The sequence below is a fragment of the Limnothrix sp. PR1529 genome (assembly GCF_002742025.1).
Classification (GTDB): Bacteria; Cyanobacteriota; Cyanobacteriia; order CACIAM-69d; family CACIAM-69d; genus CACIAM-69d.
On record NZ_LIRO01000096.1, the window covers coordinates 57980 to 104925 of the forward strand.

Below are 46946 nucleotides of genomic sequence, written 5' to 3' on the forward strand. Positions count from 1 at the left end.
CTCTGCGCCCTGCAACGGGTTCAAATTGTCCGGCATCGGATTGGGATTTCCCACAACCAGTGCCGGGCCGTTGCTGGTTTGGGGACGGCGGGCCGCTTCCGCCAACACCGACACCGAAGGCGCAAAGGCCAGAGTGTGGCGATCGATCAAAAATTTGCCCGACTCATCCCGCAGGGCCGCAAAGGGAACCACCGCCAATTCACGGTGGGGAATGATGATCAATTTGCGGCCCGTTTCTGTGGGTAATAAATCAGCGATCGGCTTGATCAACAGGTCATAGCCTTGTCGTAAATCCGTGGGATTTTCAGTGATCCGTTCGTTGCCCGTTCCTCGTAATTGATTAGCAAGATCACTCAGGCCTTGATCATTGCCCCGCATACTGATTAACCGCAGGGTAACCGCACTGTTTCGCAAAGCTTCAGCCGTTTGACCCAGACCTTTTGCGGATTCGGGTAAGGGAACTTTCCGAAAGGAGATCGCCCCCTGAGGTGGAATCACCCAAATATATAGCTCTCCCCAAACGGCGGAATAGTGAATAATTGTGCCCTTTTGCTGTTGGGCGATCGACTGCATTTCAGCAGCCGTCAGGGATGAATTTTGGGATGTGGAATTGGATTGCAAAAAAGACAACAGCGATCGGGCCCGACCGCGATCGGCAACGACAACCGCTTCAGTCGTTTGATTCATGGCGATCAAGGTTCGTTGCAAAGCTTGATAAACATTTTGTTGGGTTTCCAGCAGCGAGGTGCGATCGCGATCGTTCTGGCCCAAATCAGCTTGAATTGCTTCCAACAGATCCAAGCTGGACTGCAACGCTTTGGCGGATTCTGCCAAGCGATTGGTATAGAAATTGGCAAGACCAAGATTACTGAATGTCATGGCTGCCACCTCGCGATCGCCAATGGAGCGGGCGATCGCCAAGGACTGTTCGTAATATTCAATGGCACGCTGATACTGATTAAGGGCGTGGTAAGCCATTCCGAGGACAGTCAGGGAGTAAGCGGCTCCTGCTTGGTTGCCAATTTTGCGTTTAATCGCTAAGGATTGTTCGTGATAGGTAATGGCGCGTTGATATTGCCCGAGGTCGTGGTAACTGTTGCCCAAACTGCTCAAAACCACGGCTTCACTTTCTCGATTGCCGATCGCCCGCTGAATGGCTAAAGCTTGCTCGTAATAATTAATTGCTTGCTGATGCTGACCCAAATTGTTATAGACATTGCCTAAATGATTTAGAGAAATGGCTTCTCCGTTGCGATCACCAATTTCGCGCTTAATCGCCAGGGCTTGTTCTTGATAATCAATCGATCGTTGCTGCTGACCGAGAGAATTGTAAATTTGACCAAGATTACTCAGAGAAATAGCTTCTCCATTGCGATCGCCAATTTCGCGCTTAATCGCCAGGGCTTGTTCTTGATAATTGATCGATCGCTGATATTGACCCAGTAGATTGTAAATAGTGCCAAGACTACCGAGCGAGATCGCTTCTCCCTGGCGATCACTCAATTGGCGATTGAGGACTAACGATTGATCATAATAATCAAGGGCACGCTGATAGCTTCCCAAGGATTGGTAGGCTAATCCCAAACTTCCCAGAGTTGCAGAAATTCCTCGTTGATTTCTGATAGCGCGGTCAATTTCTAGGGCTTGTTCGTAATAGGTAATGGCGCGTTGATATTGTCCCAAACGGTTATAGACATTGCCCAAACTGCCGAGGGAATCGGCCAGACCGGATTGATTGCTCAGTTGACGCTCGATCGCCAGGGATTGTTCGTAATAGGTAATGGTGCGCTGATAGTCTCCGAGGGATTGATAAACGTTGCCCAGGTTATGGATTGACTGGGCGACTCCCTGGAGATTGCCCCGTTGGCGATCGAGCGCTAGGGACTGCTCGTGATATTCAATGGCGCGCTGGTATTGACCCAAAGCATTATAGGCATTGCCCAAATTACCGAGGGCCGCTGCTTCCCCGCTCTGAGACCGAAGGGCGCGATAAATCTGAAGGGCGGCTTCCCAGGACTGAAGGGCCGCCCGAAACTGACCGGTTCGGTATTGTTGAATTCCCTGTTGCAACAGCCGATCGGCCGCTGGTTTGGAGGGCAAATCCGTAGGTGACTGGGCGGGTTGTGCCGATCGAACCGGCTGGAGCAGGGCGATCGCAGCAGTTGCGCCCAGCAGCCACACCAACCCGCCCAACCAGAGTCCACGCATAGCCCATTTCCCCCGCACTGGATCGCCTTGCCACCCACCATAGCCTCGTAGATTGGATTACGCTTGGCCTGGGTCGATCGGTCAAATAGTTATTGTTTGGGCCCATTCCGCCTCAAGGATTTCGACCATCAACCCTCCCCGATCGCCCCCTGACTGTGAGCCAAACACCACTGAAAAACCCGATGCAAACAACCCAAAACGATCGGCCAACTCCCGATCGCGTAGGGAGCAGATTCATAAACCTGTTGATCCGGATCTAAGCGATAAAACCGCCAAGTTTCACCATTAGTCACAATGCCAAACACCGGAATTTCTTGACCCACCTGGCGATTGTTCCACAGGCAAGCCGCCATCTCCACCAAACATTGCGCCAACCCCTGCTCAAAATCATCCTTCTTCGCCTCCACAATGCAGAGATAGGGGCGATCAAGATAATCCTTGCGATCGGTCATTAAATAATCCACATTGCCCGTCAGATCATCACTGCTGAGGGCGGCTCCCTTCCAAATTTTCAGCGCCGAATTAGGGTAAAGTGCTTCCTCACAAACCGCATCAATCAACAACTCCTTAGACTTTTCATAGGCACGGAGATCAAACGTTTGTTGCAGTCGATCAAGCCGTTGCAGAAAAAATTGGCTCGGTTCCTTCGGCACAAAATCAATCGCCCAAGGCTTGAGCATCACCAACCCTAAATGTTGATAGGCCTGAGAGAGCGTGAAACTTGAGAAGTTTTGTTTCTTGTTTTGTTTCTTGTTTTGTTTCTTGGATTGCTTCATTGTCCAAACCTCGATCGACCCCTTGCACCAACCATCATTCCATCATCCAGGTTTGGGCAGTGGTGAGAACAGTCCTGATGCCGCCAGGCGATCGCCCCCTCAACCAGTTACAGCCGACCGTTGATTCACCCCAACCGCGATCGCCCCGGCAGACCATGGCAGAATGAGAACCGGTTTTCCGTCCCAAATCGCAACCCGGTAACTGTCCTATGCCTCCCCGTTGGCCCCGTGAACCCGATCGCGCCGATCCTGAATATCGCAAACTTGACGATCGGATGACCTTTGCGACCCACGTGGCGATTTTTGCCGCCAGTAACTCGGGTCTGTGGTTTTTTGAAACCCTGAACCGGGCGAGTGATCCTTGGGCCGTTTGGGTCACCCTGGGCTGGTTGGGAGCCTTGACCCTCCATGGGGTTTATATCTTCGCGATCGCGGACTATTCCGCTTAGATGGGTTGCCCATGACTGCGCTGCTAGAGGCGATCGAACAAGTCCTGGATCATTGGGATCGTCAGCCCTTTGCGCCGGAACCCCTGGCCCAATTGCGGGATCTGCGTCGTCAATTGGCGGAACAGTGGCTGGCCACGCCGGACGCAGCCATGGCGACCCAATGGGAAACCGGCCGCGCCGCCCAAGCGGCCCTTTGGGATTGCAACTTGCGCTATGAAGCCTTGACCCCCGAGGAACGCCAGTGGCTGGAGCCGATCGAGCGGGAATTGGCCGCCACTTGGCCAGCTCCCCGCCTCCAAGCGGTTTGGGCGATCGCCCTCTATCAACGGGCCGAAACCTGGTTGCCCGATCTGCATGGGTTGCAACTGCCGCCTTGGGCGATCGAACCCTTTTTTGACTATTGCTTGGCTTTTCCCTGCTTTTTTCGAGAATTGGGCGAGGTCGATCGCTATGCCAACTTCACCATCGCCCTGGTGGACTATTTACATGAACAAATTTTCCGCTATCCACAATCGGCACAATGGCAAAAAATCGCCCTGACGTTTAGTAATTTGGCGAACCTTGTCCCGCTTTATTTTTGCGATCGAAACTTGCGATCGACCTTTGCCAAACGGGCCGCGATTTTGGAATTTTCCCTGCGGTTGGCGGGCCATCAATTGGAATATGACTTTGCACCCCGACCGCCCGATCGCCCCAAAATTCGACTCGGAATTCTGAAAACCAATTATTTATCTCATCCGGAAACCTTCACAACCTTTCCGGTGTTTGAATGGCTCGATCGCGATCGGTTTGAAGTGATTTTGTATGTCATTGATCGCGATCCAGATCTACTGGATGCCTATCAAAAACGCCGATCGGGAGATGCGATTGTGCCGCTGGTGGGCGATTTAAAACAACAGGTGGCCCGAATTCGGCAAGATGATTTGGATTTGCTGTTGGTGGCCACAATCGTCACCAATTCCCTACATCGGGTGTTGATGATTGGGGCCCATCGGTTGGCGCGGGTGCAGATCCATTCCGTTTCTTCCCCCGTCACCAGCGGCATGACCCATATGGATTACTACCTGTCGGGTCAGCTTACGGAAACCACCAGCGCCGCCGCCCATTATCAGGAAAAATTGCTCTGTGTGTCGGGGCCGGCCCACTGTTTTGACTATTCCTTGGAAGCCGCCGAACCACGATTAGTCATCGATCGGGCCAGTGTGGGGATTTCTGAGGGGGCGATCGCCTTTGTTTCGGGAGCCAATTTATATAAAACCATCCCCGAACAACGGGAAACTTGGGCGAAACTGCTGGCCCAGTTTCCTGATAGTTATCTCTTGCTTTGTCCCTTTGGAGCCAGTTGGAAGCGCAACTATCCCAAGGTGCAATTTTGGCGGCGCTTGCGGGAAACTTTGGCCGCCCACGGAGTCAATCCCGATCGAGCCATTGTGTTTGACCAACTGCCCAGCCGCGCCGATGTGAAAGCGGTGTTGCAACTGGCTGATATCTATCTCGATTCGTTTCCCTTTGGTGGGGCGAATTCCATTGTGGATGCGATCGAGGTGGGGTTGCCGGTGGTGGCCCGCGAAAGTGACTGGTTTCGATCGCGCCAAGGGGCTGCCATTTTGCGCGATGTGGGTTTGGGAGATTGGGTTGCCCGCTCAGAGGCAGATTACCTGGCTCTGGCGGGGCGTTTGGCGGCGGATTCAGCCCTGCGGCAATCAATTCGCCAGCACCTGACCCGAGCCTTGGCCCAGCCGCCGCGCTGCCTGGATAGTCGAGCCTACGCGGCCGAGGTGAGCCAGCAGTTGATGCGGGTGTTGGAACAGTGGCAGGGCGATCGGGTTGAGTGACCGATTTAGTGACCGAACCTAGGGCGAACTTTGGCCGTCGCCGGTCGATCGTTGCATTTGCAGCAGCGACCCGTTGTAAGGGTTCGGCAAGTCCTGTGTCCGAATCCAGGGATCCGACAGACTTTGGCGTTGCAGCACTTCGTAATACAAGCGGCTGATGTTGCGACTGTCGGCATTAGTGCCCTTTTCGGGGAACGGCAGCCCTAGGATGACCTGCAACTGTCCCCAAATCGTTTGATCGGTTTGGGTTGGGGGGTTGTGGCGATAAAACGTTGCGTCAAAGGCTTGGGGAATGGTGGTGATCGGAATGGCGGCCGATGAACGACTGCCGGGCGTGCCGGTTTGTACCGTGCCGCTGCCCAAGGGGTCGTTTGGCCCCGGCACAATGACCCGATCGCCATAGTCAGCCGACTGGGCCAGGGCGGGGCCCACGCTCAAAACCGTGGCGGCGATCACCGAGCCGATCACAGTAGCCCAAGTGGTGGTCTTCATTTGCTTTGCTCCTAATCGATCGCAGTCTTGCATCGTGCTCGATCGCTGCTCAGACGGCCGCCCACGAGTCACAGGCTAATGGCTCCAAAGATCAGCCCCATCTTGCCACGGGTTCCCGAAAGGATGCAATGGACAGGAATTTTGCAGAATTTTGCAGAATGCTGTTGCTAACTCATTTGCTAACTGCTTTGCCAGCTCCTTAAAGATCCAGATAGCGCCCGGAACTGTCCTGGGGGCGGGCATGGAGATAGCGGCCCGTGGTGGCAATGCTGGCATGGCCCAGGGTGGCTTGCACCAGGTGAATCGGCGCGCCCCGATCGAGGCTGTGGCTGGCGTGGGCGTGGCGCAACCAGTGAGGCGAAACATTGGCCTCAATGCCCACGCGCTGGGCCGCCGATCGCACAATTCGCATCAGTTGCGAGGGATCCAGATGCCCCCCCTTGCGGCTCCGAAAGATCGGGTCTTGGCGATGGGGCAACGGCTCGATCGACTCGCGATAGGCCTGGAGTTCTTGCCAAAGGGTTGGCGGCAGCAACACCGCGCGGGTTTTGTTGCCCTTGCCATAGACCGTCACTTGGCCCCCATCCCCTCGGGGTTGCAAATCTCGCCAACACAGTCCACAAAGCTCACTAGCCCGCACCCCGGCCGCGTAGAGCAATCGCAACATTAATCGATTTCGGGGCTGGGGTTCTGCCGCCAGCATTTCTTGCACCTGAGCTTCACTTAAAATCCGCTCCGAAAGAGTGTCTTTCGTGCTGGGGACTTTAAAAGCCACCGCCGGATTGTCGGGAGCCAGGCCCATTTGATGCGCAAACCGCAGCAGGGATTTAATTGCCGCGATCGAACGGCCCATGCTGCTCGGAGCCAGTCGATCGCGCTCCAACTCATCCAAAAACCCCTGCACATCAATGGCGCTCACCTGCTCGATCGGGCAATCCACAAAAGCCAAAAACCGCAGGGCCTCCCGCTGGTAATAGCGACGGGTGTGGCGGCTTTTGCCATGGAGCCACAGGGCCAGGAGCCGCTCATGGGCCGGTGAAAGGGGCAAATCAGGGCGATTGACCCGATCGGCTTCAGGCCGTGAGCCGATCGATTTTCGAGAAGTGCCGCCCAATTTCGCCATGAAACCTTCTCCCCAGAACCTATTTCATAATCATCATAATTGTTTGAAAAGAAGTTTAAATTCTCAAAGCCTGTAGCAACCGAGTTTTAAGCAAATACAGCCCTTATCTCGATTACTAAGCATAGTAGCCCGTAGGGTGGGCAATGCCTACCGAGCCGTTGCTTCATGGTATCTGTGATATGGCGTGCCAATTATTTTAGGTAAAGGCTGTATCTAGGATATCGAAAAAGCCAAAATTGATCTGCTGCTAATCTGAGTGATGATCACTCAAATCATTCGATTGATCGATGAAAATAAGTTCCCGTGATCCTTGGGTATTGTCAGGGGTGAACGGGGTTGTAGCGATCACCCGGGTTAGGGTTGGGAGACCCAACCCCTACGTCGATGGAAATGACGATAGGCCCTAAGCCCCTTGCTCCCAGGTGGTTGAAACTATGATCGAAAAATGACCACCAATCCCACCACAATCATGATCACCGCCGCCACCCGATTCATCATCACCCCTAGCCGTTGACCAAAACGCAACCTCGCACGACTTGCCAGATAGGCATATCCCAATTTAACGCCACCCACTGCCAACGCCGCAATTACCATCAAAATTAGAATATCCAAGGTTGTCAATTGCTTCAAATTAACAAATGCTGGCAAGAACCCTAAATAAAACAAAACAGCCTTTTGATCACCCAAAGTAATCGCTAAGCCGGTGATGAAATGCCCCCAGTTGGATGGCTGCACAGAAATGGTTTTAGTGGGTTCCAATTCCTCCGTCTTACTCAAGGATTCATGACCAATAGGCGATCGCCCCGTTGAACGCCACAATAAATAGCCGATCGTCACCAAATAAGCGCCGCCCAAATACCGAATGATGGCGAAAGCACTGCCTAGCGATTCAACCAACAGAGTCAACCCAAAAACCGCCAGCAAAATCAACAATAAATCCCCTAAAACAATGCCCAGCGTTGTCCAAACACCTGGCCGGAATCCCCCTTGAGCCGCTGCCGCCACCACTGTGAACACGCTAACGCTGGGTAATATGGCTAGGATTGTCATTGCCCCAAAGAGTGCAAATAAGTTAGTCCATTCAAGATTCATTTAAAGCACCAGACTTGTTGAGCAAATTTAAAAATTAATTTAGTGATTAAATCTGTTTAATAAAATTCTAAATTAATAAATTATTTAAACTAATAACTTTATAAATTACTTAAGCCACTCAGGATTTACCCTTATTGCACCAACTGTAACGCAAACAGGCGCGATCGCCCCTGCAAACCAGCCCGGCAGCCACCATGATCATGATTGTGGCCTATAAATTGCGATACAAAACCACAAGGCTAAACCATAAGGCTAAAAAACCAGCTAGGCCGCGCTGATCGCCCCGTTGCGCCCAACCGAGGCCAGCCCTCGATCGCCAATCAAGACCCCATGGGCAATCCAGAACTTGGAACAGTCAACAAGACCAGCGAAATGAGTCGTCTATGATATGCACAATCGTGCAGCGGGGCTGATGGCTAGCTCGCACGGGGTGAGGAGTTGCACCGGGTTTCAGAGCTATGCAGTCGCCAGGAAATTTGCCCGATCGGGAGCCGGATCAGCCCTCCGAGCTTGAGCCATCCCCCCCCGGATCGCGCCGTCCCCAAAGGAATCGAAGATCCCTGTGGCGTTGGGTGGGACGGGCGGCCGTTTTGGGGTCGATCGGGCTGGTGGCCGGGGGGCTGGGGTTTGGTTGGTATTGGCTGCACTATCGATTTTCGGATTTTTTGTCCGCGGCCCTCAGCGATGCCCTGATGCGGCCGGTGAAGGTGGGGCCCCTGACGGGATTGTCCTTGGGTGGGCTGACCTTTGGGGAATCGGCCCTGTTGCCCACTGCGCAGGATCCTGACCAGGCGAAGGCCGGTGCGGTTGAGGCCAGGTTTGATTTTTGGTCGATCGCCCAGTTGCCCAATTTGCTGGGCGATCGCGTCATCCCGATCGCGATTACCTTTCGGGATCCGTCGGTGTATGTGGAGCAAACCAACGACGGCAATTTATTTGAAGTGCGCTTGAAGTCGGGCCCTAAGCCGCCCTTTGAGCTGCGTCCCAGTCGTTTTGAGTTCCAAAATGCCCAGGTGACCTTGGTGCCTGCGCCGGCCTTGGTGAATCGGCCCCGGCGATCGACCCCGCCGTTGCCCGTGAAGATTGTGGCTTCCGGTTCGGCGGACTTGGAGCAGTGGCGTGCTGGCCAGCCGGAATTGGCGCGGTTTTCGGTGTTGGGAACCGTGGGGCAAGTGCGGCCCGGACAGTTTGACCTCAAAGGAGAGTTCAAAATTCCGACCCAGGAGTTGGCGGTGCGATCGCGCCTGCAAAACCTGGATGTGACCGGATTGGCCCAGGCCATGCCCGCTCCGATGACGATCGAGCGGGGACGGGTGGATGGAGTGGCCGATGGGCGATATCAATTGGGGAAAAGCATTCCGGCGCTTCAGGGTACGCTGCAACTGCGAGACTGGCGCATCACCAGCCCCCTCGTGCCCAAGCCCATGGCCCTGACCATGGGGCGGTTGCGGTTGCGGGGGCCCGTCGTGACGCTGGATCAGGCCCAAGGTCAATATGGGTCCTTGCAGGCGATCGCGAATGGGCCGGTGGATTTTTCGGGAACGGTGTTGAATCTGCAAAATCCCCTCAAAACCACCCTGGAGGCTAAATATGATGTGACGTTGCGGGCGGAGGCGTTGCGGCCGGCGGATGTGGCAACCACGCTCGATCAGACCTTGCCTCTCCCGATCGTCGGGCCGGTGGAGGTGAATGCCAGGCTACGGGGAACGCTCGATCGCCCGCAAATTACCGGCAATTTCGTCTCGGTGGGCGGCTTACGGGTCGATCGCCTGGCCTTTCGGCGCGTTCAGGGCAATTTCTCCGCGATCGGCCAAGGATCGGAACCGCCCAAAAATTCGCCCCTTCGCCTGTTTGAAAATTGGCAAAGTCGGTTAGTGCGGGCCTTTCCCCTGGCGGCCCGGCTCGATCGGCTGCGCGTTGAACCAACGGCCGGGGGGGCAATCACCGCCGATGGTTCGGCCCGTCTGTTGGCGAATGGGGCCTTGGATCGGTTGGGCATCGATCGGCTGTCGGCCGATTGGCGGGTTCAGGATCTGCCCCTGGCCCCGATCGCCCAAGCCTATGGCCTGAATTTACCCCAGGATCCGGGGCCGGTCTCCGTCACGGGGCGATCGCGCGGCAACCTAACCGCGCTGGACACGGAGGCCCGCACGGAACTGCTGGGCGGGCAAATCACAACGGCGGTGCAACTGCGCGATCGGGCTTGGGCCGGCTCGGCCCGGCTGCAAAATCTGCAAGTGGGGCGGGTGATTCCGCAACTCTCGGGTCAATTGACCGCCACAGCCCAAGCTCGGGGCACTCTAGATCGCCCCTTGACGGGTTTGGCTGTCCAGGCGGCGGGCAACTTGCAAAATTTGGCCGGTGGCAAGCTGGATTGGGCCGCCCAGGCCACGGGCGATCATTGGCAATTGCAAACCCAATTGGCGGGCATTCAGTTGGCGCGGATTGTGCCCCAAGCCACCGGACAACTCAGCAGCCAGGTCACGGCCCAAGGAACCGTGGCCGGCCTGTTGGCCCGCAATCCTGCTTCGATCGCGGCCCAAGTCACGGGGCAACTGAGGCCGGGCGATCGCTCCAGTTTGTTAACCGTTGCCCAAGCCAACTACCTCAACCAACGGCTGCCGATCGACTTTGCGGCCCGTTGGGATGGGCAAGCGATTCGGCTCGATCGGGCTGTGGGGCCTGGGTTGCGGGCTGAAGGGTCTTTGTTTCCCAGCATTCCCCCACAACTGGCCGGCTTGCCCACCCTCCGCCATCTGGATTTGCAAGTGGCGGTGCAAAACGTCAATTTGGAACCCCTGCCCGGTTTGGTTCCCAATCTAATTCCGGCCGGGGTGCGGGATGCGTTTCGCGATCGACCCCTGTTGGCGGGGCGGGCGAATTTTACCGGCCAGATTAATGGACCTCTAGCTGGTTTACGGGCGATCGGGACGGCCAACTTGGTGGGGTTGGAAGCGGCGGGCGCAAACTTTAACCTGCTGATGAGTGGGCCCGTGGACGTGAGCTTGCATCGGGGATTGTCGATCGACCTGCGGGGCGAGTCCGATCGCCTGGCCCTGCGGCTCGATCGACAATTTCTACCCACCGGCTTAGATCTGCAATGGCAAGGGGCCACCGCCACCGGCCGCCGCCAAGGGCGAGATTTCTTGGCCGAGCTGGCGAATTTGCACTTGGAGCGGTTGCGTTGGCCCGCGGCCCTCACGGAACCGGCCGGTATTCCCCGAGGAACGATCGCCGCCAGAGCACGCCTGAACCTCGATCGCTTCACCGCCCAGGGGCAAATCAGCGCCGAACAACCGGGCGTGGGAGTGGCCTTTGGCGATCGATTCACCGGCCTGTTTGGGTATGCCAACAACCGCGCCGTACTGACCGATGGCAAATTGACCCAAGGGGACAGTGAATATCTGGTGGGGGCGGAGTTGGTGGTGGCCGCTGACCCGCGCTTCAAGGGCCAGGTACAAGCCCGCAACGGCAAACTGGAAACCCTGATTCGGATCCTGCAACTAACGGATTTTGAATCCGCGGCCCAATGGGCCAAAAACCTGCGGCCGCCCACCTATGCCGCCGCTGCCCAGGTGGCTCCCTTGGCGGTGGAAATGGCTGACCAACCCCTTTCCCAGCAGTTGCGGAAGTTAGCGGAAATCAAGGCCCTGCTGAACCAGTCGATCGCCGATCGCTGCAATGCCAGCCCGATCGCCAATCTCGATCGAATCCGGGGCGGATTTGGGGCCAATCTCACCTTCAACGGCAGCGTGCAAACGGGCATTGCCGCCAAGTTCAATCTCTCGGGTCGCGACTGGAGTTGGTTACCGGAAGAGGCCTGTAGCCTGGCTCAAGTGGCCCTGAATGCGGATCAGGTGGATATTCGCGGCGACTTCCAAGACAACACCCTCACCCTGGCCCCCTTGGAATTTCGCCGCAACGATATCCTGTTGGCCTTTGCGGGGCAAATTGGCAAAACCCAATCGGGTCAATTTCAGCTCACCAACTTTCCCGCCGAATCCCTGGAAAATATTCCCCAAGTCCGCGAACTTTACGGCCGCACCGGTTTGCCCCGCCTCAGTGGCCGGGTGAATATCACGGCGGCCCTGGCCGGCACGATCGATGATCCAAGGGCCGTGGGGCAGGTGGTGCTCAACAGCGGCAAGCTGAACAACACCCCGATCGAAACGGCCACCAGCAACTTTAGCTATGCCCAAGCGCGGCTGAATTTCAGCAGTGCCGTGGCGGTGCAAGGCAGCCAAGACAAAGACCCGATCGCGATCACCGGCAGCATTCCCCAAAAGTTGCCCTTCGCCAAGGTGGAACCGGATAACGACAGCCTGCGCCTGAATGCCGAATTGGAAGATAAGGAATTGGGGTTGGCGAGCTTGCTGATTCCACAATTCCAATGGCTGGGCGGCCAAGGGCGCGTGCGACTGAGTGTGGGCGGAACCTTGGCCCAACCCCAGGCCACCGGAGAAGCCCAGTTTGCCAACGCGGCGATCGGGTTGCAGGGTCTCTCCCAAACCATCACCAACATCAACGGCCAAGCCACCTTCACGGGCGATCGGCTGGTGGTGAACGGCATCAACGGAGCCTTTGGCCAGGGACAAATTCGCCTAGCGGGCATCTTGCCGATCGCCGACACCAAAGCCCTAGGGCCCAATGATTCCCCCCTGAACGTGGCTTTGGATCAATTGCAGCTTAATGTGCGGGATCTCTACGAAGGAGGCGTGAACGGCCAAATCAGCATCACGGGCACAGCCCTCAAGCCGATCGTCGGCGGCAGTCTGGGCCTGGTCAATGGTCGGGTGATCTTGCCCACGGATCCGGCGGCCCTGATGGCCAGCACGCCCAATGCCGCCACGGTGGGGATCACCCCTCGCTTCCAAAACCTGCAAGTGAACTTGGGCCGGGGTTTGCAAATTTTGAAATTGCCTGTCCTGAATTTCCTGGCGGAGGGGGGATTGGAGCTGAACGGAACCTTGGCCGATCCGCGTCCCAGTGGCCGCATTCGACTGCAACGGGGCTTAATTAACCTGTTCACAACGCAATTTACCCTGGAGCGCGGCGAACCTCAATTTGCGGAATTTCGCCCCCGATCGGGTCTGGATCCTTACCTGGATGTGAAGATGGTGGCCTTTGTGCCCGACTCCAGCCGCAACCCCCTGCAAACGGACAATACCAGCGGCTTCAACCCCGCCGAAATTCGAGAAAGTGTGGTTGGATCCATGGGTTCCGCTCGCACCGTTCGGATCAAGGCCACCGTCCAAGGTCGCGCCAGCCAACTGCTGGATCAAATTCGCCTCACCAGTCGGCCCGCCCGCAGCGAGGCGCAAATTTTGGCCCTGATTGGTGGCAGCCTAATCAACACCTTTGACGATCGCAGTGGTGGGGCCGTGGTGCTGGCCAACTTGGCCGGCGCTGGGTTGCTCAACAACATTCAAACCAACATTGCCAGCGCGATCGGGCTGACGGATTTTCGGATTTATCCCACCACCGTCACCGCCCGGCCCCGGGGCGACAACAACCGGAACGATCGAGCCACCGCCCTGGGTCTCGGCATTGAAGCGGGCATTGACCTGAATAACAACCTCTCCGTTTCGATCGCTCAGATCATCTCGGAAATTAACAACACCACCCGCCTCAATTTGGACTATCGCCTCAACGACGACACCGTAATTCGCGGCTCCACAGACTTTGCGGGCGAGTCGCGTCTTTCGGTGCAATTTGAGCGCCGCTTTTAGGGGGCTAGTTCACCGTTGATTAACCCCCAGCATCTTGCAGCGCACCTAGCGAGCTGCCGCCGCCAAATAGCGGGCAATTTCCATCAATTGATCCTTGGGGAACGTGGAAATCAGAATCCGAGCGGCACCCTTGGGATCCCGAGGAATGCTGACTTGGCCATTGGCCGGGGCTGGGGCCGGAGTAGCGGCCGGAGCGGCTGGGGTCGCGGCGGGAGCGGCCGCAGCGGCTGCGGCGGCCGGTGGAGCAAATTTTTGGAGTTCAGGGCCCAGGGTGATGCTGTGGCCTTTGCCCCCGGCCATTAACTCAGTGGCCTGTTTCAGATCCCGCACCACGATCGGGGCGATCGCATTGAAGGGCACTTTGGGATGGGCGATCGCCCGGCGGGTGGCTTGGATCAGGGTTTGCCAAGTGGCATAGCCATCACCCAATTGCAGCAGCTTTTGACAGAGGCGATCGAGCTGTGCGCGCAACTCCGGCGTGGCCGGTTGCTTAAACAGCACCACCATTTGCTTCAGCGCTTCCATCACCAACGGGCCAAAATTGGCCGGCAGGGGTTTAGCCGCTGGGGCAGGCGCTGGGGCAGGTGTTTCCGGTTCGCCCGCCGCCCGCTTCTTAATTCGTTCGTATAGGGCTTCTAGGGATGGGCGCAGACTGTCCACCGCCGGAACGGCCTGCTCATCGTTGTAAGTGCCACCCTCCAGGGCCCGGGTCAATTTCTCCAAAAGGGCGACACCGTTTGCGAAATCTTGCTGATCTCTGTTATCTAACTTGATAGGATTTTCGCGCAGGAACTTAAAACAGTTTTCAAGCAACAAAGCTAGGTGGCGCATTCCCTCAAAGCCAAGCATGGCCGCACTGCCCTTGATGGTGTGGGCGGCTCGGTAGATGGTGTTGCACTCCTCATATTCTTCGATGACTGCTTGCAAGTTCCCCAGGGCCGCCTGCATCGCCTCCAGATGCTCATTGGCTTCCATGATGAAGTACTTGACAACTTGTTCGTTACCACTCACGGGCGGCACTCCTCGCGACGACAGGACGGAAGCAGCGGCCGGGCTAGGATCCAGGGCAATCAAAAGGGGGGCAAAACCCCTGGAAGATGTGATGCCGCTGAACTAGCCCGCGTTGGTTGGCACGGCTGGGGAATAGCTACGCCCGCGCCACTGCGTCGGCGTTTGCACCGATGATAGCCCAATTCTCAGGGCGGCCAAGGGATCCGCCAAGGGCGACAGAAAGAAAAGCCAGGGAAGCTTTGCGCCGCTGAGGTTATAGGACGGTGCGATCGCCCAATTTAAGGCAAATCGGATGAGCAACAGTGCCAGATTCAGACCCCAGGCGGCGGTTACCAACCAGGAAGCACTGGCACAGGCCGGCTCGAATAATAACAATACCAAGGGTAAGGGCAAGCCCTGCACTGCTAACAAAAAGAGACAATCCCCCAGGGTTTGGGCCCGGGGGCTGGCATCCTTAAGATCGAGCGATCGGCCCCACTCTTTCCAGGTTTCGGCGGCCCCTTCATACATGCGCACCTCGATCAGCTTGCCCCCATCCAAAAAGCCCACCTTCATGCCCTGGGCCGCCGCCGCCCGCGCCAAGGTCACATCATCACAAAAAGACCCCCGAGCGCTGCTGTAGCCGCCCAAGTCCACGAGCCGATCGCGCCGCACCAAAAAGCATTGACCATTGGCCATGGTGCGAGTGGGCCCCCCGATCGAGCTGCCCGCCGGCCCAAACCGATACACCAGCGTCATCAACAGGGCCGGTTGCAAAATCAGCTCACCGGGCGTTTGCAGCAAAAAGCGCGGCGAAAAAGAAACCAGATCATAGCCCCCCGCTTCGGCCGCCGCGATCGCCGCCGACACCAAGCCCGCCTTGGGCCGAGTATCCGCATCAATCCCCAAAATCCAACGGCTTTGTTCGTTGCTGTGGCGAAATCCTGTGTGCAACGCCCAGGGCCGCCCCACCCAATCTCCCGGCAAGGGATCATCCGGCAACAATCGCAGGCGGGGATCTTGGCGACCGGCGGCCTTCACCAGTTCCGGCGTGCCATCGGTGGAGTCGCTGTCAATCACCAAAATTTCCCGCACTTCGTAGCCCTGAAGTCCCAAGCCCGTGAGGCAGGGCCCCAGCCTGGCCGCCTCGTTTAGGGTGGGCACCAGGATGCTGACGGAACCGAGCTGGTCGTGGGTGGTGTCCCTGGGTTGCAGAGGCTGTTGGCGACCGGGGCCTTGCATTAACCGAGCCAACAAAATGGCAACGGCCGGAAGCTGCACCAATAACAACCCAAGGGCGATCACCCCCCAAACTACCGCTCCAGTCTCAGTTTCAGCTCCGGTCACCATGCTGCTGTTCTCCAGTGGGATTGATCGCAGTGGGATTGATCGCAAAGGGCGATCGAAATAAGGCGCAATATTAAAGCGCAATGCAGGGCAAAATGCATCAGCCCAAGGGGTTTGCGAATACCCGCGAGGCTCTCAACGTGAATTTTACAGGGGGCTTGTGGCCAATTGGAGCTTGCCTGCTTGGCTGAATGCTTCACCGAACAACAACCCCCCGCACCCGCTCAGAGGGGATTGGGGGGAGAAGATTGGGGTTATGTTGCGATCGGGCGATCGGCCAAAAGCGGCCAAGTTCCCGTTCGTTACTGAGTAACCACTACTTAGCAACCACTTCCAGCGGGGGAGCATTCAGAGGCTCAGTCTCCGCCGGTTCCGCCTTGGGAGCCTCCGTCGGCGCGATCGCCCACAACAGCACCGCCGGCAACACCCCGATCGCCACACTCATCATCGTGGGCACCAGGAAGCCCGGATCCAGCGAAAACACCGTAATCGCTGCCCCAAAGGCAAAATTCACCAGATAGACAATCACCGGAACCGTCAGTTGCGATCGGGTCAAATTCAACCGCTGACCACGCCACAACAGCGCCGCCACCGACATAAACACCATCCCCGTCGCCACCCAACCCGACAGGTTGCGATAGGGCATTCCAAAGAACTCGCCAATTTCCTCAAATTCCCAGAAGGGCAGCGACGTTTGGCTCATGGCCGGATCCAACACCAGATCCCAAGCCATCAGCAACACCGCGCCACCCACCACGGCTCCCGCCTGGCGCAGCAGCCCCGGCAAATTCAAACGCTCCAGCCCCACCATCACCAGCAGGTAGCAAACCGCACCCATATAAAACCAAGACAGCGGAATCGTGAACGGCACTAAACCCGCAACCTTGTATCCCAACCCCGACAGGTAGTGATAGTGGCCAAAGGGGAAGCCAGTGCTGGTTCCGAGCAGTTCGCTACCCAAGGACAAGCCCACCGAGGGCAAGAAAAACAGCAACATCCGTTGCCAACCCAAAACGCGGGCCAGGTACAGGGCCACGGCCGCTGCACCCAGGATGATGTAGCCAACACCCCCCTGACCCATACTCCATTGAAAAAACTGGATTCCAATGGGCGGCAAGCTGGCGATCAGGTCAGGACGAGGCAAGACGTACAGCAACCCAGCCAGGCCAAACGCCATGGCAATAATGTGACCTATCAGGCAAGCGCGCTCAATCAACGAGAGCGGCTGTTGGGGCAGTGACTTCATGACACTCCTCAAAGTTTCGAGACACCGATCGCATCCGGCCAGTCGGGCCCGGATGGTGTCTAACTAGTTTACGAATCTTTAAGAGAATTTTTTAAAAAAGATGAGATTTTGCCAATCCGGGGCCGATCGCTCCCTCGGATTGTGGCCACCTCAGCGGGATTGTTCCCCACGGAAAGCCTTGGGCCAAGGGATGGTCTTCAAGGAATCCAGAGGCCAAGCCCTAGGTTTCCGGATGGGCCGCCGGGCCCGTTTGGTGGTGCGGAATTTCAATGATGAACGTGGCTCCCTGGCCGGGTGCAGATTCGCAAATTAAGCGGCCCCCGTGGCGCTCCGTCACGATTTGATAGCTGATGGACATGCCTAGCCCTGTGCCCTTGCCCACGGGCTTGGTCGTAAAGAAAGGATCGAAGAGTCGTTGCTGGATGTCTGGGGCGATGCCTGGCCCGTTGTCTGACAGTTGAACTTGCACCCAACGGGAGTCGATCGCCCGGGTCGTGATTGTGATTTGGCTCGGATGGTCTTTGATGGCTTCGGTGTCGCGGAGGCGATCGCGCTCTTCAAGGGCATCGATCGCATTCACCAAAATATTCATAAACACCTGATTGAGCTGTCCGGCATAGCATTCCACCCTTGGCAAAACACCGTATTGCTTCACCACCTGAATACCTGGATGCTCCGGCTTGGGTTTCAGGCGATTTTGCAGAATCAGCAGGGTGCTATCAATTCCCTCGTGCAAATCCACCTCCTTCACATCCGCTTCATCCAGTCGGGAGAAGTTCCGCAAGGAGGAGACAATTTCGCGAATTCGATCGGTGCCCACCCGCATGGATTGCAGGAGCTTGGGCAAATCTTCCGCCACAAATTCCAAATCCACTTCCTCAATCAGGTCGTTGAGGTCTGGGTCTGGGTTGGGAATTCGTTCTTGATAGGCTTGCACAATTTCCAGCAGGTCTTCCGCGTAGCGATGGGCATGGCTGAGGTTGCCATGGATGAAGTTCACCGGGTTGTTAATTTCATGGGCAACACCTGCCACCAACTGCCCCAAGCTGGACATTTTTTCGCTTTGGATCAGTTGATTTTGCGTATGTTGCAAATCCAGCAGCGCTGCTTCTAGGTCGGCGGCCTTTTGTTGGAGGGCATCTTCGGCTTGGCGACGCTTGGTGATGTCGATCGAGGTGGCCACAATTCGATAAACGCGCCCCTTCTTGTCAAACAGTGGATTCAGGGTGGTCAGCAGCCACAGATGTCCCTTCTGGGTGGTGACATACTCATCCTGAACGATGGTTTGGCGTTGGTCTACGCAACTCCAATAATGGGCTTCCATGATGGCTCCGTATTCTTCGCCAAACACTTCAGTGGGGGTGTGGTGATAGACCCGGGACTCGTGCAGTCCGGTTAAGCGGGCGCTGGCCGCATTCCAACCGATATATTCCAACCGGCGATCGGGCAGGACGGCCAAAACAAAAATGGGATATTCCACCCCGTCAAAGATGGTGCGCAGGAAGGCTTCGCGATCGAACAGTTCCAATTCCGCCAACTTGCGATCGGTAATATCCGTGTGAACCCCCACCCATTCATAGACACTGGCCACATCATCCAGAATCGGCACGGCCCGCACGCTCATGTAGCGATATTGCCCGTCATAGCGTCGCAGCCGGTGCTCCAGGGTGAAGGGCTGTTTGCTGATGATGGAACGAGACCAGGCGGCCTCCGTGGCGGCGCGATCGGCTGGGTGAATCGCATTCAGCCAACCCCAGCCCAACAAATCCTGGCGCGATTGGCCCGTAAAGGCCCGCCACTTGGGCTGATCGGCCGCAAACTCTCCCAGGCGGCTGGTGACCCAAACAATTTGCGAGGTGGCCTCAATCAGAGTACGGAACCGCACTTCGCTCCGGCGACGGATGGCCTCCGCCTGTTTGAGATCGCTGATATCCATCAAAATGCCGTAGACCCGCACGATTTGGCCATTGGCATCTCGCTCCGGCAGTCCCTTGACGCGGAAGTAGCGCGATAACCCGTTAATTTGCTCGATGCCTTCGAGTTCCAGATCGTAGGATTGACCGTCGCTGAGGCATTCTTCAAACGCCATCTGCAAGCGTTGTTGGGAGGAGGGGCTGTAGAGAGAAATCGACTGATCAAACTCCGGCACACCTTCCTCGATCGGGTAGTTAAAGAGCCGAAAAATTTCCTCTGACCAACTGACTTCACCGGTCGCCACGTGATATTCCCAGGAACCCAAATGGGCCACGCGCTGGGCCTCTTGCAGGCTCTCGGTGAGGCGACGGAGCCGCTCTTGGGCTTCGTAATACTCCGTCACGTCATACATCACGACCATGGCCCCGATTTGGTAGCCGTCGCTTTCCCGCAGAGGTTCTGCATGGCAAACAATTCGATGGGGGTCTTCGTTGGGCACATGAACCACCATCTCGAAATCATGCACCGATTCCCCTAGGATCGCCCGGCTCAAGGGCATTTGGGTCGGGGCGATCGGGGTGATGCCATCCGGTTCCAGGACGGTGTAGAGGCTCATCCACTCTTCGGGCAAGAGTCCTTGCAGGTTGCAGTTGTACCACTGTCGGGCCGTGTGGTTGGCGAGGGTGATGCGCCCAGCCATGTCACAGGCCATCACCCCGTCGGAAACGTTATCCAACACCAATTGCATGAGCGATCGCTCCTGTTGCAGGGCCACTTCAGCGGCCTTGCGATCGGTCACATCCAAAATCAATCCATCCCAGATCGATCGCCCATCCTTGAGAAACCGTCCCCGCGCGGCGGACTGGAGCCACTTCACTTCCCCTTGGGGGGTAATGATCCGGTATTCATACTGCCAATCGGCGCGGGTTTCAATGGCAACCCGAATGGATGTTTGAACATTGAGCAAGTCATCGGGGTGGGTCAGCGTCCAGAGACTGAGGGGGTCGTTTTGGCCGCGTAAGGGGTCAATGCCATAGACCTCCTGGCAACCGGGACTGAGATACAAAAAACGCCCCACGGGATCATTGCCGGACGTTTCGTACTGATAAATCACGCCGGGTATGCTGTCCGCCAATCGCTGGAACCGATCGCGCATTTGCTCTAGGTTTTGCAGCGCCAACTGTCGATCGGTAATGTCCAGCAGCAACCCATCGGCATGTAGCGTGCCTTCTTCGTCCAACACCATGCGCGAAATGCCCTGGATCCAGCGCAATTCACCCGAGGGCAACAAAATTCGATATTTGTGTCGCCATTCCAGGCCATGGTTCACTGCTCGCTCCATGGATTCTGCGAAGATGGCCACATCATCGGGATGCACACAACCCCACATGACGGCCGAATCCGCCAGGATCGCATCCGGCTCCACATGGAAGATTTCGCGCACCCGGGAGCTGATATAGATAAATTCTCCTAGGGGGTCGCCGGTTCTGCGTCGGTACTGGAAGACAATGCCCGGCAGGTTATCGGCAATTTGTTGAAACCGGCTGTTGGCCTGGCGCAAGGCCGTTTCGATCCGCCGCTGCTCAGTGATTTCAACCACGATCGTCCCGATCGCGCTAATGGTTCCTTCTCGATCCCAAATTGGGAAATAGGACAGGTTCCAAACCCGATCGGGGTCGGGGTGATGCAGTTGGGCCCCGGTCAACTCCAGGTTGGAAATGGCCTGGCCCGTTTGCCACACCTCTTCATAGATGCGTTCCAAGTGAGGGGCCAGGTTGGGCGCGGTGGCCTGCATCGTTTGTCCGAGGTGGTCGGCCACCGTGAGGCCATTCAACTCGGACAAGCGATGATTGGCTTCCAGAATGCGATAGTGGCGATCGGTAATCGCAATCCCGATCGGGGCCGCCGCAATCAGCGACTTCAGCAACGCCTGCTGCCGCAACAGCTCCTGTTCAGATTGGTAGCGCTCCGTCACATCCTCGTAAATCGCCATCAGATACTGCGGGCGATCGCCGTTCCAAATGGCAATGCGGCGGCTTTGTAACCAACGCTGCTCACCACCAATCCGCATGGGCATTGGCGGCTGATCCAAAATTTGTCGTTGTGCCAAGGCCGCCCGATCGCCCGATCGCAACTCCGCCGCCTCTTCCGGCATAAACAGCTCATCCATGGGCCGGCCCAACAAATCCGCCGCCGCCACTCCAAACAACCGCTCGGCGGCCGGGTTCAAGGTGCTGACTCGTAACTCCGCCGCCTCCTTCACCACCACCGGCATCGGCAAAGCATCCAACACCGCCGACAGGAACCGTTGAGTGCGCCGCAGCTCCTCCTCCGCCTGTCGCTGTTGCGTCACATCAATCACCAAGCCATCCCAAAGCGTTCTCCCATCGGCCAAGCGCTCCGGCCGGGACACCAAGCGCAACCAACGCTCTTTCCCCGAGGGCAACATGAACGGCCCTTCCCAGTGAAAATCCGACAGGTTTTGCCGCGATCGCTCCGTAGCCTGCATCAGGGTTTCCCGATCGGCCAGCGACAACATCTCAATCGCCTGGATCATCCCCTCCGGTTCCACCTCGAATAGCTCACGACAGCCGATCGAGGCGTAGGGAAACGTCATTTCGCCCGCCGCGTCTACTTGGAATTGGTAGACCACGCCCGGCAGGTTTTGCGTTAAACGATCAAACTGAGTTTGCTGCTGACGAACCTTCAGGCGCAGGGTTTCTAGCTCTTGCTGAAGAGCATTGAACACTTCTGGTTCCAGAACAATCGAAGCAGTCATGGCAGGCGCAGGATGGGGAGAAGGAGCAACTAGGAAGCAACTAGCGATGAACTAGAGCCAATTGGTCAACCTCAGTGGGTGAATCTGAAGAGCAACTAGAGCCAATTGGTCAACCTCAATTGATCAATTTCAAGTTGATCAGCTTGCAATGGCGAAATATGAGCGAAACATGATGAAAATTCAGCAAAAACACAAGCAAAACACAATATTTTACGACCTTGCTTCATGTCATGGTTTGTACCTTAGTTGCAAAAAGAAATCCATAAATTTGCTGGCGGCAATTGGCAGAAACTGACAGCAATTAATCACCATTGATTCATGACTCAATCATAATCATCCGTAAAAATATCCACGATTACCATGCACGATCGATATTTGCGATTAATGATTACCATTCATCATGGTCACTAGCGATAGTCACTGATTATTGCATCCATAGAAATTGATCATTTTCCCGAAACTAATCAACCATCGGATTACAAAATCCGTGAATGCTGATTAATGATCTAGAAACAGTCGATCGGGGCAGGGTTTTGGGGCAGGATTGTGGAATTGAAGACAAAATACAACCTCAATTCGTGAAATTGCGCCCCAGGATTGCTCCAAAAGATCACCAATCTCCAAAACCCATACCCAAAACCAAGGCAGGACGTAGACGTTAGCAACTGAGCTGACAAAAACGAAAAACCCAGCAGGGCTAACTCAAGGCGCTGCTGCCCAAGGGTTGGCTAGCATTTGTTTCGTTTTTGTGAATGAATTTTCGGGAACCCGGATGATTTGACCCGATCGACCTGAGTTCAGCCTATTGACGCAAATCCGGGAGTGATGCATTTGCTGATAGTCTAAGTCTATTCATCCACGATCCCCAAGTATGAGGATGCCAAAGCTGTTTGAGGCTTGGAGATTGCAGCTCGAAAATTTGCATCGGGATCGTGCCTCGGAAATGCGCAATCGAATCTTCAAATTGCAGCATTGGGTAGAGCAGTGACGGGTTTGGCTGCGATCGAGAGAGCATGAAGGCGGTGGTTATCCCTCAGACTCTCAACAAGACGGAAGAAGCACCCAAAACCGGACGATTTATCCATGCATCACCCGTGAATCATTATCACTCTTTGCAGCATAAGGGAGCGTAATTAAAATGGCTCAGCGGGCGATCGCCCAATGGTGGCCCTTGGCTCAATTGCCGGGGCTGAGTGCGAAGGACTTGTTGCAACTTCAGGAATTGGGATTGGTTGATACCCGATCGCTTCTGCGATCGGCCGCGAGTCGCGATCAACAACGGGCGATCGCCGCCCAATTGCAGCTTCACGAGCACCATGTGCGTAAATGGGTTGCCCTGGCGGATCTGGCCCGGGTTCCCAGCGTGGGTCTAGATTACTGTGGTTTGCTATTGCATTCAGGCATCATTAGCACCGTTCAACTGGCACAGCAACCGGCCCACAAACTCCATCAGCAGGTGTTGCGGTTGCATGTGCGAGAGTTGCAGCGGCGCAATCTCTGTCCTGGTTTGGGTGAAGTAACGCGCTGGATTTTGCAGGCCCGAGAATTGGTGGGGCGATCGTCGTCCTGATCGCCTTCCCCAATTGCTTGAGTCACCAGTGAATCTCCAGTCAATTCCCAGTGGATTCCCAGTGAATGCCAGAGCGAATTCCAGCAGCGATGGCTAAATCACGCGCAAGACGCTGGCGACCGATCGAATGGCATCGCTGGCGTGAATGTCGGCCAGGGCGGCGCGGAAGTCCCCTTCTCGCACCGCGTGGGTAACTACCACCACTTGGGCTTCGTCGCCGTTCACCTCCGTTTGCACCAGCGATTCCAAGCTGACCAGACGGTTCCCAAAGCAACTGCCGATATGGCCGATCGTGCCGGGGCGATCGCTCGTCAGGAAGCGAACATAGAACCGGGTTTCCAGATCATCCAGTGAGGCGATGGGGCAAAAATCGCTGTGGCTACAAGCCAACATGGGATTAATGACCGGTGTGGCCCGCTCGCCCATGGCTTGCATGGCCGCCGCCACATTCAACACATCGGAAACCACGGCGCTGGCGGTGGGGCCAGACCCGGCCCCGGGGCCAAAGAACATCACCTGCCCGATCGGCTGGCCTTCCACAAAAATTGCATTGAATGCGCCGTCCACACGGGCCAGGGGGTGGCTGTGGGGCACAAGGGTAGGATGCACCCGCAGAGATACGGCAGGCCCCTGGCGACGGGCGATCGCCAGCAACTTGATCGCAAAGCCCAACTTGTCCGCGTAGGTAATATCCGTGGCGGTGATGTTGCGAATACCTTCCGTATGCACCGCTTCCCGTTTGATGCGACCTCCGAAGGCTAGGGAGGCCAGGATTGCGATTTTGTCGGCCGCGTCCAAGCCGTCCACGTCGGCGGTGGGGTCGGCTTCCGCATAGCCCAACCGTTGGGCATCGGCGAGCACATCGCCAAAGTCGGCTCCTTCGGCGGTCATCCGCGACAGGATGTAGTTAGTCGTGCCGTTGATGATGCCGGTGATTCCATTGAGGCGATCGCCCCCCAGGGATTGCTTCAGGGGTTGAATGATGGGGATGCCACCGCCCACGGCCGCTTCCAGCATCAAATAAACCCCCGCTTGCTTGGCCGCATCAAATAGCTCTGGGCCAAAGCGGGCGATCGCGGCTTTGTTGGCGGTCACCACATGTTTTCCGTGGCGGATGGCTTCCAACATCAGCGATCGCGCCGGTTCCAGTCCGCCAATCACCTCCACCACAATGTCCACATCGGGATCGGTGACGATCGATTGCAAATCGGTTGTGAGCTGTTCGCGGGGAATTTCCACCGGCCGGGGCTTATCAAGCGATCGGGCCCCCACCCGATAGAGTTCCAACGATTGCAGGAGCGGGCTGCGGCCGGTCGCGTCCAGCAAAATCTGCGCCACACCCGCTCCAACGGTTCCGAGACCCAACAGACCGACTTTGAAACCCACGACTTTTCCCAACTTTCTCTAAACAATTCGTCCTGGGTCAGGGCGGCCACCCACGGGAGCCACTGACGGAGGAAACACCCGATCGCGATTTGGGGCCGCTTGCTCAACGAGCCTGCTCAGCAAACCTCCCGCACCAGTTTTCGGAGTTTCGCGATCGATCAAATTTCCAAATCGTCAAATTCCTGACCATGGATATTCTGACATTGGGCGGCCCGCTCAAACGGGCCGGTTCCCCGGGTTCCCCCATCACCGAACAATCGCCAGGCAATCATCAGGCAATCGCCAGACAATCGCTAGACAACGGCTGGGCGATCGGCTGGGCGATCGCCCCTAGGATTCCGAATCCAGTTGCTCTAGGTCGATTTGATCCAGGTCGATCGGTTGCAGTTGCGATTCAAAGGGCTTGGTGAATCGGGCGGCAGCAATTTCATTTAACTTATCCAGCGGCGTATCCCAAATAAATTGGGTCGCAGCCTTGGCAAATTCCTGATTTGGGCATTGGTCACCCAAAACACAACCATTGACACAGGCGGTTTTACAGTCGATCGACTGGGGATCCAGGGAATTGGTTATTTGGCTCATGGTGATGATTCCGGCTCTTCTCTGGCCCCTTAACATAGCTGATTTTCCAGTTCAAGCCATTGCAGGTAAGGTGCTCAGTCCCCTGGTTCCCCAGGATTTTGCGATCTCAGAATCAGGGTTTCAAGGACTTGTGGCCGATCGCAAGTCGATCGCAAGTTGATCGCAGGGATCTAAAAACTCGCCCTAACTGTGAACCCGTGCTTGGGGATGCAGCGTCGCCAAAACATTGCTTTCGATCGCCGCCAACTCCGCCAGCCGTTCCATCACCACCGGGCGATCGTAGTAGGTATCCGCCAAAACCCAATAAATCCCGTAATGTCGTGCTTCGGAAGCCATTAAGCTGCGATAGAAGGCCGCCAACTTCGGATTGGGGCAATGTTGCGCCAACAGGCCCAGTCGTTCATGGCTGCGGGCTTCGATCAGCCCCGCCACCAGCAGGGAATCCAGCAGGCGACCGGGTTCCTGGCGGCGAATTTGCGATCGCAGGGTGGCCCCATAGGGCGGAGCTGCCAAGGCCCGAGGGGCAATCCCCAGGCGATCGAGCCATTGGTTTACCTGCTCAAAATGCTCCAGCTCCTCTTGGGCGATCGCGGTGAGCTTGCGCACCAGAAGCGTTTTTGTGGGGTATTGGCCCATCAGTTGCAAGGCCACCCCGGCCGCCTTTCGCTCGCAGTTGGCATGGTCAATCAGCACCTCATCCAAATGGGCGATCGCCTGGTTCACCCAAGCTTGGGAGGTGGGCTGCTGCAAAAAACGCACCGAGGGCAACTCAGAAACGGCCGGCTGCGGCAGAGAAGGGGAAGACATGGCGATCGGGAGGAAATTGCAAAGAACTGGAACCGTCGATCGAGCAAGTGAATCAACTGGGCGATCAAATTGGCGATCGACTGGGCGATCGATATCAATGCGAAATTAATGCGAACAAATCCAGTGAACCAGGCCATTGAACAACTGATCAACCCAAGAGGCCCAAATATCTCAAACCGGCAGCGGGCGATCGGGACTGGCCATTGGGCTGGCGACCCCGACGACCGCGATCGCCACCGTTGGGGCGAGGGGGCAGATTTTGGAACTGATCCCAGCCAGCGTAATCGTTATAGGGATTGATGTAGGAGTTGTTATAGGGGTTGTTATAGAGGTTGCTGTTGGGATTATTCTCAAACCGGTTCGCGGCCCGATCGCCCATGCGACTGTTGGAACGACCCTGGTTACCCGCCGCGCCACCAAAGGTATTGAAGGGATCGGCGGCGGCTCCGCGACCAACGGACGGCGACGAACTGCCCAAACCTAAGCGATTGAACAAATCGTTGGCGCTCCCAGAATTGGGGTTGGCATTGGGGGGATTGGTCAGGCCGGTTGGATTTTGGGGTTGGGCGGCCGCTTCCCGGGCAAAGGCCGGCAGCTCTTGCAACTCCTCGGGGGTCAGCTCCAACAGGGCCACTTTACGCTCGTCCTCGGGGGGTGAGGCCGGATTCCAGTCCGCCAACAGAGGCAAGGCCGCCAAATGCACCACAAAGGACAAGACCATGGCCGACCCCAAGGGCGATCGCAGTCCTTGCAGCAGTTGCTGTGATCTTTTCAGGATTTGCTCCATGGTTTGTTTAGCCCTCCTCCCCAGTGCCACCGAGGAGAATTGTCCCGCATCTTATATGTTTCCCTCAGTGTAGAGGGCCGATCGAGCGAGGGGGACGATCCAAGCTCGATCGGAAAAAAGCCAAACCAAGCTAGACGAAATGACTGTTCAACGGCTAAGATGTGTGCTTGTGGTTTTTTGAACCAGTCATGAACGCGCAAGAAGTCATCCGCTCAATCGAAGCTGAGCAACTCAAATCAGACCTGCCCGTCCTTTATGTCGGGGACACGGTTCGAGTTGGTGTTGTGATCCAAGAAGGCGGCAAAGAGCGCGTCCAGCCCTACGAAGGCACCATCATCGCGATGCGCAACGGCGGAATTAACGAAACCGTCACCGTGCGTCGGGTGTTCCAAGGTGTTGGCGTAGAGCGCGTGTTCCTGCTGCATTCGCCCCGCGTCGCGAATATCAAAGTCGTGCGCCGTGGTAAAGTCCGTCGTGCCAAGCTGTACTACCTGCGTCAGCGCATTGGTAAGGCAACCCGCATCAAGGAACGGTTCGATCGCAAGAAGTAAGATCCTCCCCGGATCTTCGTTCGATCGGTTCATCCATTTCAAATGGTTTTTGAGCGACCGGCCTCGATTAGTGCTAAACTGAGAAAACGTCCAAACGTGCGCTCTTAGTTCAGTCGGTAGAACGCAGGTCTCCAAAACCTGATGTCGGGGGTTCGAGTCCTCCAGGGCGCGCTGGCATTCATCGCCGATGAATCTACCCAAAGGCTGACCGCCATCACCGGCAAGAGGTCTTTGGGTAGATTCTCATGAGGCGTGTTTTCCGATCAGCCCCGATCGACCAACCGGGTATCACGACCGATCGAACGCCTCTTCACCGGAGCCAGTCTGTGGCCCTATGGCCCATCAGCCTTTGGTCTTCCGTGCGATCGAGTCCCCATCCTAAGGAGCATTGGTCAACAGAGGAACCCACCCGTGAGCAAACCAGCGGAATCGCCAGCCCCAGATAACGAAAAATTCGACCCCACCGAGTTTCTGCGCGGCACTCGCGAAGAACTCAGCAAAGTCGTTTGGCCCAGTCGCCAACAACTCATCAGTGAGTCCGTGGCGGTGGTGCTGATGGTTGTTCTCTCCGCCACAACTATCTATCTGGTTGACAACCTCTTCACTTGGATCGCAAAGCAGGTGTTCCAATGAGCCTGAGCGACGAACAGTTTTACGACAGCGACGAACAAACCGAAGAGCAAGCGCCCAAGGTTTTAGCCCGTCGTGCTCGCTGGTATGCCGTGCAAGTGGCTTCCGGCTGTGAAAACCGCGTCAAGATGAACCTGCAACAACGGGTGCAAACCCTTGACGTGGCCGAACGAATTTTGCAGGTGGAAATTCCCCAAACCCCCACCGTCAAAATGCGCAAAGACGGTAGCCGTCAGCATGGCGACGAGAAGGTTTTCCCCGGCTATGTCCTGGTGCGGATGCATCTGGACGACGAAACCTGGATGGTTGTGAAGAATACCCCCAACGTGATTAACTTTGTGGGGGCAGAACAACGGCGCGGCCAAGGTCGCGGGCGCGGCCATGTCAAGCCCGTACCCCTGAGTCCCGCTGAAGTCGAGCGCATTTTCCGCCAGGCCCAGGAGCAAGAACCCGTCATCAAAATTGATATGGCGGCCGGTGACAAGATTGTGGTTTTGTCTGGGCCGTTTAAGGATTTTGAAGGCGAGGTGATTGAAGTGAGTCCCGAACGCAGCAAGCTGAAGGCTTTGCTGTCGATTTTTGGTCGGGATACCCCGGTTGAACTGGAGTTCAACCAAGTTCAAAAGCAAAGCTAGCTCGTCCCATAGCGCAATAAACGAATGGCTAAGAAAGTCGTCGCAATCATTAAGCTGGCGATTACCGCCGGCAAAGCGACCCCTGCTCCCCCGATCGGGCCTGCCCTGGGTCAGCATGGGGTCAACATCATGATGTTCTGCAAGGAATATAACGCCCGCACGGCCGACAAGGCTGGGCTGGTGGTTCCGGTAGAAATCTCGGTGTTTGAAGATCGGAGTTTTACCTTCGTTCTGAAAACACCGCCCGCTTCCGTTTTGATTTGCAAGGCTGCTGGCATCGATCGCGGTTCGAGTGATCCGAAGTCCAAAAAGGTGGGCAAAATTACCCGTGCCCAGCTTCAGGAAATTGCCCAAACCAAGCTGCCTGACCTGAACACCAACGATGTGGAAGCCGCCATGCGGATCATCGAAGGAACGGCCAACAACATGGGCGTGACGATCGTCGAGTAGGAGCCATTGGTTCGGTTGGGGGCAGTCGGCTCGATCGACTCCTAATTCACCGAGTCATTGACCGATCGCAGACCGATCGCAAACAGATTTGCTGAAAACCATCTGGGGGAGAAGATTGCCTCTTCGCTAATGACCCCGAAGGAGTGTTTTAATTCATGACTCGTAAGATTTCGCGCCGGATGCGCGAGCTAATGGCCAAGGTGGAACCGCGTCCCTATGCGCCCGTGGAGGCGCTGGAGCTGGTGAAGGAACTGGCCACAGCTAAGTTTGTGGAAACGGTGGAAGCCCACATCAAGTTGGGCATTGACCCGAAATACACTGACCAACAATTGCGAACCACGGTGGCCCTGCCCAAGGGCACGGGTCAAACCGTGCGGGTGGCGGTGATTGCTCGGGGGGAAAAGGTCGCGGAAGCAACGGGCGCTGGCGCTGATATTGCCGGTTCCGAAGACCTGATTGAAGAAATCCAAAAGGGCATGATGGATTTTGACATCCTGATTGCCACGCCCGACATGATGCCCCAGGTGGCAAAGTTGGGTCGGCTGTTGGGTCCCCGGGGCTTGATGCCGTCGCCGAAAGGTGGTACGGTGACGTTCGACTTGCCTCAGGCGATTTCGGAGTTCAAGGCTGGTAAGCTGGAATTCCGGGCTGATCGCACGGGTATTGTCCACGTGGGCATCGGTAAGTCTGCCTTTACGGCAGAAGATTTGCTGGTGAACCTGAAGGCGTTGCAAGAGACGATCGATCGTAACCGTCCTTCGGGTGCCAAGGGTCGCTACTGGCGCAGCATCTACGTGACCTCCACCATGGGGCCGTCGGTAGAAGTAGATGTAGCTGCCCTGCGCGACTTGAAGATTGGCGAGAACGCTGCCTAAACGGGCGGTTCTGGGGGGTAGAGATTTACCCCTTCGCGAATCCAAGCTTCGGCTGTTGATCTAGCTCGATCGCGGTGCTAATCAACAGCCAAGACCTCCTCGATGTTGAACTAGCGGCCCAGCAGTCGCTTCTCAAAACCCTAGCTTCAAAACCCAACAACCAAAGACAGTGGGTGTGTTCGCAATTGCGCGATCGCTTAATCAATTCCCACCGAGGTCTGTCCTGTTTTGAGCCAACTCGCTACCCGCTCAGGGTGCTGTTTGGCTGTCAAATCGAACCCCCTCGACCCGTCTTTGGCTGACCGTCGAGGGGGTTCTCGTTTCCAGACTGCGCGACAAACCGAAAGGAGGTGATGACGAATGGGTCGCACGCTGGAGGACAAGCAAGCAATTGTCGCGGATCTGAAGTCGCTGCTCACTGAAACCGAAATGGTGGCAGTGATCGACTACGCGGGTCTGTCGGTTGCTGAATTGTCGGATCTACGCAATCGCATCGCTGCGAGCGGCGCGGTTTGCAAAGTGACGAAAAACACGCTGATGCGGATCGCCGTTGAGGGTGATGCCAACTGGCAGCCCATGACGGAGTTTCTGAAGGGTACTTCGGCATTTTTGTTGCTGAAGGGAGACCTGGGTGCTGCCCTGAAGGCATACCAAGACTTCCAGAAGGCCTCGAAGAAAACCGAGCTGCGCGGCGGTGTGATGGAAGGTCGCGCCCTGACGCAGGCCGAGGTTAAGGCAATTGCCGATCTGCCCTCGAAGGAGCAACTCATTGCTCAAATCGCTGGTGGGATCAATGGCCTGGCCACCAAGATCGCGTTCGGTGTCAAGGAAGTGCCTTCGATGCTGGCTCGTGGGATCAAGGCAATTTCCGAGAAGCAAGCCGCCTAGGCGATCGCTTCAGAATCGAGCAGTGCGATCGCCCGGCGGCCTAAGGTTTTGGCCCACAAGCCGACGACCCCGATCGACTGTGTTGGTTTCCCCTGTTGCTGTTATTGCTGTTCAACCATTGCAAGGAGCAAATCCATGTCTGAGAAGGTCGCATTGATCATTGAAAGCTTGAAGTCGCTGACCCTGCTGGAAGCGGCTGAGCTGGTTAAAGAAATCGAAGAAGTGTTTGGCGTGAGCGCTGCGGCTCCCGCTGGTGGGGTGATCGTGGCGGCAGCTCCCGCTGCGGTTGAGGAAGTGGAAGAAAAGACCGCTTTCGATGTGGTGCTGGACAAAGTGCCCGCCGACAAGAAGATCGCCGTGCTGAAGGTGGTGCGCGAACTGACCGGTTTGGGTCTGAAGGAAGCCAAGGATTTGGTGGAAGCTGCTCCCAAGGTGGTCAAGGAAGGCGCTTCCAAGGACGATGCCGAAGCCGCCAAGAAGAAACTGGAAGACGCTGGCGCAGAAGCTTCGGTCAAGTAAGATTCGATCGACCTTTTTCGATCGGTCTGATCCAGTTATTTGGTCAATTGGATTGGTCAGTGGTTTTGGTCAGCCGGGGTGCAGATCCAGCGCGATCGCCCCTGGGCGACCAACAACCATCAACCATCAAATCAACCAAGCCAAGATCCAATCAACAGCAACTCTCCTAGTTCATGAACTGGGGGAGTTGTTGCTATGGGGGCCTTGGGAACCCGGTTGAACGCGCTTGAACTCGATCGAGGCTGGTCTCTTCAGCTTGCAACCTGTTTCCCAAGGACTGAACCGGAGCGATCGCCCCTTGCTGGCTGAACCGCTTTGGAGGCAAAATCCGAGAACGACTGCGTACTCCGTTGCGCGGCCGCAAGACAAAAGCCATGCGCGGGTTTACTCAGTTTGTATTGATTGCCAACAGCCTATTTTTTGGGGCCTTGCTGCCTCCGGGGTTGTTGGCTGCGGTGGCTTCACCGTCTCTTTTCGCCCAGGCCGATTCAGCGGCCCCCATAGGAGCCGGGCTGGCGTGGGTTGCGATCGCCCTGTTTCCTCCGGTGGCCATTTTGGGGCTAACGGGGGGCTGGGTGCTATGGCTGCGGGGGCGATCGCGTCAGGGGGCCATTTTCAGCAGCTTGCCCTACGCCAACTGGTTGTTGTTACTGTTGGGGCAATGGGTGGCGGGGCTATCCTAAGCGCCACTGGTGCTCTCGCCCCCGGCCGATCGCTGAAAGATCACGACCCGATCGCCCACCACGGGACTGCGGGCCAACAGTTGTCCCTCTCGATCCTGTAGCTCCAGCTTGTTGAAATCTAAACGGCGCGATCGCTTCAATAAATCCGCCGCAAACCGATCCTGATTGCGATCGCCCAACCCGTACCACAAATCAGCCGGAACCGTCACAATCAGCCGACTGGCACGGAAGTCCGCTTGGATGGAGTCTACCAACGCCTGATCGCCGTAGCGAGTGGCAATTTCGCTGGTTTCGTCCTGAATCGCCGCAATTAATTGTTGTTCCGGTGATCGCTCCAGTTTGGGCGGCGGGCTAGAAACCGGGGCCGTCTCGGCAACTCCCACGTCCCCGGATTCTGCGGCGGTCTGACCAGGAATTTCCGTTGTTCGAGGCGTGGACTCCGATCCCGCCGTTCCGTTACCAGAAGGGGCGATCGGTTCCGCTTCCTCCGCATCAGACGGCAGTTCCAGCAGGGTGGGAATCAGCGGCTTGAGAGGAGCAGGCTGAGACTCCGGCGGCTGTTGAGCCACCGTGGCAGGTTGAAACTTGGGCGGGAAAATGGCGATCGCGGCAACCAGCACCACACTCCCCATTATCGACAGGGCAATGGTCAGGTTGCGATCGGACAGCTTCCGCAGGGATTCGGGCAACCAAGGGCGGGCCCAGCCTAAAACTTGATGACCCGCTTGGGCTGGGGTCAACCGGGGCGATCGCACCGAGGTGGCCGGAGGCAAGGCCGACTCCGTTTCCAGTTCCGTCGCCGCCCAGTCCAACAAGCGAATCAGGCCCCGCAGCAGGCGAGCGATCGCCCGCCGCCACGATCCCTTCGTAGGTTCGGTTCCAACCGACTTGGGTGAGTCCGACGACATAGCCATTTCCAAAACAGCGCAACAGCCAGCGACCCTCAATGGCTCAGGGCGGATGAATCCAGTCCCTGGGAATGCCCACAAATTGACCTGAACTCCATATGCCAGCGCCGCTAAATCGCATCGTAACAGCCTGGGTCACGGGTCGTAACAATCACGGCCGGGTTGTAACGTTGAGCAATGGAGGCAACCCAATCCCGCTTTTCGGCTCCATCCTTAGGATGTCGATCGCTCCTGCACACCCAACTCAACCAGCACCGTCGTGCCCCCTTCCGGTTCGCTGGTGATGGTCAGGGTTCCCCCATAGAGGGTGCAAAGGCGCTGGGCCAGGGTTAACCCCAAACCCGACCCCTGTTGTTCATGCAACTTGCGATCGAACTGTTGATAGGCCCCCACCGATTTGATCTGATCCGAAGTCATGCCCCGGCCGCTATCTTTCACCACCAACTGGTAGCGATCGCCCTGAATTTCCGCAAACACCGCGATCGGCTGGCCCGGCTGCGAAAACTTGCAGGCATTATCCACCAGCTCAATCACCATCTTTTGCAGCGCCGATTCTGAAATGCCCACGATCGCATCCACCGCCTGCACCGACAAATCAGCCGATCGCCCCGCCCAGTCCTGCGCCTGTCGGCGTGCCGTTGTTTCAATCATTGCCGCCGGACTCTCCACTTGCAGTTGTCGCAGCTCGTGCAACCGCTGGGGATCCCGAGCCGCCAACTCCAAATCCGCGTAGAGCAAAAAGTTTTGAATTAACCGAAACAAGCGCTGACCCGAATTGTGAATATCCGTCAGCATCTCGCGGGTTTCTTCGGGATCCAAATCCTCCAACTCTTCAAGCATGAACTGCGACGTGGCCACAATCCCATTCAGCGGCGTTCGCAACTCATGGGGCAGCGAGAATGCAATGCTATAGCGCAACGCATCGAGCTGTTCTTGGGATTGCTTTTGGGTGGCCGATTGCCGTTGCAACCGAGCAGCCACCGCCCCCAGCAGCTCATCCCGCGTAAACGGCTTCGTTAAATAATCATCGGCTCCCAAATGCATTCCTTGGCGCACATCGCCCTTGGTGGTGCGGGCCGTCAGGAACACAAAGGGAGTTGTGGCGGTAATGGGCGATTGGCGCAGGGCCGCCAGCACCCCGTAACCATCCAACTCCGGCATCATCACATCGCACAGAATTAAATCGGGTTGGAAGGCTTCGGCCAAACGAACGCCCGCATTGCCATCAGCGGCTCCCGCCACTTCATACCCCTCGGCTTCCAAAATATCGAGAATAATTTCCCGAACATCCGGTTCGTCTTCGATGGTCAAAATTTTGGTCACGGCGATCGCTCCCTTAACCCGATGCGTTGTCCACAAAGAATCGATTAACTCAATGGCCACCCATTTTATGGATTTCCTTTCCAGGATTGAACCTGGCCGGCCTGGATCAGAACAGCACCCGGTAGACCGCGGCCGCCGTGGTCTGCAAACCGCCCCCAACGCTCAAGACTGGTTCAAGACTCAAGCATCAAGGCTCAAGCATTGAGGTGATCTTCTTCACTGCTGAGCGGTTGCCAAGGGGTGACCGGTAGGGTGACCGAGAAGGTGGTTCCCATACCTTCAGTGCTGTCCACTTGAATTTGTCCCCCGTGTAAGTCAACCGATCGCTTGACGATCGCCAGGCCCAACCCAGTCCCGGGAATGGTTCCCACATTGCCAGCCCGGTGGAAGGACTCAAACAGACGCTCCCGATCGGCCGCTGGAATGCCAATGCCCTGATCTTGAATCACAAACCGCACAGACTCCGGAGCACAGATCAATCGAAACTGAGTGGTGCTGGCGTTGGGGGAATATTTCAAAGCATTAGACAGCAGATTAGACAGGATGTGCCGCAGCAGCTTTTCATCCATGGCCAACACCGGAGCCGCCGCCCCTCGGTTCACCACTCGAAACTCGATCGCCTGGTGTGCCTTCAGGTTCAAAGACATTTCCTCCACCAACCCGTTGCAGAACCCTTCCAGGTCAACGGGCCCCGGCCGAAACTGCAACCGCCCCGAGTCCGCCTGCCCCAACACCAACACCGACTCCAACAATTCCGTCAGGTGATGCACCATGGTTTGGATGCGGCGGAGATAGTTGCGACTTTTATCGGGCCCCCACCGATCGCCATAGTGCTCCAGGGCTTCCGCCGAAGCCAAGATGGTGGTTAAGGGGGTGCGGAATTCGTGGGAAGTCATGGACACGAACTGGGATTTCATGCGGTTCAGATCTTTTTCGGCTTCCAGGGCGCGGCGAATTTCCACCTCGGCCGCCTTGCGGGTGCTGACATCGGCCACCGTGCCCTCATAGCCAATGATTTGCCCCCGCACGTCATAGACCGCTCGGGCATTTTCCACAATCCAGGTGGTGGAACCGTCCGATCGATAAATCTGAGATTCAAAGGCGATCGCCTGGCCCTCTGTGGCCAGAATGTGGCAAAACTCATCCCGCCGCTTGGGATCTGAATACAAACTCGGAATTTCCGTAATCCCCGCGATCGCAGCTTCCGGCGAGTCATAGCCCAGAATACGCGCTAGGGCAGGATTCATGCTGATAAAAGATCCATCCACCGTGGACTGAAAAATTCCCTCCACGGCGTTTTCAAAAATGCTGCGATATTTGGCCTCGGCCGCCTCCACTTGCTCATAGGCATCGGCGAGCTTGCTGCGAGCGCTAAATTCCGCGCGCTGGAGCCGTTCATAGAGATAAACCGACAAATCGCAAACCACACAAATCCAAAACAGCTCTAGCAACAGGCCAAAGCGCGATTGGATCGGTGAGGAGCGAATGGCCGCCCCCAGCAATTCCCGCAACCCAAAGGAATGGATCAACGCCAAGGCTTGGGACAACACATGCAGGGGCCAGCGCGCCGGAATGAGGGTCGCTTGGGCAAAAAAACCAAAGGCCCATCCAAAAAGACGCGGGGGCAACCGGTTCAGGGTCACGGGCGACAACAGAACCTGGCAAGTTTCGGGGACGATCTGGAAGGAAAATAAAAAACCCAGAAACAGAACCCGCAGATGGCGCGCTCCCCAGCGGGTGTCGGATAAATACCAAAACCCCAACAGGCTAATCAGGGTGGCCAACCGTGCGGCCACGTTATCCCAACTGAGGGTTTCCTGGCGCAAGACCGATCGCGCCAGGTCTAAGACCGCAAAGCTCCAGGAAATCAGCAGCCCTAACCCAAAGGCTAACCGAACCCGAGCTAGCAGGAAGCGATTTTGCCAGCCTTCATAGGACATACGATCGAGATTGCTCCCATCGTCCGCCGCCACATTGACCGCAGCTAAGTATTCGATCGCTGTCCTGACAACCGGAATTCGCTGAAGCCACTGTTGGATCAACCGCGTTACGCGCGCCCGCAACAAGGTTTGCATCAACTACATTAACGACCCTATGAATGGCTCGTACATTAACGACCCTACGAACGGCTCGACACCACCGTCACGATTTCCCTAAACCCTTGCCGCAAAATGCTAGCAATCAGGGAACTTCCTGCACCATCGCGGCGAAGTTGGCTTCATCCGCGGCCCAGGCTGACACGACCGAACTGGCCGTGTTTCGTGCAAATTTGCCGATGACCGTTTTGGCGATCGGTTTTGGTCATCGCTTGATCATCGCCCATGAGCCTTCTGATCAATGCCCTAAACAATCCCTAAACAAAACGAAACAACGCTGTCGAGCCGAGAACCGGGACATCGCCAGCGGGCAAAAACCGCCCCCAGCGTGACAATCGCCTGATGGCAATCGCCTGATGAGTTGTCTTCTCTAGAATGGCATAGCTTGGGAAGGAGGCGAGATGTCTATTGCGATGGGCGCAAGCTAGATTAAAACTGGGGCTGCGATCGAACCGTGGTGGTCTTTGGTGCGATCGCTCGCCGGGCCTTGTTTGAATAGCCAAGGAGTGCCCAAGCCATGTGCATTTGTGTCAACTGCCTCCATATTGATCGCTGCACGACTTACCACGCGGTTGAAGCCCAACACCAACAGGCACATTTGACGGATTCCCCAGATTTTGAGCCGATCGAACCCAGCATTAATGTCAACATCCGACCGCGCGACAACGAGATTGAAATGGAGTGGGATGTGGTGGGTTGCCAAAGCTTCACGGCTGACCAAGGCCGCTGGGCCCGGCTGCGACCAGGCGAACTAGTTCCCACCTGATTGGGGACGTTGAGGGAGACCTCATCTGTGGGATTGCGGGGAGTGGGCGGTGATCGATCGTGCTCCCCGATTGATGATTTGTCGTCACTTCTGGTTTTAGTGACTGGTTTTCATGACTGGTTTTCATGGCTGGTTAGGGTTACCCATTCACCGCGCCAGCCGCAAACCAAACCACCTATTCCCCAAAGCCCGCCGGATTCCGAATGGGTTTAATCCGCACATCTTGCCCCAATTGCAATCGTTCACCGGGCAGGGCTTGCAAAAATACTTCAACGGCTTGCAGGTAGTCCCGAACCATTTGGATATCTAATTCGTATTTCTTTTCAATGGAAATGGTTAAGAACGGTTGATATTGACCGCTATAGCCATCATCATGCTTATAAGCATTCACCACTTTGCGCATGGCTTCCACGTCCTGAAACCCTGGCAATGTTTCGATTTCGACCTGAAATTCACGTTCAATAATTCGATAGATTTCCGCGATCGTTTTGTGGGAAAGTTTGCGGCGATAGTCGCGATGGGAGCCATATTTTTTTTGATAAATTGACCTCACCACCCACTTCAACTCATACTCCACCACGGAATTTAATTCACTTAAAGCGGCTCGTAGGACAATGCCTTCGTAATCTAACAGTAAACCTGTGGCGCGATCGTGTTCGGCGGCTCCGAAGCGCTGCCATTCTTCAGGGGTGTAGGCACGGTTTACGCTGTTGATGTTGGCATCGTCAACTTTGAAGGCGCGATCAATAAACATTGAAATTGCACTCAATCGCGCGGAAAAGTGCCGAATAGGCATAGGAGCAATTTGGCCGGGGCGATCAGGTTTTGAGTTTTGTGGTCAACTTTTCGTAGTCAACTTTTCACGGTTAACAATTTGTAGTCAACAATGGCAAGCTTGACAGTCGCCACCATTCTATACCTAGCGATCGCGCTCTCCCACGAATCAGTCAGGAGTTAGGAACACATGTCCGATCGATCATTTAGCTTTCGTCAACTACAAAGCCAATTTGGTCTTGGTCAGGCATTGCAGTCCTTATCCTTGGGAGCCAAGACCACCGCGATCGAGCCGTCTTCTTGGTTGCTCAGAACCTTGGAAATTGCCCAAAGTACAACTCTCTTCACCGAAAAGGAGCGATCGGAGCGGTTAATTTCTCCAATTTTATTGGAGCTGCGGGAACAAACCCACCGACAAGTTTCTATTTTTTCTGGTTTTGAATTAACCATTCAACCTGATCAAGGGCTAAATGGAGAATGTGATTTTATTGTCGCCCGATCGCCCCTAGATGTTGAGCTACAAGCCCCCATTTGCACGATTGTGGAAGCGAAGCGGGGAGAATTAGAATCAGCTCTGGCCCAATGTTCAGCACAAGTTTGGGGAGCATACCAATTCAATCAGAAATTTAATTCCCACTGGTTGTCGTCAATAATTAATCCCCCAAATATCAATCCCCCAGATATCGATCGCCCAGATCAGGAATCAAGATTACCCTTGCCCCTTTTCGGCTGCGTAACCACCGGGGAAATTTGGCGTTTCCTACAACTCATGCGGACACCTAACGACCATTACTTAATTGCCATCGATCGGGAGTCCTACTACCTCGACCAAATCCCCACAATCCTAGGAATTTTGCACTACATTGCCATCGTCGCCTAGCCGGATGATGACTGCCACTCCCAAACATCAGGTCAACATTAATTGACCCTTAGTTTCAGGATTTTGCAACAGAAGAGCCAAGGCAAAAGTTAGGGCAAGGCAGCGGGGGCTAACTCGGCCTGTTGGCGGGCCTGTTGGCTGTTTTGGCGGTAACGTTGGGCCCGATCGCGCGCGGTGGCGGCCCGGCGATCGTCTGGGGTCACCTGCTCCATCAAGTCGGCGGCGGCTTGCCACTGGGTCGCCAGTTCTAGCCACTGCTGGCGCGTTTTGGCCGTTTGACCCCCAAGAGCAGCCGTTTCCGCCAAGCGAACAGCCTTCACGAAGGGATCATTGGTGGTGCTGGCGATGGGGGTGGCCGGCGGGTTGCCAATGGTGATCCATTTCAAATTCCAGGCCACTAGCCCCAGCAAAAAGACACTCAAGATTGCTCCCCCGGCGGCTCCGACCCAAAATTGAGTGCGGGCGGCCTTGGCGGGCAAGGTGGATCCAAGGGTGGGTAGGTTGAGGTCTCGTTGGCGGGAGGTGAGATTGCGAAAAACCCACCGGAACCAGTGCGATCGCTTCAAAGTCATCGGCTCTGACCACAACAGATCCTCCGGCTCTCGCTGAATTGCCTCTAGCCACAAAAGCTGCTGCTCTTGCACAAGACGGGCATAGAGGGTGACTTTGCGAATTCCTCGGGGGGCCACTTGTTCCAAAATGGCGCGTACCCGCTCGACCGTGTGGTCGCGATCGAGGTTTTCCGCTGTGGGGGCTTCACACAGCAACTGCAAGCTACCACCCGCAATGATGGCGCGGGTGCGAATTTGGTCGGAAGCCAACTTCTGATTCAGGATCTGGACGATCGCGGCAATGCTGCCACCACAGGCCTGACGATATACATCATCAAACCCGTTATCAGATGTCCAATCCTGGTCTTGGGAGGGAATCACGAGGGCATCGCCATGGCTGCTTTCAGGACGGTTTTATCATACTCGGGGATCAACAATGGGGGATACGTGCGATTGCGCTCCGAGTCCGTACACTTTTGCCAAGGCCTGCGCCAAATCGGCTAATAAATCGTCTGGGTGCTCAAGGCCGATCGAGAGACGCAGCAGGTTTTCTGGGGTGGTGGTTCCGGGCCCCTCGATCGAGGCGCGGTGCTCAATTAGACTTTCCACGCCACCGAGACTTGTACCCCGGGTGAAAATTTGGAGGGCGGCGGCAACGGCCAGGGCTTCCGGGAGATCGCCCCGCACTTGCACCGATACCATGCCCCCAAAGTCCTTCATTTGTGATCGGGCCAAGGCCGCTTGGGGATGATCTGGCAAGCCGGGATAGTGAACCGCCTCGATCGCCGGGTGAGATCGTAACCAGGCCGCCACCTGCCGCCCATTGGCACAGTGGGCCGCCATCCGCACCGGCAACGTGGCCACACTGCGCAGGGTCAGCCAGCAGTCAAAGGGAGCCAATCCGGATCCGCCCAGCCGCTGCACCTGTTGCACCCGCTCAAAGGCGGGGGTCAGTTCGCGAGCAATGACCGCCCCGCCGGTTACGTCGCTATGGCCCCCGAGATATTTGGTGGTGGAATGGACAACCCAATCGGCTCCCAATTCCAAGGGCCGTTGCAACAGGGGAGTGGCCCAAGTGTTGTCGCAAATGCAAAGGGCCCCGGCCGCTTGGGCTAACTGGGCGATCGCCCGAATATCCGACAGCTTCAGCAACGGATTGGAAGGCGTTTCCACCCAAACGGCGCGAGTTTCGGGCGTGAGGGCGGCGGCCACCTGTGCCAAATCCGTGGCATCGACCCAAACCACCGCTAAGCCCCAGGGCTGCAACACCTGTTCCATCAATTGGGCCGTGCCGCGATAGAGATCGCGCGGGGCCACCAACTGCCCGGGCCCGAGGGCTTGCAGTGCTGCCATCATGGCCGCTGCGCCGGAGCTGAAGGCCGCCGCCACTGCGCCGCCTTCGAGGACGGCCAAACAGGTTTCGAGCGATCGACGATTGGGATGATCTAACCGGCTGTAGAGATAGCCTTGGGGATAGGAACCATCGGCCGATCGCTCGAAGGTGCTGGTGAGATACAGCGGCGGGGCGATCGCTCCCGTGGCGGGGTCGGGTGCGCGGCCCGCATGAATGGCCAGGGTTTCCAGGTGGGGCGCGGCTGGCTCGATCGGGCGATCGGTTGCCTCAGTCGGTTGACCAGTCGGTTGCTCAGCGGGGTTAAATGTTGGGTTTTGCAAGGGAAAGGGCGATTGGGAAACGGAGCATGATACAACTCCTAATTAACGCAATTAACGCCACAGGATCACCACAAAAACCGCACCAGCGAACCTAAGACCGATGACCGCTCCCCCTTCTTCCCCCAATTGGCAAACTAAATTTTGGCTGTGGGCCGATCGCGCGCTGATGGCCAATCTGTTTTTGGTGTTTTTGAGCTTTGCTTGGCTGGCGATCGCCGTGGTTGGTCGCAGTCTCCACAAGCCCTTCGGGTTTGATCTGTGGTATTCCCTGTGGCAACCCCTATGGCAGCCGGCCTTGGGCATTCTGATGGCAGGCGCAATTTTAAACGGGATTGGCCGCTGGATTGCAAAACGGCTCGATCGCTCCCAATCTTGAATCAGGAATCCAAACTTAGCGGCTCAATGTTCAATACTTTAAACACTTAACACTAAGCACTTAACGCTAAACACTCAAACCTCAAAACTCAAGCCTCAAAATTCAAGCTTCAAAATTCAAGCTTCAAAACTCAAAAGGTCTAGCCCAGACGCGGACTAGACCTTTTTGCTTTCGCTGGCTATTTGAAGACAGGAATCACTCAACAGGTTTTACTCTCAACAGCTAATCAATCGGGTGGACAACGATACACAACTTCGGTCGATCGGGCATCACTTCAGTCGATTCAGACTGCTTTGTTAGCAGCGCCTGTGGTGCGAACCTCACGATTCATGACCTCCCGAATGAGCTAGTTTTATCAACAGCTACCGGTTCGATCGCCGCATGGCGCAAACGCTACTTGAACAACAAGCTTCGGATGCAACACAGAAGAGGAAGTCGTGCCAGTCTCCGGCAGGAGGTACGCACCGGGAACTGTCCTTGGAGAGAAGCGTTTCTTGCTTCTTTCGTACCTTGATTTGAAGATAAACCGGTTCTGAGTCAGCGTCTAGGGAAGTCAACAGAAGTTGACGTTATTTCAACTAGGTTCATAAATCCAGGGATCGAACATAGCAATCCATGAGAGTCTTACTCTTGCGGAATGCCGGGAGTTGCAACGAAACAATTACAAAGCAGCCATTTGCAACCACCCGCCAAACGATGGCGATCTCAATCAATTCTGATCGATCCCGATTGATCCCGATCAATCCCCAAGGCTTTTCCCAACGGTCGCTACGAGGGCGGCCATTCAGCATGATGGGGATTGCAAAGCAGATTCGCCTAGGGGAAAGCTTGGGTTTCGCAGCCTGAATTATGGCTGGAATGTCATGGGCAATTCGCGGCTGAACTTGCCATTGCTCCCCACGCAATCACCGATTTCAGAAAGTGGAGACCAGAAGAGTTTTTGCTCATTGTTTGTAAAATTTTCTTTACGATGCATCCAACGAGCCACATCAAACCGGTTGGCAACATTGGGCAAGTCATTGGGCAAGTCATTGAGCAAGTCACCTAGCGCCAACGGTCAATCAGCCAACGCCCCAATTCCAAACCCAACCAACCGAGGGCAAAGCTGCCAAAACCATAGGCCAAGCTCATGGCCCAAGCGCCCGACCGCGCCAGATTTGACGCATCCAAGATGTAGCTAGAAAAGGTGGTGTAGGAGCCTAAGAATCCCACGGCAAACAACAGCCGCAATTCGGGATACAGGGGCGATCGATCCGTCATCCACCCCACAAGCAGCCCCATCAACACCGCCCCAGACAAATTCACCAAAAACGTGCCGATCGGCCAACCCGTGCCCCACAGCCGCGCACAAAGCAGCGACAGATAATAACGCCCCAATGCGCCGGGAATGGCCCCCAAGACCACCGCGATCGGGGCCCGCAGGTCTGGCCGCTCTGAGGCGGCGGCTAACCACTGATGCCACAAATATTTCAAGAGGCGCACACTCCCGATCGGCTCAAGAATTTCCTCAAAATCATTACCCTAAAATTCCCAGCCCAGATTCCCAGCCCAGATTCTCAGTCCAGATCTGGATCAACCGAATCCCGATCGAGGTCTTCTGGATCCTCTAGATCTTCCGGGTCTTCGGCCGCATCCTCATCCGGCGGCAGGCTCGATCGCAACTGATTGAGCGCCAACTCCAACTGGGCAGAATTCTGATTTTCCACATCCAACTGAAAGTAGCGGTGGAACTTTTCGCTCACCTGCACCATGGACGATCGGCCATAGCGCCGTTTTTTCACAAAATCTCGCTCCACCAGCTCCTGGACATGTTGATAGGCTCCGGAGCCGCGTAAATCGACCAAATCCGCCATCGGCAGCGGCCCCTTGAGGGCAATGACCGCCAACGTTCGCAACGCCGCCACTCCCAAGTCCGCCGGAATCAGCCGCTCCACCAGGGACTGGAATCGATCGCGCAATTGCAACGTGTAGCAGCCCTTGCGCAGTTCCACCACCTCCAACGCCGTGTCCCGCTGGGCATAGTCGTTCATCAAGTCCAGCAAGGCCTCGTGGGCCAGATCTCGCGCGCAACCGGCACAGTCAGCAATCTCCGCCAAACTGAGGGGCTGTCCCTTGAGATACAAAATTGCCTCGATCGTGCTGACCAGCGAGTTTGCCCGTAGGTCGGTTTGTGAATTGGCCAATCCAGACAACGGCGAATCTTCCTTGGTGTTCGTCAATTCTCCATTCAACCAGCACTGATGCCGTGGCGATCGCAATTTTGACCCCAATTTCTCCCCAAAATCCGGTTTTCCGGCCCCCCGAACGAAGAGATTCTAATTAGCTAATTACTACCCAAATTGCGGGGCCAGTCAAGGAATTGGCACTGAACCGTAAAGGGAATTAGTTCCGGAGAAAGACATCAAAATTCTTACTAAAAATGTTGATTTGTTTTCCTGATTCCGTTGATTTTTTTCAGAAGGAAGGAGCAGCAACGTTCGAGATGGATTTCTTCCTATGCGCCTGTTCCCTTCTGCTTCGATGCTGCTCGGTTTGTGCCTAGCGGTTGCGCCATCGCTGCCGGCGGGCGCAATGACTCCCTTGGTTTCCGAAACCCAAATGATCAATCATCAAGAACTGTCCGTAGAGGCTGCACCCACTGTGGTGCGCCGCACTCGGAACTCGCACCGGGGCAGCGGCCGCCGTGATTTTGTGCGGTATGTGTTCGCCGCTCCTATGAGCTAAGGATCGTTTGATGCAGCCTGTAATTGGGGGGTTGATTCCGTTTTCTTTCTAGGATTTTGTTATGCAAATTCCGAGAATTTGATTCCATCAAAAACGGAATTTTCAACCCTCCACCAATCAGCATTGGTCAGAATTAGCTAAAGCATGTTTGCGGTTCGTTGAGCCAGTTCAGTCTGGTATCCAGTAATTCTGAATTGGGTGTGGTGGAGTGTGGTTTTGGGGCGACAGTTCTGAGAGAACAAAACCAGATCAGAACTGCTGAGAATGACTCCCCCAATGCGTTACGGCGATGATTGGCTTTTGCAGTTGTTAATTGCCGGTTGCCAGTGGCCATTGCTGATGACCCGTCGCTGTTTTGTTGATTCTGGTTTGTTGATTCTGGTTTATTGATTGTTATTGCGTTGATTGCCGTGGTCGCGGTGGATCGAGGCGAATCGAGGTGGATCGTGATCGATCGCCCTGCTCGGAGCCAATTTCGAGGGGCGCATCGAGCGATTAGCCTCGATTCGCTGTCTTGCTGGGCCGGGGGCCGTGGGGATCGATCGAGACTTTTTCTCTTTCGGGCAGGGCAGCCAAAATCCGGAACCGTCAGAGGCTGAAACCCTGAAAACCACCACTACCAAAGCATTTCAGCTTCTCAAGTTTTTTGTTGGGGAACCACTTCCCTTGCGCTTCCAAACCGATCCAGGGATCGGGCTGTTCCTGATAGGATCGGAGTATGGCAACCATCACCATTCGCGGCGTTCCCCACAGTTACCGGCTCGATCCCGATCGCCCCACCCGCTGGGCTTTGGTCTTTGTCCATGGCTGGCTGCTCAGCCGCCACTATTGGCAGCCCCTCATTGACCAATTCCAGCCCCATATCCCCTGTTTGTCCTATGACCTGCGCGGTTTTGGGGCATCCCAACCCACCCAACCCCAGCAATTTTCAACGCCGCGCGAGCGTTACCAAAACTACGCCCCGGCAGCCTATGCCGAAGATTTAAATCGGCTGCTTGAGCATTTGGGAATTGAGACCGCCTGGATTGTGGGTCACTCCCTTGGCGGAGCGATCGCCCTGTGGAGCGCCCACAAATTTCCCGATCGGATTCAAGGGGTCATTTGCCTCAACTCCGGCGGCGGCATTTATCTCAAAGAGGAATTTGAGCGCTTTCGGGCCGTTGGCCAGCGCTTGGTGCAATTTCGGCCCCAATGGTTGCGGGCCTTTCCGGGTCTCGATTGGGTCTTCAGCCGCGACAGCGTGGCCCGCCCCGTAGACCGCCAATGGGGTCGGCAGCGACTGATCGACTTTGTGACCGCCCATCCCGAAGCGGCCCTCTGGACTCTGTTGGAGTCCACCACCGAAGCGGAAGTTCATCGCTTGCCCCAGGTGGTGGCCCAGCTCACCCAGCCGGCCTACTTCATTGCCGGAAACCAAGATTCTGTGATGGAGCCGCGCTATGTGCGCCACTTGGCCAGCTTCCATCCACTGTTTGACATGTCGGGCGAAAACCTGCGGGAAATTCCCGATTGTGGACATATGGGCATGGTGGAACAGCCCATCCCGATCGCCCAAGAAATTAAAACCATCTTGCAACGCCACGGGGTCGATCACGGGTTGCAAACCCAACCCGAAGCCCTGAAAAACGTCTAGGCCCGAATCGGAGACAAGGGGCTTTAGGGCCTGTCGTCATTTCCTAGGATCAGGCGGAAACGATTGATTTTCCATGTCCCAGTCGTCGTAACAAGGGGCTTAAGCCCCTTGCTCCTCACGATGTCGGTACGGTGGAATCAGGGTTTCAGACGCTTGTATGACAATCGGAGACAAGGGGCTGAAGCCCCTTGCCCCTCAAACGCACAACCTACACCCGACCGCGCAGGAATTGGGCCATTTCGTTCGGTGTGGGCGAGTTTTCCAGCGCCACTTCCTCCGTGATGCGGCCCTCTTGGTAGAGATTAAACAGCGCCTTATTCATGGTGATCATGCCGTCAAACTCTGACTTCAGCATCACCTGGTTAATCTCCTCCATCTCGCCCTTGATGATGTATTCCTTAATCGCATCCGTGGCGATCAAGATGTCGTGGTAGGCAGCTCGTTTCCCATCGGTGGTTTTGCACAAGCCTTGGGCAATGATCGCCACCAACGATTCGGCCAAACTCACCCGCAGGGCCGCGTGCTCATTGGGGGGAAACATCCCCAACACCCGCTCGATCGTCTTGATGGCGCTGTTGGTGTGCAGGGTTCCACAAACCAAGTGACCCGTTGAGGCCGCCTTCAGGGCGATTTTCATTGTTTCCGCATCCCGAATTTCCCCCACCAACATGATGTCCGGGTCTTGGCGCAGGGCCCCCTTCAGGGCGTTGAAAAATTGCCGCGTGTGCCGCCCCACTTCCCGGTGCTTGATCAGGGATTTTTGGCTGACATGCACAAACTCCACCGGATCCTCGATCGTGATGATGTGCTTCGCCATGCTCTTGTTGATGTAGTCGAACATGGCGGCCATGGTGGTGGACTTCCCGGAACCCGTGGGCCCCGTCACCAAAATCAAGCC

General features: G+C 56.1%; 41 protein-coding genes and 1 tRNA gene (1 of these 42 cut by a window edge). 19 read left to right on the plus strand and 23 right to left on the minus strand.

Annotation, left to right across the window (positions count from 1 at the left end; translation table 11 throughout):
• Both AMR42_RS13730 and AMR42_RS13735 read right to left on the minus strand, forming a co-directional pair.
• Positions 1 to 2208, minus strand: the 5' portion of a protein-coding gene (locus AMR42_RS13730; RefSeq protein ID WP_099534228.1) for a CHAT domain-containing tetratricopeptide repeat protein. The gene continues 525 nt to the left of window position 1, outside the view; 2208 of the gene's 2733 nt are visible here — the first part of the coding sequence; the start codon lies at positions 2206 to 2208; its stop codon lies off the left edge, out of view.
• 128 nt (positions 2209 to 2336) lie between these two features.
• A complete protein-coding gene (locus AMR42_RS13735; RefSeq protein ID WP_099534229.1) occupies positions 2337 to 2984 on the minus strand; it encodes a hypothetical protein in 648 nt (215 codons plus the stop codon).
• Positions 2985 to 3193: 209 nt separating this feature from the next.
• Between AMR42_RS13735 and AMR42_RS13740 the strand changes: the two genes are divergently transcribed.
• Positions 3194 to 3433, plus strand: a complete 240-nt coding sequence (locus tag AMR42_RS13740; protein WP_099534230.1) for a 2TM domain-containing protein — start codon at positions 3194 to 3196, stop codon at positions 3431 to 3433.
• An 11-nt stretch (positions 3434 to 3444) separates the two neighbouring features.
• Entirely contained in the window at positions 3445 to 5268 is a 1824-nt protein-coding gene (locus tag AMR42_RS13745) for a hypothetical protein (protein WP_099534231.1), read from the plus strand.
• 18 nt (positions 5269 to 5286) lie between these two features.
• Here AMR42_RS13745 and AMR42_RS13750 read toward each other — a convergent pair whose 3' ends face one another.
• The 3 genes from AMR42_RS13750 to AMR42_RS13760 all read right to left on the minus strand — a co-directional run bounded on the left by AMR42_RS13750 (position 5287) and on the right by AMR42_RS13760 (position 7933).
• Complete coding sequence (locus AMR42_RS13750) at positions 5287 to 5832, minus strand: hypothetical protein (protein ID WP_143473098.1); 546 nt, start codon at positions 5830 to 5832, stop codon at positions 5287 to 5289.
• A 127-nt stretch (positions 5833 to 5959) separates the two neighbouring features.
• Positions 5960 to 6883 carry a tyrosine-type recombinase/integrase gene (locus tag AMR42_RS13755; protein ID WP_099534233.1) on the minus strand — a complete coding sequence of 308 codons (924 nt, stop codon included), beginning with the start codon at positions 6881 to 6883 and terminating at the stop codon, positions 5960 to 5962.
• Between the two features lie 432 nt (positions 6884 to 7315).
• A complete protein-coding gene (locus AMR42_RS13760) occupies positions 7316 to 7933 on the minus strand; it encodes a LysE family translocator (protein ID WP_199858186.1) in 618 nt (205 codons plus the stop codon).
• 500 nt (positions 7934 to 8433) lie between these two features.
• Between AMR42_RS13760 and AMR42_RS13765 the strand changes: the two genes are divergently transcribed.
• Positions 8434 to 13704 carry a translocation/assembly module TamB domain-containing protein gene (locus AMR42_RS13765; RefSeq protein WP_099534235.1) on the plus strand — a complete coding sequence of 1757 codons (5271 nt, stop codon included), beginning with the start codon at positions 8434 to 8436 and terminating at the stop codon, positions 13702 to 13704.
• A 45-nt stretch (positions 13705 to 13749) separates the two neighbouring features.
• On the opposite strand, the gene AMR42_RS13770 is transcribed toward AMR42_RS13765, so the two are convergent.
• The 4 genes from AMR42_RS13770 to AMR42_RS13785 all read right to left on the minus strand — a co-directional run bounded on the left by AMR42_RS13770 (position 13750) and on the right by AMR42_RS13785 (position 21980).
• Positions 13750 to 14715, minus strand: coding sequence for an Hpt domain-containing protein (locus tag AMR42_RS13770; RefSeq protein ID WP_143473099.1), 966 nt, complete (start codon positions 14713 to 14715; stop codon positions 13750 to 13752).
• A 102-nt stretch (positions 14716 to 14817) separates the two neighbouring features.
• Positions 14818 to 16044 (minus strand): 2'-O-glycosyltransferase CruG, encoded by a 1227-nt coding sequence (gene cruG, locus AMR42_RS13775; RefSeq protein WP_099534237.1) that lies wholly within the window; start codon positions 16042 to 16044, stop codon positions 14818 to 14820.
• Between the two features lie 313 nt (positions 16045 to 16357).
• Positions 16358 to 17287, minus strand: a complete 930-nt coding sequence (cruF, locus tag AMR42_RS13780; protein ID WP_199858187.1) for a gamma-carotene 1'-hydroxylase CruF — start codon at positions 17285 to 17287, stop codon at positions 16358 to 16360.
• A gap of 220 nt (positions 17288 to 17507) precedes the next feature.
• The gene (locus AMR42_RS13785; RefSeq protein ID WP_099534238.1) at positions 17508 to 21980 is read right to left on the minus strand and encodes a PAS domain-containing protein; all 4473 of its coding nucleotides are present in this window, start codon (positions 21978 to 21980) and stop codon (positions 17508 to 17510) included.
• Positions 21981 to 23118: 1138 nt separating this feature from the next.
• Here AMR42_RS13785 and AMR42_RS13790 point away from each other — a divergent pair.
• Positions 23119 to 23550: a DUF4332 domain-containing protein gene (locus AMR42_RS13790; protein ID WP_099534239.1), complete on the plus strand. Its 432-nt coding sequence runs from the start codon at positions 23119 to 23121 to the stop codon at positions 23548 to 23550.
• Positions 23551 to 23643: 93 nt separating this feature from the next.
• Here AMR42_RS13790 and AMR42_RS13795 read toward each other — a convergent pair whose 3' ends face one another.
• The 4 genes from AMR42_RS13795 to AMR42_RS13810 form a co-directional block, all read right to left on the minus strand.
• Positions 23644 to 24936 (minus strand): homoserine dehydrogenase, encoded by a 1293-nt coding sequence (locus AMR42_RS13795; RefSeq protein ID WP_099534240.1) that lies wholly within the window; start codon positions 24934 to 24936, stop codon positions 23644 to 23646.
• Positions 24937 to 25266: 330 nt separating this feature from the next.
• On the minus strand, positions 25267 to 25518 hold the full coding sequence (locus AMR42_RS19955) for a hypothetical protein (RefSeq protein ID WP_143473100.1): 252 nt from the start codon (positions 25516 to 25518) through the stop codon (positions 25267 to 25269).
• A gap of 183 nt (positions 25519 to 25701) precedes the next feature.
• Positions 25702 to 26325: a tRNA-(ms[2]io[6]A)-hydroxylase gene (locus AMR42_RS13805; protein WP_099534241.1), complete on the minus strand. Its 624-nt coding sequence runs from the start codon at positions 26323 to 26325 to the stop codon at positions 25702 to 25704.
• 148 nt (positions 26326 to 26473) lie between these two features.
• Positions 26474 to 27112, minus strand: a complete 639-nt coding sequence (locus AMR42_RS13810) for a hypothetical protein (protein WP_099534242.1) — start codon at positions 27110 to 27112, stop codon at positions 26474 to 26476.
• A gap of 188 nt (positions 27113 to 27300) precedes the next feature.
• Here AMR42_RS13810 and rplS point away from each other — a divergent pair, with 188 nt between their 5' ends.
• The 10 genes from rplS (at position 27301) to AMR42_RS13860 (ending at position 32343) form a co-directional block, all read left to right on the plus strand.
• Positions 27301 to 27663, plus strand: a complete 363-nt coding sequence (gene rplS, locus AMR42_RS13815; RefSeq protein ID WP_099534243.1) for a 50S ribosomal protein L19 — start codon at positions 27301 to 27303, stop codon at positions 27661 to 27663.
• 98 nt (positions 27664 to 27761) lie between these two features.
• A tRNA-Trp gene (locus tag AMR42_RS13820) sits at positions 27762 to 27834 on the plus strand.
• 74 nt (positions 27835 to 27908) lie between these two features.
• Positions 27909 to 28109: a hypothetical protein gene (locus tag AMR42_RS19960; RefSeq protein ID WP_143473101.1), complete on the plus strand. Its 201-nt coding sequence runs from the start codon at positions 27909 to 27911 to the stop codon at positions 28107 to 28109.
• Positions 28075 to 28296, plus strand: coding sequence for a preprotein translocase subunit SecE (gene secE / locus AMR42_RS13825; RefSeq protein WP_099534244.1), 222 nt, complete (start codon positions 28075 to 28077; stop codon positions 28294 to 28296). The genes AMR42_RS19960 and secE overlap by 35 nt, the downstream gene beginning before the upstream one ends.
• Positions 28293 to 28928, plus strand: coding sequence for a transcription termination/antitermination protein NusG (nusG, locus tag AMR42_RS13830; RefSeq protein ID WP_099534245.1), 636 nt, complete (start codon positions 28293 to 28295; stop codon positions 28926 to 28928). The genes secE and nusG overlap by 4 nt, the downstream gene beginning before the upstream one ends.
• Before the next feature lie 24 nt (positions 28929 to 28952).
• The gene (gene rplK, locus AMR42_RS13835) at positions 28953 to 29378 is read left to right on the plus strand and encodes a 50S ribosomal protein L11 (RefSeq protein ID WP_099534246.1); all 426 of its coding nucleotides are present in this window, start codon (positions 28953 to 28955) and stop codon (positions 29376 to 29378) included.
• Between the two features lie 155 nt (positions 29379 to 29533).
• Complete coding sequence (rplA, locus tag AMR42_RS13840; RefSeq protein WP_099534247.1) at positions 29534 to 30253, plus strand: 50S ribosomal protein L1; 720 nt, start codon at positions 29534 to 29536, stop codon at positions 30251 to 30253.
• Positions 30254 to 30613: 360 nt separating this feature from the next.
• Positions 30614 to 31141, plus strand: coding sequence for a 50S ribosomal protein L10 (gene rplJ, locus AMR42_RS13850; protein ID WP_099534249.1), 528 nt, complete (start codon positions 30614 to 30616; stop codon positions 31139 to 31141).
• Between the two features lie 135 nt (positions 31142 to 31276).
• Entirely contained in the window at positions 31277 to 31660 is a 384-nt protein-coding gene (gene rplL, locus AMR42_RS13855; RefSeq protein WP_099534250.1) for a 50S ribosomal protein L7/L12, read from the plus strand.
• Between the two features lie 374 nt (positions 31661 to 32034).
• Entirely contained in the window at positions 32035 to 32343 is a 309-nt protein-coding gene (locus tag AMR42_RS13860) for a hypothetical protein (protein ID WP_099534251.1), read from the plus strand.
• Here the strand turns inward: AMR42_RS13860 and AMR42_RS13865 are convergent.
• The 3 genes from AMR42_RS13865 to AMR42_RS13875 form a co-directional block, all read right to left on the minus strand.
• On the minus strand, positions 32340 to 33257 hold the full coding sequence (locus tag AMR42_RS13865; RefSeq protein WP_099534252.1) for a hypothetical protein: 918 nt from the start codon (positions 33255 to 33257) through the stop codon (positions 32340 to 32342). The two genes, AMR42_RS13860 and AMR42_RS13865, sit on opposite strands and share 4 nt — an antisense overlap.
• 207 nt (positions 33258 to 33464) lie before the next feature.
• On the minus strand, positions 33465 to 34574 hold the full coding sequence (locus tag AMR42_RS13870; protein WP_099534270.1) for a response regulator: 1110 nt from the start codon (positions 34572 to 34574) through the stop codon (positions 33465 to 33467).
• Positions 34575 to 34768: 194 nt separating this feature from the next.
• Entirely contained in the window at positions 34769 to 36649 is a 1881-nt protein-coding gene (locus AMR42_RS13875; RefSeq protein WP_099534253.1) for a PAS domain-containing sensor histidine kinase, read from the minus strand.
• 538 nt (positions 36650 to 37187) lie between these two features.
• Between AMR42_RS13875 and AMR42_RS13885 the strand changes: the two genes are divergently transcribed.
• Positions 37188 to 37436, plus strand: coding sequence for a Ycf34 family protein (locus AMR42_RS13885; RefSeq protein WP_099534255.1), 249 nt, complete (start codon positions 37188 to 37190; stop codon positions 37434 to 37436).
• Positions 37437 to 37611: 175 nt separating this feature from the next.
• Here AMR42_RS13885 and AMR42_RS13890 read toward each other — a convergent pair whose 3' ends face one another.
• Positions 37612 to 38190, minus strand: a complete 579-nt coding sequence (locus AMR42_RS13890; protein WP_099534256.1) for a hypothetical protein — start codon at positions 38188 to 38190, stop codon at positions 37612 to 37614.
• Between the two features lie 210 nt (positions 38191 to 38400).
• Between AMR42_RS13890 and AMR42_RS13895 the strand changes: the two genes are divergently transcribed.
• Complete coding sequence (locus AMR42_RS13895) at positions 38401 to 39090, plus strand: hypothetical protein (protein WP_099534257.1); 690 nt, start codon at positions 38401 to 38403, stop codon at positions 39088 to 39090.
• A gap of 89 nt (positions 39091 to 39179) precedes the next feature.
• Here AMR42_RS13895 and AMR42_RS13900 read toward each other — a convergent pair whose 3' ends face one another.
• Complete coding sequence (locus AMR42_RS13900; RefSeq protein ID WP_234407002.1) at positions 39180 to 40022, minus strand: hypothetical protein; 843 nt, start codon at positions 40020 to 40022, stop codon at positions 39180 to 39182.
• Positions 40023 to 40058: 36 nt separating this feature from the next.
• Positions 40059 to 41246 (minus strand): PLP-dependent aspartate aminotransferase family protein, encoded by a 1188-nt coding sequence (locus AMR42_RS13905; protein ID WP_368670742.1) that lies wholly within the window; start codon positions 41244 to 41246, stop codon positions 40059 to 40061.
• 169 nt (positions 41247 to 41415) lie between these two features.
• Here AMR42_RS13905 and AMR42_RS13910 point away from each other — a divergent pair, with 169 nt between their 5' ends.
• The gene (locus AMR42_RS13910) at positions 41416 to 41691 is read left to right on the plus strand and encodes a hypothetical protein (protein ID WP_234407004.1); all 276 of its coding nucleotides are present in this window, start codon (positions 41416 to 41418) and stop codon (positions 41689 to 41691) included.
• An 847-nt stretch (positions 41692 to 42538) separates the two neighbouring features.
• On the opposite strand, the gene AMR42_RS13920 is transcribed toward AMR42_RS13910, so the two are convergent.
• From AMR42_RS13920 to scpB, 3 genes are all read right to left on the minus strand, one after another.
• The gene (locus AMR42_RS13920; protein ID WP_099534259.1) at positions 42539 to 42745 is read right to left on the minus strand and encodes a hypothetical protein; all 207 of its coding nucleotides are present in this window, start codon (positions 42743 to 42745) and stop codon (positions 42539 to 42541) included.
• A complete protein-coding gene (gene crcB / locus AMR42_RS13925; RefSeq protein WP_368670741.1) occupies positions 42736 to 43173 on the minus strand; it encodes a fluoride efflux transporter CrcB in 438 nt (145 codons plus the stop codon). The genes AMR42_RS13920 and crcB overlap by 10 nt, the downstream gene beginning before the upstream one ends.
• Positions 43174 to 43247: 74 nt before the next feature.
• Positions 43248 to 43874, minus strand: coding sequence for an SMC-Scp complex subunit ScpB (scpB, locus tag AMR42_RS13930; protein WP_199291656.1), 627 nt, complete (start codon positions 43872 to 43874; stop codon positions 43248 to 43250).
• 337 nt (positions 43875 to 44211) lie between these two features.
• On the opposite strand from scpB, the gene AMR42_RS13935 reads away from it, so the two are divergent.
• The gene (locus AMR42_RS13935; protein ID WP_099534260.1) at positions 44212 to 44415 is read left to right on the plus strand and encodes a hypothetical protein; all 204 of its coding nucleotides are present in this window, start codon (positions 44212 to 44214) and stop codon (positions 44413 to 44415) included.
• Positions 44416 to 45133: 718 nt separating this feature from the next.
• Entirely contained in the window at positions 45134 to 46048 is a 915-nt protein-coding gene (locus AMR42_RS13940; protein WP_099534261.1) for an alpha/beta fold hydrolase, read from the plus strand.
• 208 nt (positions 46049 to 46256) lie between these two features.
• Here AMR42_RS13940 and AMR42_RS13945 read toward each other — a convergent pair.
• On the minus strand, positions 46257 to 46946 hold a 690-nt coding region (locus tag AMR42_RS13945; RefSeq protein ID WP_099534276.1), incomplete at its 5' end, for a type IV pilus twitching motility protein PilT.

What these genes read in the sequence shown, in the direction of transcription:
- AMR42_RS13735 (WP_099534229.1), bottom strand. Translation starts at nt 2,984, where the DNA reads ATGAAGCAATCCAAGAAACAAAACAAGAAACAAAACAAGAAACAAAAC.
- AMR42_RS13740 (WP_099534230.1), top strand. Translation starts at nt 3,194, where the DNA reads ATGCCTCCCCGTTGGCCCCGTGAACCCGATCGCGCCGATCCTGAATAT.
- AMR42_RS13745 (WP_099534231.1), top strand. Translation starts at nt 3,445, where the DNA reads ATGACTGCGCTGCTAGAGGCGATCGAACAAGTCCTGGATCATTGGGAT.
- AMR42_RS13755 (WP_099534233.1), bottom strand. Translation starts at nt 6,883, where the DNA reads ATGGCGAAATTGGGCGGCACTTCTCGAAAATCGATCGGCTCACGGCCT.
- AMR42_RS13760 (WP_199858186.1), bottom strand. Translation starts at nt 7,933, where the DNA reads ATGACAATCCTAGCCATATTACCCAGCGTTAGCGTGTTCACAGTGGTG.
- AMR42_RS13765 (WP_099534235.1), top strand. Translation starts at nt 8,434, where the DNA reads ATGCAGTCGCCAGGAAATTTGCCCGATCGGGAGCCGGATCAGCCCTCC.
- cruG (WP_099534237.1), bottom strand. Translation starts at nt 16,044, where the DNA reads ATGGTGACCGGAGCTGAAACTGAGACTGGAGCGGTAGTTTGGGGGGTG.
- cruF (WP_199858187.1), bottom strand. Translation starts at nt 17,287, where the DNA reads ATGAAGTCACTGCCCCAACAGCCGCTCTCGTTGATTGAGCGCGCTTGC.
- AMR42_RS13785 (WP_099534238.1), bottom strand. Translation starts at nt 21,980, where the DNA reads ATGACTGCTTCGATTGTTCTGGAACCAGAAGTGTTCAATGCTCTTCAG.
- AMR42_RS13790 (WP_099534239.1), top strand. Translation starts at nt 23,119, where the DNA reads ATGGCTCAGCGGGCGATCGCCCAATGGTGGCCCTTGGCTCAATTGCCG.
- AMR42_RS19955 (WP_143473100.1), bottom strand. Translation starts at nt 25,518, where the DNA reads ATGAGCCAAATAACCAATTCCCTGGATCCCCAGTCGATCGACTGTAAA.
- AMR42_RS13805 (WP_099534241.1), bottom strand. Translation starts at nt 26,325, where the DNA reads ATGTCTTCCCCTTCTCTGCCGCAGCCGGCCGTTTCTGAGTTGCCCTCG.
- AMR42_RS13810 (WP_099534242.1), bottom strand. Translation starts at nt 27,112, where the DNA reads ATGGAGCAAATCCTGAAAAGATCACAGCAACTGCTGCAAGGACTGCGA.
- rplS (WP_099534243.1), top strand. Translation starts at nt 27,301, where the DNA reads ATGAACGCGCAAGAAGTCATCCGCTCAATCGAAGCTGAGCAACTCAAA.
- AMR42_RS19960 (WP_143473101.1), top strand. Translation starts at nt 27,909, where the DNA reads ATGAGGCGTGTTTTCCGATCAGCCCCGATCGACCAACCGGGTATCACG.
- nusG (WP_099534245.1), top strand. Translation starts at nt 28,293, where the DNA reads ATGAGCCTGAGCGACGAACAGTTTTACGACAGCGACGAACAAACCGAA.
- rplK (WP_099534246.1), top strand. Translation starts at nt 28,953, where the DNA reads ATGGCTAAGAAAGTCGTCGCAATCATTAAGCTGGCGATTACCGCCGGC.
- rplA (WP_099534247.1), top strand. Translation starts at nt 29,534, where the DNA reads ATGACTCGTAAGATTTCGCGCCGGATGCGCGAGCTAATGGCCAAGGTG.
- rplJ (WP_099534249.1), top strand. Translation starts at nt 30,614, where the DNA reads ATGGGTCGCACGCTGGAGGACAAGCAAGCAATTGTCGCGGATCTGAAG.
- rplL (WP_099534250.1), top strand. Translation starts at nt 31,277, where the DNA reads ATGTCTGAGAAGGTCGCATTGATCATTGAAAGCTTGAAGTCGCTGACC.
- AMR42_RS13860 (WP_099534251.1), top strand. Translation starts at nt 32,035, where the DNA reads ATGCGCGGGTTTACTCAGTTTGTATTGATTGCCAACAGCCTATTTTTT.
- AMR42_RS13865 (WP_099534252.1), bottom strand. Translation starts at nt 33,257, where the DNA reads ATGGCTATGTCGTCGGACTCACCCAAGTCGGTTGGAACCGAACCTACG.
- AMR42_RS13875 (WP_099534253.1), bottom strand. Translation starts at nt 36,649, where the DNA reads ATGCAAACCTTGTTGCGGGCGCGCGTAACGCGGTTGATCCAACAGTGG.
- AMR42_RS13885 (WP_099534255.1), top strand. Translation starts at nt 37,188, where the DNA reads ATGTGCATTTGTGTCAACTGCCTCCATATTGATCGCTGCACGACTTAC.
- AMR42_RS13890 (WP_099534256.1), bottom strand. Translation starts at nt 38,190, where the DNA reads ATGTTTATTGATCGCGCCTTCAAAGTTGACGATGCCAACATCAACAGC.
- AMR42_RS13895 (WP_099534257.1), top strand. Translation starts at nt 38,401, where the DNA reads ATGTCCGATCGATCATTTAGCTTTCGTCAACTACAAAGCCAATTTGGT.
- AMR42_RS13910 (WP_234407004.1), top strand. Translation starts at nt 41,416, where the DNA reads ATGACCGCTCCCCCTTCTTCCCCCAATTGGCAAACTAAATTTTGGCTG.
- AMR42_RS13935 (WP_099534260.1), top strand. Translation starts at nt 44,212, where the DNA reads ATGCTGCTCGGTTTGTGCCTAGCGGTTGCGCCATCGCTGCCGGCGGGC.
- AMR42_RS13940 (WP_099534261.1), top strand. Translation starts at nt 45,134, where the DNA reads ATGGCAACCATCACCATTCGCGGCGTTCCCCACAGTTACCGGCTCGAT.